This window comes from Cryobacterium sp. Hh38 (genome assembly GCF_004403235.1).
Lineage (GTDB): Bacteria > Actinomycetota > Actinomycetes > Actinomycetales > Microbacteriaceae > Cryobacterium > Cryobacterium levicorallinum.
In genome coordinates this window covers 1-57,671 of record NZ_SOHD01000023.1, presented here as the reverse complement: position 1 = coordinate 57,671, position 57,671 = coordinate 1, and the positions used below count along the sequence as shown (strand labels likewise).

Below are 57,671 nucleotides of genomic sequence, written 5' to 3'. Positions count from 1 at the left end.
TCGCCAGACGGATCTCGCATCTACGTGGGTGGAGCCTTCACGACCGTCGGGTCCGTGACGCGAACTCGGTTGGCGTCCTTCAGTACGGCCACCGGGGGGCTCGATTCCAGCTGGAAACCCACGGCGAACAACACCGTCAGAGCGCTTGGCGCGTTTGGGAGCACCGTCTTCGCGGGGGGGAGCTTCACCTCGGCCAACTCTCAGGGACGACAGCGGATCGCGTCGTTCACCGGTTCCACCGGGTCGCTCGGTACCTGGAAGGGCACGGTGCCCGACGGGGCCGTGAACGCCCTTACAGTTTCGCCGAACGGCGACCGGGTCGTCATCGGCGGTTCGTTCACTTCGTACAACGGCGCGACGACTCCCGGCTATGGAATGGCGGCGACGAATTCCAGCTCGGGCGCCGGAATGACCTGGAACATCGGCAAGCTCATCAAGAATGCTGGCCCGAACGGTTCTATTCTGTCGCTCACCTCGGATTCCGGCGGCGTCTACGGCACTGGCTACGACTATGGCCCCGGCGCCATGTTCGAGGGAACGTTCCGGGCCAGCTGGAGCAGCGGCAACACCGTCTGGATCGAGGACTGCCATGGTGACACCTACTCGGCCGTTCCGGTCGGCGACGTCGTGTATACGACCGCGCACGCCCATTTTTGTGGAAACATCGGTGGGTTCTCGGAAACCAGTCCGCGAACCTTTCATCGGACTCTGGCCTTTACGAAAAATGCAACGGGCATTATCACCCGAAACAGCACGGGTGGGAGCTACTTCAACTTTGAGGGGCGCCCCCGCCCGTCACTGCTGACCTTCTACCCCGACATCAATGCCGGCAACTTTACCGGTCAAAGTCAGGGGCCGTGGAACGTAGCCGCCAACTCCCAATATGTGCTCTACGGCGGCGAATTCACCCTCGTCAACAACAAGAGGCAGCAGGGACTTGTGCGCTTCGCGGTGTCGTCCATCGCGCCAGACAAAGAAGGGCCGCGCGTGACCGGTGCCAGTTTCACGCCAACGCTCACCACACCAACCGCCGGAACGGTCAAGGTCACCTGGACGTCGAACTACGACCGCGACAACGAATTGCTTACCTATCGTGTCTTGCGAAACGGCGCTGTCGTGCGCACACAAACGGGGCTATCCGTCGACTGGAGCCGCCCCACGATTAGCTGGACCGACACCGGTCGCACGCCCGGAACGACGTACTCGTACCAAATTCGGGTGAGTGACCCGTTCGGAAATACCGTCACAGGTGATGCCGTCAGTGTCAGAGCTGCCAGCGCCGCTACCCTCACGCAGACACCGGACCCGACTGCGTCCACTGAACCGAAAGTCGCTCACGACGTGATTCTGTTGCCGGCACCCGAGGTCGCTCCCGACGCACAGCTCGTGCCGGAGCCACAGGTGGTGCCTGAGCCTGAAGCGGTTCCCGACCTGAACGTGGTGCCTGAGCCCGCGGTGGTTCCCGACCTCAACGTGTTGCCTGCGCCGAAGGGGCAGGAGTAGCCGGTCAGGATGAGCGTTTTCGGACCGTGCGGCGGGCTGGCCGGGCAACGGCCTGGTTGAGAACCTGGGTCAGCGATATCAGACGGCGTTCCTTCGTGAAGAGCGGGTTGACCGTCGACGGTTCGGGCAAAGCTTTTCGTGCTCGGACGGACCGCTCCAGAGTGAGGAGCGCCGACGAAATGTCAGCCAGGGGTGCACCGGTGCGTGCCACGCCGATGCCGCCGACAATGGGCAACACCTCGCCGGGCCCACCGTCGGTGAATCCCGCAGCCCGAACCCCCGCCCGCCATGCTTCAACGGGAACGAGGCCAAACGACTCGGGCATGGACGGAAAACAGGCAACAGCATCGATCTGGCTCGCGATGGATTCCAAGGATTTTGCCTCGCCGCGGTACTCGATCCGGGGGTCGCCCTCGATCAGGTGCAACACCGCGTCGAGAGCGGACTCCTGACCGGGAAATGGCGCACCGAACAGAAGCAGTCGCCAGGACGAACCGGTTGTCGGAGGGTCGGGGCTTACCGCCGGCCACAGGGATTGGAGCGCCTGAGTCACCTCGAGGTGTCCCCGGCGGCCATTGACGCGGCCGACGACGGCGAGGGTGAACGGGTCGTGGAGCGTCGGTGCTCTGACGAGCGTGACCGGGTCGAACACGGGCGACGTCACGGTCAGCCGCGTGCGGGCGACCCCGTTTTGCTCCAGCCACGCTGCCGTGGCTTCGCTGCAGGCGCAGATCGGAAAGCGGCCGGGGGCCAGGAGTACCCGAACCAGGAGATTTCCCAAGCGGCTGGGGAGCAGCTCGTGCACCGACAGGTAAAAGCTCTTGCGTTTCAGGCGCAGGAGTGGAATGTACGCGGCGAGGGCGAGCGTCCACAAGACCACGACGTCGGCGTGGGTAATTTCTGGTCGAAGACGAATCGGATGCAGGAGGTCTGAGATCTTGCTGAGCCTCAGGACCGACAGCCCCGGGTCAACGATGACGGTCGCAGAGAGTCCGGACTGAGCCAGATCTTCTGCCAGTGGTCCACCATTTGGCACGATGACGGCCACCGTGTGGCCGAGGCTGAGGAGGCAGGAGATTTCCTGAATGAGCACGCGAGAGGCCCCGTAGGCGTCATTGTTCCCGTGCAGGATTGCGATGCGCATGTGTGGGCCTCATCAGTGGTCGGCAGCTTTCACACACTGTACAGGGTGGGCGGGGACCCCCAAAAGTGGGCTCAGGTGCCCCCTTGGAAAGAAACCCCACGCGTGTATTAATGGCTCAACGACGTCTTCACCCTATTCATTTTTTGAGCGGGTCCTCAGCTTGGAGTTCTACCATGGTCGTGCACCACCCCTCCGATACCGGTCCCGAAACCGCGGGCTCGCGGCGTCGGCTGTGGTGGATCGCCGGGGCCGGACTGCTGGCCCTGCTCGTGGTCATCATGCTGGTGGCTAACGGTTGGGCATCCCAACGTGCCGATTCGGCCGATGTCACCGCGACGCGGTCCGTGACGACCCCATCCCCCGCTCCCTCTCGGTCGCCCGGCCCTTCGCCCAGCCCCGTGCCGGCCGAAACGACGCCGCCCGCCCCGAGCGTCCCCGACCCGAACGCCGGAGTCGGCGTTCCATCGAGCGAGGTCGCTCCGCCACAGGTTCAGGAACCGGTCCCACTGACGGACCCCGCCGTGGCCGTGCCCGGGGTCGTGTTCAGTATCAGCGAGCTCGAGGCGGTCGAGGGTGTGGCGCGGGGACCGGGCGAGATTGCCGGGCCGTCGCTCCGGTTCGCCGTCTCTGTTCGCAACGACACGGCTGCGACCGTGTCGTTGACGTCAACCGTCGTCAACTTCTTCTTTGGGGCTGCCCAGTCGCCGGCCACCGAACTTGCCGCGCCAGGCGGAGTCCCATTTCCTGACGCGGTCGCCGCGGGCCAGGCCGCGCAGGGCGTGTTCGTTTTCACTGTCCCCGCTGATGCGCGAGACGAAGTGCAGATCGCTGTCGACTACTCGGCTGGCGTGCCGATCGTGCTCTTTGAGGGCACGGCACCGCACTGACCAGGCCGTGCAAATGGCTGCCCCCTATAGAGGGCATTCCGTACTGAGAAAATCTCACTAGACTCCATTGAATGCGACGGCCACCCGACGGCCCCGCTCTTCATCCGAGTAAGGAAATATCGTGGGATCTCTCTACGCGTCTCGACTGAACCTCGCAGGTCTGATTTCGGTTCGTAAGCGGCCAGCACGCGCCGGTGTTTTCGGATTGCTGACCGCTGTCGCGGTTGTCGCCGCCGTTCTCACGGTTCCACTTCAGGCCGTAGCCGACACCGCTCCTACCGATCCGGCGACGCCGGTGACGATGGCCGCGGATTCCCTGCCCACCGCGCAGATCAACGGTGTGGTGTGGACCCAGCTGATCGTTGGCACCACAGTCTATGTGGGGGGTGAATTCACCAGAGCCCGCCCGGCCGGCTCCGGCGTTGGGGTGAATGAGGTGGTGCGCACCAATCTGCTCGCCTACAACCTGACGACCGGTGTGCTGATCCCGACGTTCAGCCCAAACCCCAACGGTGCAGTTCGAGCACTCGTCGCCTCCGCAGACGGCAGCAGAATCTATGCCGGCGGCTCGTTCACCTCCGTGAGCGGAGCCAATCGGTACCGTCTGGCGGCCTTTGACACCGGCACGGGCGCGCTCGTCGCCTCGTTTGCCCCAGTCCTGAACGCTCAGGTCAAAGCGCTCGGATTTTCGGGTGGCACGTTGTTCGCTGGCGGGGTCTTCAGCACTGCCGGTGGTCAGCCGCGCCCTCAGATTGCGTCCTTTGACGCCTCCAACGGTGCGTTGAAGGCCTGGTCAGGAACCCCGAGCGGCGGCGCCGTCAACGCCCTCACCGTCTCGCCCGATGGTGCCAAGGTCATTATCGGCGGCGCCTTCACCTCGTACAACGGCGCCAGCACCCCCGGCTACGGGATGGCGGCCCTCGACGCCGTCACCGGCGCCTCCCTGCCCTGGGCGGTCAACTCGCTACTCCGTAACGGAGGGATCAACGGCGGGATCACGAGCCTGACCTCCTCGTCCGATGGTGTCTTCGGCACTGGATACGACTATGGCGCTGGCGCCAACTTCGAGGGCACTTTCCGCGCCAGCTGGTCGGACGGTTCGATCATCTGGATGGAAGACTGCCACGGTGACACCTACTCCGCGGCCCCGACGCAGAATGTCGTCTACACCACCGGCCACGCGCACTACTGCGGCAATATTGGCGGACCGGTCGAGACGGCGCCGCGCTCCTACCACCGCACCCTGTCGTTCACGATGGCCACCACCGGACTCATTACGCCAAACGCCGTGGGCAGCTACGACAACTTCGTCGGCAAACCTCGACCGAGCCTGTTGAGCTTTTACCCGGACATCAACACCGGCGTCTACACCGGGCAAGGGCAGGGTCCCTGGAACGTCGTGACCAATGGTCAATACCTCTTGTACGCCGGCGAGTTCACCAATGTCAACAACAAGGGGCAGCAGGGTCTGGCGCGATTCGCCAGCTCCACGACCGCGACCAATAAAGAAGGGCCCCGCTTGGCCAACGCGGCCTTCGTCGCGTCGGCTTTCGTTCCAGACCTGCAATCGCTCTCGACCGGCACGGTGCGCATTGGGTGGAAGTCGGCCTACGACCGTGACAATGAGCGACTCAAGTACGAAGTTCTGCGTGATGGAGTATCGGTCGGCACCGTATTGGGCCTATCCGTCGACTGGTCCCGACCCAGCATGGGCTGGACGGACAGTGGACTGTCCCCCGGGCAGGCATATTCCTATCAGATCAGGGTGAGCGACCCGTTTGGCAACGTGAAGACCGGAAGTCCGGCATCCGTTAACGTCGCAAGTGCCGGGATCTACAGCGCGTATGCATCCGCGGTTCGTGCGGACTCGCCGACGTCCTACTGGCCGCTCGGCGAAGCCGGCGGAACGACGGCCTTCGACTGGGCCGCCGCCGCCAATGCGCAAACCAACTCTGGCGTGACCAGAGGCGTCGCGGGCGCCCTCAGCGGTGACGATGGCTCTGCTTCGCGGTTCAGCGGCACTACTGCTGGGTTCGCCACGTCCAGCGCGTTTGAAACGCCGCGCGGCGACTTCAGCGTTGAGTCCTGGGTCAAGACCACGACCAAGCGTGGCGGTAAAATAATCGGCCTCGGCAATAGCGCCACCGCCAACTCCGCCGCCTACGACCGCCACGTTTATATGGACAATACCGGCCGAATCTGGTTCGGAGTCAAGCCGGGTGCTCTGCGCACGGTCAATACGACGGGGTCCTACAATGACGGACAGTGGCACCACATCGTCGCCACTGTCGGCGCAAACGGTATGTCGCTGTACATCGACGGAGCACTCGCCGCCCAACGCACCGACACGACGTCCGCCGCCCCGATTCAAGGCTACTGGCGCATTGGCGGCGACAATCTGAGCGGCTGGACCAGTCGGCCCCTGAGCGACTACATCGCCGCTGACATTGATGAAGTCGCCGTGTATCCGGCCGCACTCGGGGCGGCATCCATCGCGAACCACTACGCCGTGGGCAGCTCCGGCCCTCAGGCCAACGTGCAGCCGACCGCGGCCTTTAGCTACCAGACGTCGCCGCTTGCCGTTTCGGTGGACGCATCCGCTTCGACGGATGCTGATGGCACCGTTGCAGGATACGCCTGGTCGTGGGGCGACGGGACGAATTCGACTGGCAAAACAGCCACGCACAGCTACACCGTCGACGGCAGTTATCCGGTCTCCCTCACGGTTGCCGATGACTCTGGCGCAACGGCCGTGACGACGCAGAACGTGCTCGTGCCGGCTGTTGATCCCAAACTTCCCGTGGCAATCGACGCGTTTTCCCGCGTCTTGAGCAGCGGGCTCGGCACAGCCGCCAGCGGAGGCGCGTGGACCACGACCGGATCGTCGGGGAACTCCTCGGTCAGTGAAGGTGTCGGGCGGTTTAAAGCCGCGGCCGGAACCACGGTCAACGGATATCTGTCGGGTGTGTCCGTGGCTGACAGTGACGTGAGTGTGACGATTGCACTTCAGCAGGCGGCCACCGGCTCGGGAGCGTACTCGTCGGTTATCGGCCGACGAGTTGGCACCGATGATTACCGGGCCAGGGTCAAGTTCCTGCCAACGGGTGTTGTGCAGCTGCAGCTCATGCACGGTGCGACGACCTTAACAGTGCAAAACATCGCCGGGCTGACCTACACGACAGGAACCCAGCTTCGGGTCCGGCTGCAGGTTTTCGGCACCGGGCCTACGACCATTCGGGCTAAAGTCTGGAGCGTCGGCGGCACCGAGCCGTCGGCCTGGCAGCTCAGTACGACGGATGCCACGCCCGCCATGCAGGCGTCGGGCTCGGTCGGACTGGCCCTCTACCTCGGGTCAACGGCTACCGTGACTCCGGTCACCACGGCCTTCGACGATTTCGTCGCCCTGCGCGTCAATTGACCGATGCCGGTAGAGGCCGATCAGCGTGACTGATCGGAGGTGAGCGGCACCGCTGCTTGTGCAGGATTTGTGATGGCGAAATGCCAAAGAGGGGGAATCGTGACCAAAGAATATCCGGGTGGTAAGGTCAGCGTCGTGATCGCGGTCCTCACCTATTGTCGAGCCCATGACCTGGTGGAGTTGCTGCCAGAGCTCCTTGACCAGGCCGCCACGGTTTCTCGGTCGATCGAGATTCTCGTCGTGGACAACGATCCGCACGGCGGTGCACGTGACCAGGTGGCTGCGGTCGCCGCTTCGAGTGGCTCCGTGCCGGTGCGGTACGTGCATGAACCGATTCCTGGGATCGCGGCCGGTCGCAATCGGGCCTTGACGGAAGCAGATCATGCCCAAGTGCTGATCTTCATCGATGATGATGAGCGGCCCACTGCCCAGTGGCTCATGCAGCTTCTCGACACCTACGCTACTTTTCGCCCGGCCGCCGTGGTCGGTCCGGTGCTCTCGCGATACGACACGGAGCCTGAACCGTGGATTCGGGCCGGCGGCTTCTTTGAGCGCCGCCGATTCGCCACGGGGACGCCGGTTTCGCTCGCCGCCACCAACAATCTGCTCCTTGACCTCGTTCAGGTGCGCCGCCTCGGCCTGCAGTTCGACGAACGGTTCGGCATTTCCGGCGGTTCGGATTCGTTGTTCACCCGGCAGCTGCATCGCCTCGGCGGGCAAATGATCTGGTGCGATGAGGCCATTGTCATCGACGTGGTCCCAGCCAGCCGGCTCACCCGAGAATGGGTGCTGCAGCGCGCTTTCCGCATGGGCAATACCTGGAGTCGAATCAATCTCGACGACACCGCGCACGGCGAGCGGATGCTCGTGCGAGCCACCATGGTCGCCCGCGGCACCGCGCGGGTACTGGGCGGCCTTGCCCGCTACCTGACCGGATTGATCATCGGACAATTGCCCCATCGGGCCCGGGGGCTGCGCACCGCTGCCCGCGGTGCCGGCATGCTGAGCGGCTCCGTGGGGTCGATTTATCACGAGTACAAGCGCTAGCCCAGCACCAATCCCCTGTATGGGGGGCATTGGTAACTGACAAAGACTCAATATACTGCGAACTAGTGCGGTGGCTATTCGACGGCTACGGTCCAAACCCTAAGTGAGGCCTTCTGGTGGCTGCTCCTCTGCTCATTCCTTCGCGCCGTCTTGTCGATCCAGCGCCCAGTGGAACCCCGCGTCTGGCCCACCTGGCACGGGCAGGCTGGCTCGCTCTGGCGACGGCGGTCGCCGTAATCGCCGGAGTTCTGAGCGTCCCAGCGGTGGCGCTGGCGGATTCCGCACCGGTCGATGTCGGCACTCCGGCCACGGTCGCCGCGGATTCGCTGCCGACGACACAGATCAACGGTGTCGTTTGGACTCAGCTGATCGTGGGGAACACGGTGTACGTGGGAGGGGAATTCACCAGGGCTCGCCCGGCCGGCTCGGCCCGAGGTGCCAACGAGGTGGTGCGCAACAACCTGCTCGCCTACAACCTCACCACCGGACAACTCCTTTCCTCGTTCAACCCCAACGTCAACGGAGCCGTCCGTGCTCTGGTCGCCTCGGCCGACGGTACCCGGGTCTACGCCGGCGGGTCCTTCACCAGGGTCGGTTCGGACACTCGGTACCGCCTGGCGGCCTTTGACACCGGTACGGGCGCCCTGGTCTCCACCTGGAAGCCGGTCGTGAACGCCTCTGTGAAGGCGCTGGGATTCTTCGGCGACACGGTCTATGCCGGAGGAACCTTTTCCACCGCCGGGGGACAGGCTCGCACCATGACGGCCTCATTCGCTGCGTCCAACGGTGCACTCGGCACCTGGACCGGTACGCCGGCCGGCGGCGGGGTCAACGCACTGACCATCTCGCCTGACGGGGGCCGAGTCGTCATCGGCGGCGCGTTCACCTCGTACAACGGCAGCTCCAACCCCGGCTATGGCATGGCCGCAACGGATGCCGCCACCGGCGCGTCCCTTCCGTGGAAGATCAACTCGATCATTCGTAACGGCGGCAAGGACGCCGCCATCTTGAGCCTGACCTCGTCGGATCAGGGCGTGATCGGAACCGGTTATGTCTTCGGAACCGGCGGAACTCTCGAGGGTGCGTTTCGCGCCAGCTGGGACGAGGGCGCGCTGATCTGGGTCGAGGACTGCCACGGCGATACCTACTCTGCCGTGCCAGTGGGCGACGTCGTCTACACCACCTCGCACGCTCACTTTTGTGGCAACATCGCTGGCCCGCCGCAGACCGACCCGTGGACCTTCCACCGCACCCTGACGTTCACATCGGAGGCGAAGGGAATCATCACCAGAAACCGGACAGGCGGCTCGTATTACAACTTTGAGGGAACGCCCCGGCCCGACCTGCTGACCTTCTACCCGGATATCAATTCGGGCACGTACACCGGTCAAGGGCAGGGACCATGGAACATCACCGCGAATGAGGACTACCTGCTCTATGGCGGCGAGTTCACGATCGTAAACAATAAAGGGCAGCAGGGGCTCGCGCGGTTCGCGGCTCGGACCATCGCCCCGAATAAAGAAGGCCCGCGGGTCACAAATACCTCCTTCGTGGCCGCAGACTTCGTGCCGTCCGTCGCGTCCTTCGTGCCGGGAGGCACCCGGCTGAGCTGGATGAGCGCCTACGACCGTGACAACGAAAACCTCAGCTACGAAGTGCTCAGGGACGGTGTGAGCGTCGCGACCATCCTGGCCGACTCCACCGATTGGGACCGGCCGATGCTCAGTTGGAGCGACACCGGGCTGACACCGGGACAAAGCTACGACTATCGCATCCGCGTGACCGACCCATTCGGCAACAGTCGCATCGGTGCCGTGGCCTCGGTCACGGTTGCCGAGGGAGCGGGGCTGAGTGACTACGCGGCATCCGTTTTGGGTGACTCACCGCGGTCTTATTGGCCACTGGGTGAGCCGGAGGGCACAACGGCCTTCGACTGGACCGGCGGAGCCGACCTGGCAGTGCGGTCGGGCGTGACCAGAGATATCTCAGGCGCCATTGCTGAGCAGGCCGCCTCTCGCTTCGACGGAACGGCAAACGGGCTGGCCTCGACCGCAACGGCGGAAGAATCGTCGAACAACTTCAGTGTCGAGGCGTGGGTGAAAACCACAACCACCCGAGGCGGTAAAATCGTTGGATTTGGTGACAAGGCCACCGGCAGCTCGGCCGGGTACGACCGCCACGTCTATATGGACAACGGCGGCAAGATCTGGTTCGGCGCCTACCCCAGCGCGCTTCGCACCATTAATACGAGTGACAGCTATAACGATGGGCAATGGCATCACATTGTGGCCAGCCTCAGCCCGGCGGGCATGACGCTGTACATCGATGGCACGCGCGCGGCCCATCGCTCCGACGTGACGACCGGGCAGGTCTACCAGGGATTCTGGCGAATCGGCGGAGATACCCTCAGCAGCTGGACCAGCCAGCCGACGAGCGGGTACATTGCAGCCGATATCGACGAGGTCGCGCTGTACAACGGCCCGCTGAGCCGTCAGCAGGTGCTCGACCACTACGTCGCATCCGGCCGCACCTCACCGGTGCCGGCCGCCCCCGCCGATGCCTACGGTGCCGCCGTGTACGGTGCTGAACCCGACCTGTACTGGCGGCTCGGCGAAGCTGCCGGAACGAGCGCCCTCGATGCTGGCCTGTTGGGCAATTCCGGAACGTATTCCGGAGCCGTCACGAAGGGTACGGACGCACTGATCGCCGGGGCGAGCAATACCGCCGCCACCTTCAACGGCGGAACGGTCAGCAGCGACACGCAATTCGTGAATCCGACGACGTACTCGCTCGAGGCCTGGTTCAACACGACCACGACGCAGGGCGGAAAAATCATCGGCTTCGGCAACCGCCAGACCGGGCTGTCGACCAACTATGACCGTCACGTCTACCTGCAGGATGATGGGCGTCTCGTCTTCGGCACCTGGACTGGCAAAGCAAACACGGTCACCTCAGCCGCGTCCTACAACGATGGCGTGAGTCACCACGTAGTCGCCGTGCAGTCTCCCGCCGGCATGCAGCTCTACGTCGACGGCGCACTGGTGGGCACGAATCCGCAACCGGCGGCGCAGGCCTACTCGGGATACTGGCGCATTGGCAGCGACCCTACCTGGGGCTCGAGCAGCCCGGCGCTCGCCGGTACCCTCGACGAGGTTGCGGTTTATTCCACCGCCCTGGCGCCAAGGGTCATCGGCCAGCACTTCACGCTCGGATCGGGAGGAAGCACGGCCAACCTGCCACCTACAGCAGCCTTCGTCACCTCGGTCGACGACCTGGCCCTGCAGGTTGACGCGGCGTCGTCGTCGGATTCCGACGGACAGATTGCGAGCTATGCGTGGACGTTCGGCGATGGCGCCACCGGCACCGCCGTCCAGGCGAGCCACACGTATGCCGAGTCGGGAATATACGAGGTCACCTTGACCGTGACCGACGATGCCGGGGCCACCTCGGCCGTCACCGAGTCGGTCACGGTCACCGCCGCCCCGCCGCCAGCCCCGGAGAATGCGCCTCCGGTTGCGGCCTTCACGTCGACGGCCACCGATCTTGCGGTCGCTGTCGACGGCGTCGGTTCGACTGACGCGGACGGCACGATCGCGGGCTACACCTGGGTCTGGGGAGACGGCGCGACCGAATCTGCCGCCGTGGCAACGGCAACCCACGGCTACGCGGGAGCCGGCACCTATGAAATCGTGCTCACTGTCACCGACGATGCCGGTGCAACGGCGAGCGCTTCCCGCAGCGTTGTGGTCACCGACCCGGCGCCAGCGCCGGCGACGGCGTTCGCAGCGGATGCCTTCAGCCGAGCCATGAGCACCGGCTTCGGCGCAGCGGACCTCGGCGGGTCATGGACCACGACCGGATCAGCAGCAAACTACGCGGTCGGTGACGGCGTGGCCAAACTCCGTGCCGTGCCAGGCAGGATGCTCAACGGCTATTTGAGCACGGTGTCAACCACTGAAACCGATCTGACCGTGACAACGGGCGTGCAGCAGGCAGTGACCGGCGGCGGCGTCTACCTCACGGCGATCGGGCGTCGGGTTGGTACGGACGACTATCGGGCCCGCGTTAAGCTGTTGGCCTCCGGGGCGGTGCAGGTGCAGATCCTGCATTATGCGACGAGTCTCAAGTCCTTGACCATCCCCGGCCTCAGCTACGTGGCGGGCGATCAGTTGCAGCTGCGGGTGCAAGTCACCGGCACCGTACCGACCACGCTCAAGGCGATGGCGTGGAAGCTCGGTGAGCCTGCCCCTGATACCTGGCAGGTCAGTGCGACGGATTCAACGGCCGCCCTGCAGCAGGCCGGTTCGATCGGGGTGGCGTTCTACGTCAGTGGCTCGGCCACCGTGAGCCCGATGACGGCGACCTTCGATGACCTGATCGCTGTGATGCCCCAGTAATTTGTCCAGGCAAGGCGCTATTTCGATGACAGGCACTGAGCAGGAAAGGGATCGCGCCGGATGCGGATCGTAACCACACGGGCGAGGTTGTACCGAACCCTGCGCAGCGCTTATCTTGAGCGTGCCCATGTGTTGCCGGAGGCGACCATTCTCTATCGGGCGAAACGATACGACTTTCACGAATCCCTGGTGGAGGGGCTCACCGTCGTGCAGGCCGGTCCGGTGCGCGCCGCCTGGCTGCTGGCTCGGTCGAAGGTGACCACCCTCGAAATCAACGAACCGCTTATGCTCTCAAGCGTGTGGGGCAGTGCGCTGGCCATCAGTGGCCTGCGAGCGCGGTCGCTGCTCGGTGGCCCGCGCGCGACGATCGTCAGCTACGCCATGGAAAACTCAAATCCTCTGGTCCGCCCGGTCGGCGAGGAGGGTCGACTGCGGCGCTTCGCCAACAGCCGCCTGTCGCGGTTTGTCTGGCGGCACACCGATCGCATCGCCTTCGGCACGGATGCCGCGAGAATTACCTACGGCAGCGCCCTGCGTCGGCCGTCGGCCGGAACCACGAGCACCGTCATCCCGGCTTTGCCCGCCCCGTGTGCCTGCCCGGTCGATTCCGGCCCTGGCGAGCCGCGCGTTGTTTTTCTCGGAGCCCTCGTGGCACGAAAGGGCTTTCCTGAACTGCTTGCGGCCTGGCCGAGCGTCACCGCTCTCATCCCCGCAGCGCGGCTGACCATCATCGGCAAGGGGGCCCTCGAAGACCGGGCCCGTCAAGCGGCCGAGCAGGACCCGACGATCGAGGTCATTATCGACCCGCCGCGCAGTGAAATTCATGCTCACCTGCGGCGCGCGAGAGTGCTCGCCCTGCCGTCTCAGCCAACGGCAACGTGGCGCGAGCAAATTGGCCTGCCCATAGTTGAGGGTCTGGCCCACGGGTGCAATATCGTCACCACGTCGGAGACCGGCCTCGCGGACTGGCTCACCGAGCACGGCCACGACGTCGTCGCCCCCGGGGCCGGGGTTCCGGCCCTGGCGAACGCGGTCATGCACGCCCTGCAGAAGCGGGTAGGAACTGGCGTGGCCGACCTGCCGGCGGTCGACGGGCGCCTGGCCGCCGACGCCTGGATGTTCGTCGGGACGCGCTAGAAAAGCCAACTCGGTGGATGGGCGCTCAGCGCGCTCGAACGGCGCGCACCGCGCACGCGTACGCCTCCAGGTGCCCGGCCACGCCGGTCTCCCAGGTGCGGGCCGAGAGATCGGGACGAGCCGTGTGGGACGAGAACCGAGCGGCGGCGAGCGCATCGGTGAGGTCCTGGGGCGAGAGTGTGTCGGGGTAGGTCAACACCCAGTCGCCGCCCACCTCGTTCGCCAGCGCCTCGGTGACAGCGTTCCGCGGCACCAAAACGGGGCGGCCGAGAGACAAGGCCAACAGTGTGGCGCCAGAATTGTGCATCTCCTGGTACGGGAGGACGACTAGCTCGGCCTCGCCGATCTCGTGGGCGAGCGTCTCGTCGCTCGCGTAGCCCAGGCTGAATTTGATGCGTGGGTCTCCGGCCGCCAGAGCTCCCAACGTTCGGGCCAGCTCTGGCGTGTGGGGCTGACCGACGATCCGCAGCGTTGCGGACGATTCCGCAGCATCCGTTATCGCCGTGAAGCACTCGATCAGTGTGTTGATGCCCTTATAGGGGCGAATCAGGCCGAAATAGAGCAGGCGACCGGGAACTGTCGAGGGGCAGGTCTGACCGGCATACCACTCGCGGTAATCGCCGTGTGCAATCGTACGTTCGAGCGCGCCCGCCGGAAGCGCAGTGAACGCGTTGAGCCGGATCCACAGGGTGGTTTGGCGGTCGAACGCTTGCAGCAGGCGCCGCTCGGTCGGTGACTTCTCTTCGTGGCTGCGCAGGTTATGCAGCGTACGAACCACGGCCGTGTGGCGCAGCCGCAGTCGCGTCAGCAGAAGTGCGAACAGCAGGCGCCGAGCCAGAGCGCGCGCCGGGGTGCGCCCCTGCAGCAGAATCTCTGGCCAGTGCACATGGAACACGTCGTATGGTGCCATCAACGCACGCCACCAAGAGAATCCGTCAACCTGCACGTGCTCCCGCAGCCCCCGGTCGAGTTGAACGAGGTAGGGGTTGGTCGTGGCGCGGCCCTCCGGAAACGACTGGAGGATGCGCACTACTTGGTCCGCGCCGATTCCGAGTCGCGGCGGCCGGAGTCATCGAACGCGGCTTTGGGCGCTCGGGTGGCCGTGACTCGGTTGACCGGTCCGGTCATTGGTGCGGACACCCCCTTCACGGGTGCGAGCGGTCCGTAGTAGACCTCGGCGCGATGTTCGCGCACCTGGTTCAGTACGATGCCGAGAATGCGGGCGTTGACCGCTTCGAGGGACTCGAGGGTGGTCGTGAGCTGCTGACGGGTGGTCGTTTTGTAGCGAGCCACAACGATGGCGCCGTCGGTGAGGTGAGATAGCCCGAGGGCGTCGGTCGCCGGAAGCAGTGGAGGGGAGTCGACGACGATGAAGTCATAGTCTTCGAGCAGGCGCTTCATCAGCGTTTTCATCGCGGCCGAACCGAGCAGTCGCCCGGGGTTCGGCGGGACGGCACCGGACGGCAGTACATCGAGACCATCGGACCAGCGCACGATGGCATCTTCGGGTCCGACGTCGCCGAGCAAAATTGTGGTGAGGCCGACGTCGCCCTCGAGGTCACACAGCTCGGCGATAGACGGGCGTCGCAGGTCGGCGTCGATCAGCAGCACCTTCGCGGAGCGCTCGGCCATGGCCAGCGCAAGGTTGATGGCGGTCGTGGATTTTCCGTCGCGAGCGACGGCGGAGGTGACGACTGTACTGCGCGGCGGGCTGTCAACGTCGATGAATTCGAGATTGGCGCGCACCCGGCGGTAGGCCTCGGCCAGCGCGCTGTGGGGCATGACCCGCATGGCCAGGCCCGCGGGGTCGGAGCGCCGCTTACGCCCGACCATGCCGAGCAGCGGGTCCGATGAAACCCGGTCGAGGTCCTTCTGCGTGCTCACCCGGGTATCGAGAACCTCCCGGGCCAGGGCATAAAGCACGCCGACCATGAGGCCGAGCAGCAGGCCGGTGAGCACGATGAGTCTGGTATTGGGCGAAAACGGTGCACCGGGGAGTTGCGCGGGTGACACGGTCTTCACCGAGATCGACGGCAAATTGTCGGGGCCCTTGGGTGCCAGGCTCTCCACCGTCGTGGCGAGCGACAGTGAAACGGCGTCGGCCAGCTCGACGGCCTGCTCCGCTGACGTGCTGGTGGAGGTGATATTGATGAACACGGTATTGAGCGGCGTGACGGCGGACACCTGGGCGGCGAGGCTCTGGGGGGTCGTATCCAGTTCCAATCGGGTGATCACCGGGCCGAGAACGGTCGGCGTCGTCGCGAGCTGCGCATAGGACTGTACGAGATTCTGCGTGAAGGTGGAGGTCTGCAGGAGTTCGCTGGTGGTCTCACCGCGATCGCTCGTGACGAAAACACTGTTGGTGGCCTGGAACTGCGGGGGCAGGCTCGCCGCATACCCCCACGCTGCCGCACCGCCGAGCAGCCCGACAATAAGGATGATCAGCCATCGCCTCGTGATGGTTCTCAAATAGTCGATCGGTTCCACAGCATTCTCCGTTCAGTTGCGCCCACACTACAATTAAGCTGATCAAAACTCACATTCGTCGGGCCGCAGCACATCCCCCAGTAGGAGGTACGTCGCCGAATAGTTCAGGGGCGCTGGAATACTCGGTCCAGATGCAGCGGATGCCCAGCTACGGCTGGGTCGCTCCGACGCCGCCCAGCGCGGTCATGTCCCGAAACCACTTGGCCAAAGCGAGCGCCAGATACAGTGCGTTAGCGACAAAGAGCACGGCGTACACCCCGAAGAACAGCGGGGGAGCGCCGAGCAGCACAAACGCGAGGCAGAGCACACCGTAATCGGTAGGCACCCCCAGGAGCGAGCGCAACACCGTGCGGCGAGCGGTCGATGGCGGAGCCAGGGGAGCATGCTTGGCCTTGAGCAAGTCGTTCAGGATCATCGCGAAGAACGATACGGCCGCCACCGCGGTGAACCCGATCGGAACCAGCAGCAAGGCCGGATCAGTGAAGGCAAAATGCGTGAACGCGGTGATCAGCACGGCCAGGTGGAGCGTGGAGATCTTGATGGCGTCGATGACATGGTCAAGCCATTCGCCGGAGGCTGAGCCACCACCACGCAATCGTGCGACCTGGCCATCGGCCGAGTCGAAGGCGTAGCCGACGGCCAGCAGCAGCCACACGGTGATGCCGAGCAGCCAGCTCGGCTCGCCGATCGCGAGCAGCCCGATGGCGCAGAACGTGAAGCCGGCGCTGATCGCCGTCACATTATTGGGGCTGAGTCCCTTCCGATAGGCGCCGGCCGCGATGTAACGGCCGACTCGTCGGTTCACGTAGACCGAGTAGGCGGGCGCACCGCGGGTGGCGACTTTCTGGGCGGAGGACAACCGGCGTACGGTGTCGAAATAGCCTTCCGTTGGCTGCGCGGTCGGGGCTGGCGTGCTGGTCATAGTGTGATTCCCCTGGACGGTGCGGTTGACGGTTGCCGGCTCATGGTCTCGGGCAGGCTCCAGGTTGACTCCTCGGCACGGCCGCTGCTCTGATGGTGCGTGCTGTAGCCAGCGGCCACACGGCGGGCAAGGCCCTCGTAGCTCGCCGTGACAGTGTCCCAGTTGTATAACTTCGCCGCCCGCTCCTGCAGCGCGGTTCCGACCTCGGCGGTGCGATCGGGGCTCCGCTCGGAGTCTTCGATCAGGGCGCCGAGCGAGTCCGCGTGGCTGAAGTAGGCACCGTGGGTGCCGAGCACCTCCCGGTTGAAGACGACATCCCAGGCGATGACCTTGGTGCCGGCACCCATCGCCCGCAGCAGCGAGGGGTTGGTTCCGCCGACGGAATGGCCGTGTAGGTAGGTGCCCGCGTGCGCGTACAGCTGGTCGAGCTGGCCCTGGTCCCAGACGCTTCCGATCATGCGGATACGCGAATCGGAGGCGGCCAGGTCGGCAATGCGATTGATGTGATCGACCGCGTACGGTGCAGAGCCGACCACCACGAGCGGAAGCAGGGCGCCGCTGGCCCGGTAGCCTTCGACGATCACATCGACATGGTTCTCCGGCTCGAACCGAGCGACGACGAGGTGGTAGCCGCCGGGGAGGAGGCCGAGTTCGGCGAGCCGATCGCACGGGGTGTCCGTAAGAATCTTGGTGCCGTACGAGATCAGCTCGGTGGGCACCTCGAACTCATCCTGGTAGTAGTCGACGATTCCCTGCGCGTCGGCGATCAGGGCATCCGCTTCACGAACAGCTACCTCCTCGGCCCACCGATAATAGCGGCGGCCGGTTGGGCCCCACTTGTCGCGCTTCCACTCGAGTCCGTCCACGTGCACAACGCTGGGAATTCCGCGCAGGCGCAACAGAGGGACGAACGGTGCATTGGCGGCGTTGAAGACGAACGCGACATCGAGGCGGCGATGGGTGGTCGCGTGCAGCACCGAGAGCCCGGTGTGGCTGAGGGTTTCGAGAATCTTGTGCCGCAGGGCCGGCAGCTCAACCAGCGTCATGCCGAGATATTCTTTTGGCGCGGGCTCTACCGTGTGGCGGCAGTACACGGTTACGTCGTGGCCGCGGTCGACCATTCGCCGGCCGATCTCCTCGACGGCCGTTTCAAAACCACCGTAGGTGGCGGGTACTCCGCGGGTGCCGATCATTGCGATGTGCAGGCGTCGTTGGCTGGTGGGCGCAGTGAGTTCGGTCCCCACGGTCATGTCAATACGCCCCTACTGGTTGGATGACGGTCTTGAAGGTGCGCCAGATGATCATCAGATCGCCGGCCAGCGACCAGTTCTCGACGTAGTACAGGTCGAGCCGAACGCTGTCTTCCCAACTCAGGTTGGAACGCCCGTTGACCTGCCACATGCCGGTCAGACCGGGCTTGATATAAAGGCGTCGGTGCACGTGGGTCTCGTAGCCCTGCACTTCCTCCGGAAGCGGCGGACGGGGGCCGACCAGACTCATTTCACCCACAAAGATGTTCCAGAGCTGGGGCAGCTCGTCGAGCGAGTACTTGCGCAGCACTCGGCCGATCTTGGTGATGCGGGGGTCATTGCGAATCTTGAACAGCACCCCGGCGGCCTCGTTCTGGTCGAGGAGGCCAGCCAGGTCGTCTTCGGCCGTCTCCACCATGGAACGGAACTTGATCATGCGGAAGGTCTGGCCATTGCGGCCGCAACGCTCCTGGCGAAACAGCACCGGGCCGGGGCTGTCGATCTTGATCAGCACAGCGATCACGGCCAGGACGGGCAGCAGAAACACGATGGCGAGTCCGGTCGTCACGATGTCCAGGGTGCGTTTGAGGGCATGACGGCCCCCTTCGAACCGGGGGATTTCGACGTGGATCAGCGGGAGGCCGTCAACGGGACGGAAGTGGATGCGGGGACCAGCGACATCCGTTAGCCGGCTGGAGAGAACGAGCTCGGCCGACGTGCCCTCGAGGTCCCAGCCGAGGTTGCGGATGTAGGCGCTGCCACCGCTGGGCTGTCCGGCCACGATGACCGTGTCGACGCCCATGGCCGATGCGGCCGCGGCGACATGTTCGAGATCGGACACGATCGGCACCAGGCGGTCGCCAGCGGCTATCTCAGCGCTGTCGCTCTCTTCGAGTGCGGCCCCGACAATGTAGTACGCGGCGCCAGACTTGGTGTCGATCTGGCTGACGACATACTCAACGTCCTCCCGGTTTCCCACCACGATGACCCGGGCAAGATAGTGGCCGAACGTGCGCTGGTGCAGCAGCCATTTGCGCCACAACCACCGTTCGAATACCAGGGCGATGACGCCGAGGGGCAGCGCGAGAATGAAAAAGAGGCGCGCGATGTCAACCTGCAAGATGAGAAAGGCGATGGCGAGCATGCCGAAGGTCACGGCGCTCGCATTCACCACCTGTTTGTACTCGTGCGCTCCCGCACCCACCACGCGCGAATCGCGAGTATGGAACAGCTCGAGAGCGACGAGCCAGGTCACCACGATCAGCAGGGACACCAGCCAATAATTGGCGCTGAACGATCCGGGAACGGCCGGAATACCGCGCACACCGAACCGAAAGACCAGGGCAACAGCCACGGCCAGCACGATGACGGTGACATCGGTCAGTCGCAGCTTCGTGCGGTAGCGGCGCGCCCAGATGAGTCCCGACGACGGGGTGTCGAGCGCGATGTCACGGGTGGCTGACGCAGCCTGGTCGACGAGACGGAGCTTCGGCGCGCGACGAAGGGAATCGCCTACCGGGAGTGGCGCGGGGGAGTCGGGTTCACTCATGCGTGCTTCCCGGTGTGATCGAACGCCAGGGCGCGGCCAGATAGGGGCAATCGGGTGCGCGAGGCACCGGACTGGCGCAGGCTGCGCTGACGGTGGAGCGACGGGTCGGGGTGTGTGTCACGTTGCATTCCCTGCAGTCGGGTTTACAGGAACAGGTGGTCTTAGCGACAAGGTGACGATGCTGGCACTTGTCTCTCGGTGGAGCGCGGCAGTGAAGATGATTCTTTCTCAGCAACTTACTGGCAGAGACTACCCCGATTCAAGTCGGCCGCGCTGTAACCTCAACGGGGGGCAGCTTCCCCGTGCCGGGTAGGGCAGTCCGTCACGGGCCATGTTTGTGTCGCCACGAACGGCTTGGCGTCTCATTAACGTGCGGTATTGCGGCACACTTGGGCGTTATCGGCGGCCGCGCACCCGCACGGCGCGGGTCGTAGGCTGATCGGAGCCAACGCATTGCCGGGGAGAATTCACATGACCGAAAGATTTACGAGATTTCCTGTCATTGACGGACACAACGATCTTGCCTGGGCCTGCCGCGCGCATCGTGACTATTCCGTCAGCGGACTCGATTCCGAGCAGGATTCCGGGCGCAGCGCGCTTCAAACGGATGTCCCCAAGTTGCGTCGCGGAGGCGTACACGGCCAGTTCTGGTCGGTTTGGGTGCACACCGATCTGGAGGGGACGGATTCGGTCCAGGCAACCCTCGAGCAGATCGACTTCATTCACCGCCTGATTGCGGCGTATCCCGACGACTTCGAGTGGGCCGTCACGGCCGACGACGTCGAGCGCGCCCAGCTGAATGGAAGAATCGCGTCGCTGCTGGGCGTTGAAGGCGGCAATCAGATCAACAACTCGCTCGCCGTGCTGCGCGAATACGCCCGCCTGGGTGTGCGGTATATGACGCTGACCTGGAACTCCTCGACCGAGTGGGCTGACGCAGCAGTGGGCGATGTGACCCACGACGGAATAAATGATCGAGGTAGAGCAGTCATCGCGGAGATGAACCGCATCGGCATGATGATCGACCTCTCGCACGTCTCGGCCGCGACCATGCAGGACGCGCTGGACGCGACCGAGCTGCCGCTCATCTTCAGCCACTCGTCGTGCTTTGCTCTCAACCCCCACCCGCGGAACGTGCCGGATCAGATTCTCACCCAGCTCAAGGCCAACAATGGTGTGCAGATGATCACCTTCGTGCCCGCGTTCATCTCGGCCGACTACCGACGCTGGGAAGACGAAGGCTCGGCGGGGTACAAGCCGCTCGTGACGGTCGCGCACGTTGCCGACCATGTTGAGCATGCCCGGCGGGTGGCCGGCGTCGACCACATCGGCCTCGGCGGTGACTTCGACGGCTGCCCCGACATGCCGGTTGGTCTGGCCGACGTCTCGGAGTACCCGAACCTGTTCGCCGAGCTGTCGCGTCGCGGTTGGAGCGACGCTGACCTGGCCAAGCTCGGCTACCAGAACGTGCTGCGCGTGCTGCGCGCGAACGACCCCGCCTATCGCGCGTTTATCGCGTAACGGCTGCTGCCGGTGAACGGATGCTGCGGCATCCGCTTGTTTCGTGCGGCTCTGCACAGGCTTTGCCCAGTGGGTCTGCCTATGGTCGAGGGAGGTCGCGAAATGCGGCCCCGGACGACGGATCAGTACCCGGCACAAGACAAGACTGGCCGAGGAGTAGCAGTCATGTCGTGGATCGTACTCATTGCGTCCGGAGTGCTGGAAGCTGTCTGGGCGACGGCGCTCGGCAAGTCCGAGGGCTTCAGCAAGTTGTGGCCGACCATTATCTTCGGCGGTGCGCTTGCACTCAGCATGGGCGGTCTGGCCTGGGCGATGCGGGAGATTCCGATCGGAACGGCCTACGCCGTCTGGGTCGGCATCGGCGCGGCCCTCACCGTGGTCTGGGCCATGATCAGCGGCGATGCGAGCGTGTCGTGGCTGAAGATCGCGCTGCTGCTCGGCCTGATCGGCTGCATCGTCGGCCTCAAACTCGTCGACACCCCGCCCAAAGCTGCAGCTCTCGGGGACGGTTCTTACAACGAGTCGACGAGCACGCGCTAGCCGAGGAGTTCGTCAACGTAACACCAGCGCCATGATTCCCGCGGCTCGGCGCTGCACATGATGGCGTGGCCGGACTGTTGGAAATGCTTGGTCGCGTGCTGACCCGCGGATGAATCGCAGCACCCCACGTTTCCGCAGGCCAGGCACATTCGAAGGTGTACCGGGGTGGTGCCTTCGCGCACACAGTCCTTACACTCAGGGTCCTGCGGCACTGACTGCTCGCCCACGGTCCGTAGGTGCTCGCAGCCGCCCGCGCCCAGGCGCGCTTCGTCGTTGTCGCGCCGATTGGCGGGTCGGGCCGGGGTGCGGGCGTCGATGTCCGCACCCTCGGTGGAGGAATCCAACATGGACTCCTCCACGTCGAGCATCTCCAGCACTTCACTGATCACCTCGTGGGCGTAATCGCCGGTGCGACGCAGTTTGAGAACCCTGGCGCGCTCCGCATCGAGCATGGCCAGCCTCAGCTGCACGTAGCGCTTGCTGGGAGTGCGGTCTGCGAGCTCCGAACGCCCGAGGCGCTCCCATGCTGCCCTGTTGCGTTCCTGCGTGCGGCGTTCGAGCATGGCCAGCACCTCTGGAGAATCGCCGGGCCGGGTGTGCTGGCGCAGGTTTTCGATTCCCGCGGCGGTGGCCTGGTCCATCAGCGCGGCCTGGCTGAGCGCATCCGCATGGATATCTGGGCCGTGCACGCCGAGGGCCCGTACCAGCCACGGCAAGGTGAGGCCTTGCACAACCAGCGTTCCCGCCACGACTCCCAGGGCCGCGAGAACGAGGACGGGGCGGTGTGCGACGTCTTCTGGCAGGGCGAACACGGCAGCCAGGGTGACCACACCGCGCATACCCGCCCAAGACACGATGGTGGGCAACTGCCAGGGTGGTGCGGGGTCAGCCGCGCGAATTTTGGGTATCAGCCGAGGCAGATAAATGGCCGGGAACACCCACACCGGGCGCAACAGGAGAACCGCGACGAATACGACAATACAGGTGCCCCAGATGCGCGCGGCGCCAAGCGAATCGCCGGAGGTCGCCTCAATAATTGTGCGCACCTGTAACCCGATCAGCAGAAAGACGGAGTTCTCGAGCAAAAACTGGACGGTGGCCCAGTTGCTGCGCTGACTCAATCGGGAGGCGCCGCCGGGCATCGCTGGCGACTTGGTGCCGATCACGAGGCCGGCCACGACGACAGCCAACACGCCCGATGCGTTGATCTCCTCCGCCGGGATATAGGCCACGAACGGGGCTGCGAGAGACATGGACGTGTTTATGGCGACGTTACGCACCCGTTTTCGGATCTGCAACAGGAGCCACGCCGCGATTAGTCCGATCACGATACCTCCACCAGCGGCCAAAGCGATGTCAGACGCCACCTGCCAGACGGTGACGCTGCCGCCAATAGCAACGATCGCCGTGCGAAGGAGCACCAGTGCGGTCGCATCGTTGACCAGTGACTCGCCCTCCAAAAGACTCACTACCCGGCGCGGTAGCCCAACGCGACGGGCAATCGTGGTCGCCGCTACCGCGTCCGGCGGAGCCACCACCGCGCCTAGGGCGAACGCCGCAGCCAGCGGAATCTCCGGGATCACCCACCAGACGATGAGGCCGATGGCTACGGTTCCGAAAATGACGTAGCCGACCGACAGTAGTGCGATAGAACGCAGGTTTGTGCGGAACTCGACCAGGGAGGTACGAATGGCGGCCGCGTAGAGCAATGGAGGCAGGATGCCCACCAATACCAGTTCCGGATCCAGCTTGATCGCTGGAATAAACGGCAGGTACGAGCCGATCACTCCAACGACCACCAGCAGCAGTGGAACGGACAGGTTCAGGCGCCTCGCGAGAGCACTGGCCGCGCAGACGACGGCGACGAGAGTGAGAAGACCGAGTGCGACATTCATTTTTTTTTACCGCCAAGAGTTGCAGGGGACTGACTACGGCAAGATATGTCCGGTGGCAGTGAAGAGTCGGTACCATTCTCCCCTGGTGAGGGTGATATGAGACCCCACGGCCGAAACGCCGGCGGTGATTAGCGGCGCATGCGTAATGCTCAATTGCACCTGATTGACGATGAGCGGTTGCGCCACCGAATGCTTCAGCAACTCGACCTGCCCGGGAGTGTGATTGGAGACGCCGAAATTGAGTACTTTCCCCGCATCGTGCAGAATCTTGAAGGCTTCGGCGACCTCATCTTGTTCCATGAGCGCGTCGGGACGGTGCAGCAGCAGGTCGAGGTAAACGGTCTTCAACGCCGCGAGTGATTCGTCGACGGACCGTAGGATGTGCCCCTTGGAGAAGTCCAGAAGCCCGATCGAATGCCGACCTTGGACTGGATGGCGACGCTTGCCCGTCCTTCGGCGGAAAACGTGACGGCTTCGCCGAAACGCCGCTCGCATTCGTGGGGCTCGCCGCCATACACGTCGGCGTGATCGAAGAAATTTATGCCGGCGTCCGGGCGGCTCCAACCAAGGATCGAACCTCCTGGTCGGCGAGGGGAACAACTCGCATCAGCCCGAGAACGATGTCGGAGACCGGGAAGTGTGTATTCGGTGATGTCATCGTCCTCATGTGCCCATTTTGGACGCAGACGGACACAAACCGACGTTCAGCGGCCACATTCGTACCCTAGTTGAGTCGACGGGCGAGGTCGCTCAAAGCGGTGATCGTGTGCTCCGGTGCCGCAAAGTAGCTTGGGTAGGCCTCGCCCGTGCGGTTCAACCACGCGGTGCCCAGGCCTGCCCTGACCGCCCCATGGATGTCCCAGGGGTGCACGGCCACCAGCACCAAGTCGCCCGTTGTAACCCCGCACGCAGCCGCGGCATAGTCGTAGGCGGCCTGAACCGGCTTCCACGCTGGGGCGTCTTCTACCGTGAGTACGGCCTCGAAGTCGCTCCGCAGCCCGGCCCGGGTCAGCAGGGACTCGGCTACCTGATCCGATCCGTTGGACAATGTCACGAGGCGCATGCCCGCGCTTTTCAGGGCCCGGATTCCGTCAGCGATGTCCGGGTGCAGGCTCAACGATTGGAAGCCGTTCATGATGTGGGTCACGGCATCGTCGAGACTGCGGGTGAGCGCCACATCGCGGAGCAGTCCGCGCAGAATCTCCGAACCGATCGTCGCGAATTTTGCAGTACCACCCGCGGCGGCGAGGGCGAAGCCATCCCGCAGCAGCGCGGCGAACCAGATTCGGGCCAGTTCGGCCGGGGCGCCGATCTCCACGAATCGGGCGCTCAGCGGGGACATGTCGGAGAGAGTCTCGTTGACATCGAATACGATCACTGATGGTGTGCTGGTCATGACTCGCTCCGTGGGTTGGTGGGTGTGTCGGTCGGCACCAGGCGCGCGATGAAGCGCTGCACGTCGTCGATGTGCGCGGCGGTGAGTCCGATGTTCATGTCGGGCTGCACCAGAAGCGTGGGTCGCGCCTCGGCGGCCGCCCAGGCGACGGCATCCTGGCGCAGGATGTCATCGATCCAGATCACCGCGTCGGGCTGCGGCTCCTGCCGGGCCAGCCAGCGGGCGACCCAGTGCAGCTTCGCTGTCGGTGCGGGAGCTGACGGAGCGGCGTGCAGGTTGCGCGGAAAGGCGATGCCGTCGGTGTCTGCTGCCAGGCCGAGGTCCCGGGTCAGGTGAAACGTGTGCGTGGGTGACCACGTGGTCGCCCAGACGATGGATCCCAGCTCGGCGAGCCGCCGCACGAGCTCCTGGCGCGGCGCATCGAGCACAAGCCGCTGGCCGACGACCCGCGGGTTCAGTACCCCATCGACGTCGAGCAGGATAAGAACGGTGCGCGTGGTCATCATTCGAGCCTAGGTGTTCCTTTCGGATGATGTCGGTGCTGCCACCTTCGGCACCTGATGCGCGCTGCCTCGTGAATGGATGGTCCGTCCCGCTCGATTCCGCGTAAGGGCGCTTCCTGAAACGGTGACCGGCAGCGATTGTTCTCGGGACATCAGTCCGCGGGATTTGCTCGCAGCCAGGCACGGACTTGTTCTGCATGAGCGTCCGCCGGGAAGACGGGATAAAACACGTGCCTGATGGTCTGCCCGTCGACGACGAGGGTCATCCGCTTGAGAAGTGTCAAGCCTGCGACAGTGAAGGTTGGGAGTTTGAGTGCCCCGGCCAATCGCCCATTCTCGTCGGAGAGGAGCGGGTAGGGCAGGTGCAACCGCTCGACGGCCTCGCGTCGGTAAGTGCTGCTCTGCACGGAGAGCCCGGTCACGCATCGCGCACCGGCCTCATAGAGCTGGGCCAGGTTGTCGCGAAAGCTGCAGGCTTCGGCGGTGCACCCCTTTGCTCCGGGAATGCCTGCCTATCCGATTGGCTCGGCCTGGCCCGGAACACCGGTTCGTGGATAGATAAACATGATCCAGCGCCCGGGCGAGACGTTTTTGATGCTCATCTCACCGCCCGATGTCGATGCAAGGGCGATGTCAGGCAGGTGCAATCCGATCAGGTGATCGGCGGCACCGTCGTCGGTGGGCGTCGGGAGGGCATCCGTCACATGGTTCACTTTTCGTGATGTGCTCACCGTCAAGGAGTCAGCCCGAGGAATTTCCCGAGTGGGCTGGAGCCGTCGACCGTGAGCTCAGGCCTGGGCCGGCACAGCGTTTCTGCAGTCAGAACCAGTTTCTGGCTCAGGGCCATCTCGCCGTCGCGAACCGTCGCCAAGGCCACCGGGCCGCAGGAACCCGACGACAACGATGCAAGTGAGCTGCAGCTCGCACCCGCCCTGTCGAGGACGCACTGTCGCGGACGCAATGTCGAGGGCGCGCTGCCCGAGACTCGGACCGGGCATAAAAAAGGCCACTCCCCGAGTCCCTCACGAGTGAGTTTCCTAGGGAGTGGCGGTGGTGGCCCCGACCGGCGTCGATCCGGTGACCTTTCGATTTTCAGTCGAACGCTCTACCAACTGAGCTACAGGGCCCCAAAGATACGTCAAAACGCGTCTTCTAAGAAAAAAAGCCCTTCCTTTCGAAAGGGCTATATTTCCTTTGCGACCCTGACCGGACTTGAACCGGCGACCTCCGCCGTGACAGGGCGGCGCGCTAACCAACTGCGCTACAGGGCCTCGAGGTGAAAATTGTGAATCTGTGTGCGAGGCACTCGGTAAGACTATTCTATTTCTCTACTACTTTTTCACTTACTCTGTGTGCACGTGCAGTTTGCGTAGCCCCAACGGGATTCGAACCCGTGTTAACGCCGTGAAAGGGCGCCGTCCTAGGCCGCTAAACGATGGGGCCGTGAGCCATAAAGTTCATGGCTGCCGAAGAGTAAGCATACGGTCTTGTGGGGCGAAGGCCAAATCGACGCGCGAAGCATCCGCTTGAAAGCTGCCCATTTTGTGACGCCAATTCGCACCGCGCCCACAAATGTGCGGGCCACAGCCCTTTTCGCGAGTTAGATTCGGCGTTGAAACTGGGCCAAACCTGCTCAATTTGTTACTCTGAAGAGTCTGCTGCGGCGCAAGCTGCAGCTGGAAAGCCCGTTGGGAAACAATGATTCGTTCTACAGCCGTGATCCGCCGCTCCGGAAACGCTCCGGCCAGCCGTTTTCGAGCGGGCAGTCGGTGGCCGCGGCACGGCCTGGCGCTAACCAGCGTCGTCGCAGCCATGACCCTTCTGGTCACGCTGGTTGCCCCGGCCGCCCCGGCGCGGGCGGTCGATTACCCTTCGTGGCAGGATCTGCAGAACGCCAAGGCGAACACCAGTGCCGCCGCCGCGCAGGTGACCGCGATCGAGAATCTCATCGCCAGCCTGCAGGTGCAGGTGCAGGAGACCCAGGCCGCCGCCGAGAAGAGCGCCATCGAACTCGAAGACGCGCAGCGAGAATTTGACGATGCCACCCGTCGGGCCGAGGACATCCAGAAGCAGGCAGACGACAGCAAGGCCACAGCGGATACCGCCACCAAGCAGGCCGGCCAGCTCGCCGCCCAGCTCTACCGCACCGGTGGCACGGACCTGAGCGTCAACCTGTTCCTGGAAGGCGGAGGGGACGGCGCCGACGCCGACCTGCTGCTGGCAAAACTCGGCAGTATGAGCAAGTTGGTTGAGCGCAGTTCGGATGTGTACGACGAGGCGCAGTCCGCCATGAACAACGCCCAGTCGCTCGGGGACCAGGCCAAGGTCGCCCAGGCGGAACGCGAAGTGTTGCGCGTCGCCGCCGAGGCCGCCCTCGTTGCGGCACAGACCGCGGCCGAGGCGGCGGCCAATGCCCTCGCCGAATCCGAAGCCAAGGGCATCGAGCTCGAGCAGCAGTTGCAGTTCATGCGCGACGCCCAGGCCACGACAACGGCCGGCTACGAGGCTGGCGTGGCCGAACGTGCCCGCCTCGAAGCAATTCGGGTGGCGGCTGAGGCCGAACGTGCGCGGGTGGCCGCGGCTGCAGCGCGCGCCAGGGGCGGCTCCGGCGGAACGGTGAGCATGTCCGGCTGGGGCGTACCGGCCAGCGGACGCATCACCGGCGGCTACGGCCCCCGCTCGACCATTTGCGGCAGCGGCGGACAGTGCAGCGGAAGCTTTCACTACGCGACAGACCTCGGCACCGGTTGCGGCGCGCCCATCTACGCCGCCCACGCCGGCGTCGTCACCTGGGCCGGACGCCTCGGCACCTACGGTAACTTCGTGAAGATCAGCCACGGCGACAACGTCTCGACCGGCTACGCCCACATTCGCGACGGCGGGTACAACGTGGGTGTCGGCCAGTCGGTATCGGCGGGGCAGCTCATCGCCAGCTCCGGACAGACCGGGGCCGCCAACGGCTGCCACCTGCACTTCGAAGTATGGATTGGTGGAAACCGCATCAATCCCGTTCCATTCATGGCCGACCGGGGAGCAGTACTTGGCTAACAACAGCACACCTGCACGGAATACCGCAGCGTTACCGAGCACCACTGCACGTGCACGAGTTCACGCACGATCGAAGCGCCTGTTCTCGGCCGTCGCGATCGGCGCGGTCTCGGCCGTGACGGCATCCGTTGCCGCGGCCGGCGGGGCGGCGTTTGCCGCGCCGGACTACCCGAGTTGGAACGACGTCGAAAAGGCCAAGCAGAACGAGTCGACCAAGCAGACTGAAATTGCCACGCTGGGTGAGCTGTTGGACGGTTTGGCCGCCCAGTCGGCGACCGCCGTGACGACCGCACAGATGGCGGCCGAGGAATATCGCATCACCCAGGACTCCCTGGCTGCCGCCACCGAGCGGGAAGCCAGCCTGAACGCGCAGGCGAAAAAGGCAGAGGCTGCCGCTGCGACGTCGAAGATGCGGGCCGGCCTGATCGCGGCCCACCTCGCCAAGTCCGGCGGCAACGGTCTCTCACTCAACCTGTTCCTGAGCGGCAACAGCGCCGATGACCTGCTCAGTCAGCTCGGTACAGCCAGCAAGCTCAGCGAGCAGTCCGAGCAGATTTACACCGAAGCGCGCCAGGACCAGAACGCGGCCGAGTCGCTCGGCGACCAGGCGGCGTCGGCCACCGACGAACGCGAACGCCTCACCGCAGAGTCCAAGACCACCTTTGAGGCGGCGGCTGCGAGCTCAGCGGCGGCCGAGGCAGCCTACGACACTCAGCAACGCCGGTCGAGCGAGCTGTTCGAGCAGCTCGCCCTGCTCAAGGACACCACGGCCGAGGCTGAGCGCAGCTTTCACGTCGGCGAAGAAGCGGCCGCTGCAGCGAAAGCGTTCGCGCAGGCTCAGGCGTCCGCTGCGGCAATAGCGGATGCTGCCGCTGCCGCAGCGGCGCAGGACGCCGCGGCCGCTGAGGGTTCCGGCTCGGATTCTGGGTCCGGTTCCGGCAATGGTTCGGGGTCTGGCGCGGTCACTCCGGTGGTGCCGAGCGTGCCGAGCGCTCCGGCTGGCGGCGGTACGACCGTTCCGGCGCCGAATGCGAGTGCCGTCGACACCGCTCTCGCCTTCGCCAGCGACCAGCTCGGCGACCGGTACGTTTTCGGCGGTTCCGGCCCCGACGCCTGGGACTGCTCGGGTCTGACCAAGGCGGCCTACGCCGCGGCGGGCATCTACATCGGCACCCACTCGGCCACGGACCAGTACAACACCATGGCGCGGCAGGGCAAGCTCGTCTCCTTCGCGCAGGTGCAGGTGGGCGACCTGTTGTTCTGGGGCAGCCCCGGCAATTACTACCACGTGGCGATTTACGTCGGCGGCGGGCAGATTCTCGAAGCTCCGAACCCCTCGGCGCGCGTGCGGGTGCACAGCATCTGGTCGTCCTGGGCTGTTGCGCCCTACGTCGGTCGCCCCGCAGCGTAGCGCGGAGCTCTCAGGCCCCGCATGAGACCGGACGTGTAGCTAATTCTGGAGATCTTCGCGGGATCGCACGATGGCCAGCAGACCAGTGCGACGACCGCACCAGCACTTGGCGGATTTTCTGATGTAGCCCCCGCGGGTGGGGGCCCCGAGCCAGACACCAAAAAGGGGGCTCCTGCCGCCGGATAACCGGTGACCGGAGCCCCTGTTCGTAGCGCCCGCCTGCTGTTTCGCGCTGAGGGGGCGCAAACCGTTCAACCGAAACCGGTTTTAGGTCGATTTGGGCCCCCTCAGGAAGGTCCTGCGGGCTAGTGGCCCTCTTCGGCCAGCTTCGCGATGCCGTCAACCACGATCTGGTTGGCTTCGGCGGCGTCACCCCAGCCCTCGGTCTTGACCCACTTGTTCGGCTCGAGGTCCTTGTAATGCTCGAAGAAGTGCTCGATTTCCTTGCGGGTGTACTCCGGAATGTCGAGGACATCCTGAATGTGGTCCCAGCGCGGGTCGCCAGCCGGAACGGCGATGACCTTGGCGTCTGAGCCGCCGTCATCGGTCATGTTGAACACGCCGACCGGACGCACGGAGACGCCAACGCCCGGGAACAACGGGTAGTCGAGCAGCACGAGAACGTCGACCGGGTCGCCGTCGAGGCCGAGGGTGTTCTCGAAGTAGCCGTAGTCGGTGGGGTACATAAAGCTCGTGTAGAGCACGCGGTCGAGATAGACCCGGCCGGTCTCGTGGTCCACCTCGTACTTATTGCGGCTCCCGCGGGGGATTTCGATAACTGCGTCGTATTCGGCCATGGCGTTGTTTCTCCCTTGATCTAAGTCTGCGGATAACGTTACTGGATGGAATCCACCCGCCGCCCGCGTCTGACCCCGGCCATCGCCGATATTCGCCGGGCCGTGCGCGCGTTGCTGCCGACCGAGGGGCTCGTGCTTGTTGGACTCAGCGGCGGCGCCGATTCGCTCGCGCTGGCCGCGGCGACCGCCTTCGAGGCCGGGCGCGCGGGTATCCGTGCCGGCGCGGTCATCGTCGATCACAATCTGCAAACCGGATCAGCGGATGTCGCAGTCGCAGCCGCCGAGACCGCCCGCCAGCTTGGCCTCGACCCCGTGCTCGTCTGGAGCGTGACGGTCGACGGCGACGGAACCGGCCCGGAGGCGGCCGCACGCACCGCACGCTATGCGGCGTTCACTGCGGCGCTCGAGCAGACCGGGGCGAGCGGCGTGCTGCTCGGTCATACCCTCGACGACCAGGCCGAAACCGTGCTGCTCGGGCTGGCCCGGGGCTCCGGGCCGACCAGCCTGCGCGGAATGGCGGCGCAAACCGGGCCGATTTTACGACCGTTGCTGGGCATCCGTCGCGCCGCTACCCGGCAATTTTGTGCGGATGCCGGCCTCGCGCCGTGGACCGACCCGCAGAATTTCGACCCGCGCTATGCCCGGGTGCGGGCGCGCGAAACCGTGCTGCCGCTGCTGGAAAGCGAGCTCGGTCCCGGCGTCGCCGTGGCGCTCGCCCGCACCGCTCAGGCGCTGCGCGAGGATTCCGACGCGCTCGATGAGCTTGCCGACGCGGTCGCGCGCAGGCACTGGGCTCATGGCACGATCGACGCGGCCGCTCTCGCAGCGCAGCCGGCTGCGGTGCGGCAGCGCGTGATCCGATTGGGAGTGGAGCAGGAGTGTGGGGTGTGGCTCGACCGGCGGCAGACCCTGGCGGTGGCGGCCCTCGTGACCGATTGGCATGGACAGGGGGCACTCAGCCTGCCGGGTATTAGAGTTATACGGCAGGGCGGATTGTTGATTTTTTCCGTGCCAGCATAAATCTGAAGAAATGGACTGCACCTTTCATATGGAACCTCGCGACATTGACGGCGACCTCACCGAGATCCTGATCAGCGAGGAGCAGATCCGCGATCGCCTGGCCGAAATGAGCCGCGAGATCGAAGCGGACTACGCCGGCACCGATCTGCTGCTGGTCGGCGTGCTCAAGGGCGCCGTCATGGTCATGGCTGATCTGGCCCGCGAACTGCGCCACCCGATCACGATGGACTGGATGGCGGTCAGTTCCTACGGCTCCGGCACGCAGTCCAGCGGCGTCGTGCGCATTCTCAAGGACCTCGACACCGACCTGTCTGGCCGCAACGTGCTCATCGTCGAGGACATCATCGACTCCGGCCTGACCCTCTCGTGGCTGCTGGCGAACCTGAAAACCCGCGGTCCGGCATCCATTGAAATCTGCGCACTGCTGCGCAAACCGGATGCCGCGCGCGTCGACATCGACGTGAAATACGTCGGATTCAACATTCCGAACAAGTTCGTGGTCGGTTATGGCCTCGACTATGACGAGAAGTACCGCAACCTGCGCTCGGTCGGAATTCTCGCCCCGCACGTGTATTCCACCGTCGCGGCCGCCGCGCTCTAACAGCGTTCGGCTCTGCGCCCGAGTTTTCCTTTGGGCGAACACACGGCATTCCCTTGTAAACGCGCGCTAGCCTGAGGTCACCATGAACGTCAAGAAGCTACTCCGCGGCCCCATTTTGTACATTGTGCTCGCCGTCATCGCCGTCTGGGTGGGGTCAAGCCTCATCACCATGTCCGGATTTCGTGAGGTCAGCACACAAGAGGGCCTGAGCTTTCTTGAATCGGGCAACGTCGCCGAGGCGACTATCGTCGATGGCGAACAACGCGTCGACCTCACGCTGACCAAGGCCAGCGGCGACCTCGGCACCCAGGTTCAGTTCTATTACGTTGCTCCGCGTGGTGAAGAGATCATCACCGCGGTGACCGCAGCAAACCCGAAGGACGGCTTCACCGACGAGGTGCCGCAGCCCAACTGGGTGCTCTCCGTACTGAGCTTCCTGCTGCCCGTGCTGCTGATCGGTGCCTTCTTCTGGCTCATGATCTCGATGCAGGGCGGTGGCAGCAAGGTCATGAAGTTTGGCAAGTCCAAGGCCAAGCTCGTCTCCAAGGAAAGCCCACAGGTCACCTTCGCCGACGTCGCCGGCGCCGATGAAGCCATCGAAGAGCTCGAAGAGATCAAAGACTTCCTCAAGGAGCCGGCCAAGTTCCAGGCGGTCGGAGCCCGCATCCCCAAGGGCGTTCTGCTGTATGGCCCTCCCGGGACCGGAAAGACGCTGCTGGCCCGGGCCGTGGCCGGCGAGGCCAACGTGCCGTTTTACGCGATCAGCGGCTCGGACTTCGTGGAAATGTTCGTCGGCGTCGGAGCCAGCCGCGTGCGTGACCTGTTCAGCCAGGCCAAGGAAAACGCCCCGGCCATTATCTTCATCGACGAGATCGACGCCGTTGGTCGTCACCGTGGTGCCGGAATGGGCGGCGGCCACGACGAACGCGAGCAGACCCTGAACCAGCTGCTGGTCGAGATGGACGGCTTCGACGTGAAGGCGAACGTCATTCTGATCGCCGCCACCAACCGACCAGACATTCTCGACCCCGCTCTGCTTCGCCCTGGCCGGTTCGACCGGCAGATCGGCGTTGATGCGCCCGACATGCTCGGTCGCAAGCGCATCCTCGAGGTGCACTCCAAGGGCAAGCCGATGGCCGACGGTGTTGACCTCGAGGTCCTCGCCCGTAAAACGCCCGGCTTCACCGGCGCCGACTTGGCAAATGTGCTCAACGAGGCCGCTCTGCTGACCGCTCGCTCGAACGCCCAGCTCATCGACAACCGGGCCCTGGACGAGGCCGTCGACCGGGTCATGGCCGGACCGCAGCGCCGCACCCGCGTGATGCGCGACAAGGAAAAGCTCATCACGGCGTACCACGAGGGTGGCCACGCCCTCGTCGCGACCGCCATGAACTTCACCGACCCGGTCACCAAGATCACAATTCTGCCGCGCGGCCGGGCCCTCGGCTACACGATGGTCATGCCGCTTGAAGACCGCTACTCGGTCACCCGCAACGAACTGCTCGACCAGCTGGCCTACGCCATGGGTGGCCGTGTCGCCGAGGAGATCATCTTTCACGACCCGACCAGCGGCGCGTCCAACGACATCGAGAAGGCCACCGCGACGGCCCGCAAGATGGTCACCGAGTTCGGCATGAGCGCGGTCGTCGGTCCGCTCAAGCTCGGCCAGGGTTCCGGTGAGGTGTTTCTCGGCCGCGACATGGGCCACCAGCGCGACTACTCGGAGCGCGTGGCCGAGAGCGTCGACCGCGAGGTGCGCCAGCTGCTCGAGGACGCCCACGACGAGGCCTACGAGGTTTTGATCAAGAACCGCGTGATCCTGGACGACCTCGCCACGGCACTGCTCGAGCACGAAACGCTCGACCAGACCGCTCTCGCCGAGATCTTCGCCAACGTCGAAAAGCTCCCGTCGCGCCCGCAGTGGCTGTCGAGCGACAAGCGCCCCGTGTCTGACGTGCCGCCGATCGCGATGCCGGCTCCGAAGGCTCCCATCGACGGTGCCGCCGTCGACGGTGGCATCACGAGCGGTGACGCCGCCCCCGCCAAACCGAAACGCGCGCCGGCCCGCACCCCCCGCCCCGCGACCGCTTAGGCGCCCGTGGCGGTGGACAGGGCACGCATCGAGGCGGCCGTTTCAGAGATTCTCGCCGCAATCGGCGAGAATCCGGAACGGGTCGGCCTGGAGAGCACGCCGCGACGAGTAGCGGATGCCTACGCCGAGTTCTTCGCCGGCCTGGACCAGGACCCGCAGGAGCTCCTGCAGGACTTCGTTCCGGTCGGGGACAGCACCGGGGAACTCGTGCTGCTGCGCGACATCGCCTTTCGGTCCATCTGTGAACACCACCTGCTGCCGTTCCTGGGCACCGCCCACGTGGCCTACCTGCCACGGGGCCGGGTCGTCGGCCTCGGCCGGTTGCCCGCCGTTGTTGAAACCATCGCAGCCCGGCCCCAGCTGCAGGAGCGCCTGACCGAGGAGATCGCCGGCGCATTGCAGGACGGCCTCGACCCGCTCGGCGTGCTCGTCGTGCTCGATGCCGTGCACGGCTGTGTCGGCACCCGCGGCCCACGCCAGAGCGCGAGTTCGACCGTGACCATGGCTTCCCGCGGCGTGCTGACCGAGCCGACCGCCCGCGCCGAGATCATTGCCCTGATCGCCGCGGGCCAATGACTCTGATCAGGCCAGTGACTCTGATCAGGCCAGTGACGCTCATCATGGGGGTGCTCAACGTCACACCTGACTCTTTCAGCGATGGCGGACGGTGGGCAGCAACGGATGCCGCCATCGAGCACGGACTGCTGCTGCGCGCCCAGGGCGCCGACCTGATCGACGTGGGCGGTGAATCCACTCGCCCGGGTGCCACCCGCGTCACTCCAGCCGAGGAACAAAACCGGGTCATTCCGGTCGTCACCGAACTCGCCCGGCAGGGACTGCGCCTGAGCATCGACACGCTCAACGCCTCGACGGCCCGCGCGGCAGCGAAAGCCGGAGCGAGCATCATCAACGATGTTTCCGGCGGGTTGGCCGACCCCGACATGGCTGCTGTCGTCGCCGACACGGGCCTGAACTTTGTGGCCATGCACTGGCGTGCCCATGCCCAGCAGATGGACGCCCTCACGGAGTACGACGACGTCGTCACCGAGGTTATGGTCGCGCTCACCGCCCGGGTGGACGCGTTGACCGCCGCCGGCGTGGCGCGCGAGCGCATCGTGCTCGACCCTGGCCTCGGCTTCTCCAAGAAGACCGAACACAATTGGCAGCTAATCAACCGGCTAGATGCCTTCGCCTCGCTGGGGCTTCCGATCCTCGTCGGAGCCTCGCGCAAACGCTTTCTGGCGGCGGTTCTGCCGGACGGCGCTCCCGTGCAGGACCGTGACCTGCCGACCGCCGTGGTGAGTGTGCTGGCCGCACAGGCGGGCGCCTGGGCGGTGCGCGTGCACGACGTCGCCGGCACCCGCGCGGCGCTCAACGTACTGTCCAACGCCCGGCAATCGACGTCACCGGCCACCAATGAATTGTCGGGCGGGTCGTTCGAGTCCGACACAATGGAACCATGACTGATTCGATCACCCTCACCGGCCTGCGGGTGAACGCCCACCATGGCGTCTACGACTTCGAGAAAGAAAACGGCCAGGACTTCGTCATTGACGTCACCGTCTGGCTCGATCTGCTCGCGGCGGCGGCGAGCGATGACGTGACCCAGACCATCCACTATGGCGAACTCGCCGAGCAAATCACCGACGCAGCCAAGCACAACCCCGTCGACCTCATCGAAACCGTCGCCGAACGCATCGCCTCCGTCGTGCTGGCCCATCCACCGGCGCTCAAGGTGCAGGTCACGGTGCACAAGCCGCAGGCTCCCATCTCCGTGCCCTTCACCGACGTGGCTGTGCAGATCACCCGGGTGCGGCCATGACCGGTGATCGAGTCGTTCTGGCCCTCGGTAGCAACCTCGGAGACCGGGAAACGACGCTCGCGAGCGCCGTGCGGGATCTCGCCGACCTGCCCGGCGCGACGCTCGTCGCAGTGTCGCCGAGCTACGAATCGGCAGCCGTAAAACTCGACGGTGTTGACGAGCGCGCCCCCCGCTATCTCAACGCGGTGCTCACGATCGATTACACCGGCGGCGCCTACGCGCTGCTCGACGCCGTCAACGCCATCGAGGCCGAGCACGGCCGGGTGCGCGCCGAGCGCTGGGGCGACCGCACACTCGACATCGACATCATCGCCTTTGGCCAGCTGAGCATCGACGACGCGCGCCTCACCGTGCCGCACCCGCGCGCGGCGGAACGCGACTTCGTGCTCGCCCCCTGGCTCGACCTCGATGAGCAAGCCACCGTTCCCGGCCGGGGCCTGGTGCGCGACCTGCTCGCCGCGACCGGCCAGACAGTGCGCCGGGCAACGGATGCCGCCACCCTCCACCCGGCACCGGGAACACCGCGATGAAGCGCTCGCACGCGACCGGGCTGCTCGCGGTGTTGCTCATCGGACTCGTGATCGGCTTTCTGCTCGAGATCGCGTTCGCGGCATCCGGTGCCCCCATCGTCGTTCCACCGGTTACCCTGCCGCTAACGCTCATCCTGTTGGCGGCCGTCGTCGTCAGTCTGGCCTGGCGGGTACGTCAGGGCAGCCGACGCAAGGCGCTGCGCCGCATCGACCCGTTCTGGGCGATGCGGGTGGCCGTGCTGTCGAAGGCGACCTCACTCTCAGCGTCCCTGCTGTTCGGCGGTTCCCTCGGCATCGTGCTGTACATCCTGACCCGATCCGTGGTGCCGGCGGTCACTTCGCTCTGGCTCGCGATTGGTACGGCGATCGGCGCGGCCGTCATGCTGGCGGCCGGCCTCGTGGCCGAACACTTCTGCACCCTTCCGCCCGACGACGACACCGATACCGACGAGCCCGGAGGTACGCGTGCCTGATTCCGACGATGTGAACCCACCCGAACACGCGCGGGTCGAACCGTCGGAACGGCTTGACCTGGTCGGCGTCGGCGAGTGGAAGCGGGTTTCCCCGAAGTACGTGCTGGTCGAGATCGTCGGCACCATTTTGTTCGGCGTCGTGGTCTGCGGCGGTGCCAGCGTGCTCTGGCTGCTGCTCGAGCAGGCCTGGGCCTTGTGGGTCGGCCTCGCGGTGCTCCTGATGACCATTATCAACCTGGTGTTCGAACCGCGCCGGGTGCGCTCCATCGGCTATCTGCTGCGCGAGGATGATTTGCTCTTTCGCCGCGGCATCCTCTTTCAGCGCTTTGTGGCGGTGCCCTACGGACGCATGCAGCTCATCGATATCACCCGCGGCCCGGTGGCGCGCTGGCTCGGTCTGGCCGACCTCAAATTCGTGACCGCGGCGGCGACCGCCGGGGTCTCGATCCCCGGGCTGGCCGAAGCGGATGCCGAAAGTCTGCGCGACCGTTTGGTGGAGCTCGCCGAGATCCGCCGGGCGGGGCTGTGAGCGAGCCCGCCGTTCCGGCGCCACTCGCTGCACCGCGCACCGACCTCACCGACGGGCAGTGGCACCGACTGCACCCCGCGACACCACTGCTGCGCGGCGGCATTTTCATGGTGGCCGTGCTCGGCTTCGTGATCGCCAACCTGCGCGAACGGCTCATCGACCTGTTCCTGGGCGAGGAGAACTACGGCGGCGACCCGATCGATGAGATCTACCAGCGGGGCGGCACCGGGTGGGCGCTGCTCATCATCGCCGGCGTGCTACTGGTCATAATTGTCGCGTTCTACCTGTCCTGGCGCATGCACACCTTTCGCATCAACGGGGAAGTCGTCGAGGTGCGCAGCGGCCTCGTTTTTCGCAGCAACCGCAAGGCGCGCCTCGACCGGGTGCAGGGGGTGAACCTGGCTCGGCCGTTGATTCCCCGACTGTTCGGAGCCGCCCGGCTCGACATCGCCGTCGCGGGTCAGGACGGCAACGTGCAGTTGGCCTACCTCGGCTCGAAATTAGCGGATGACCTACGCCGCGACATTCTGCACCTCGCCTCCGGCCTGCGGCAGAGCAGAGCGGCGGACGCCGCGCCACCACTAACCGTCCCGGCCGTGCTCGGCGGTGACGCCGCCCCCACCCTGATCGGCCCGCCCACGGCGCACTCGGCCCTCGGCGATTTCGCCGCGGCGCGCTACAACGAGTTTGTGGCCCCGGAACGGGGCCCCGACGCCGCCCCACCGGAGTCGGTCGTGCGCATTCCGCCCGGACGGCTGATCGGGTCGGTCGTGCTCAGCGGCTTCACCGTCTTTCTGCTCCTGGCCGGCATCGGGCTGATCGTCAGCGTGATCGCCGGCAGCAGCGGCTGGGTGCTCGTGGCCGTGCTTCCCGGCCTGATCGGCAGCGTCGGCTACTACTTCTCGCGCATCACCAAGCAGCTGCGGTTCACGATCGCGGGCACGGCTGACGGCGTGCGGGTCGGGTTCGGCCTGCTCTCCACGAGCAGCCAGACCCTGCCGCCCGGGCGTATCCACGCCATCAAGGTGTCCCAACCCATTCTGTGGCGTCGTTTCGGCTGGTGGCAGATCAACATCAACACAGCGGGGCACGCTGCCGGGGCGAGCGCGGGTAATCCAACGAGCACGGTGCTTCTGCCGGTCGGCACCCTCGCCGACGTCGAGAAGGTGCTCGAACTGGCCCTCCCCGGCTTCACCACCGATACCCATGGGGCGCTGGTCGAAAACGGCATGCTCGGCGGCCGCAAAGCTGATTCCGGAGTCGCCGATTTCTACAGCAATGCGCCATCGCGAGCTGTCTGGCTGCGACCCTTCTCCTGGTGGCGCACCGGCTGGGCGGTCTCGGGCAATGTCGCCCTGATCCGCCGCGGGGTGCTCTCCCGCGACCTGATCCTCGTGCCGCTCGCCCGCATGCAGGGTGTGAGCGTGAGGCAGGGCCCGATCAAGCGTCTGCTGCGCCTCGCCTCGGCCGACCTGCTCGCGGTCGCCGGCCCGGTCACGGCGTCGCTCAGCGTCATCGACGTCGATGAAGCGCTCGTGCTTTTCCAATGGATGTCCACCGGCGCGGTCAGCTCGGCGCTCGCCGACACCAGCCACCGCTGGAGCCGGGCCGACGAGGCCCCGAAGCCAGCCGCAGATCAATACGGAGAGACAGAATGAACGCCAAGCCCGGCCGCCTCGGCGTCGGAATCATCGGAGCCGGCCACGTCGGCCCCATTCTCGGCGCCGCACTCGCGGGTGCCGGCCACGCGATCGTGGGCATCTCAGCGATCTCGCAGGCCAGCCGTGATCGGGCCGAAGCCATCCTGCCGCTCGTGCCGATCCTCACCGTGCCCGAGGTGGTCGAACGCAGTGAGCTGGTCATCATCGCGGTACCCGATGCCCAGCTGGAGAGTCTGGTGCAGGGCCTCGCCGTGACGAACACCTGGCAGCCAGGCCAGCTTGTGCTGCACACCTCCGCCCGCTTCGGCACCGCGGTGCTCGCGCCCGCCCAGGCAGCCGGAGCGATCCCACTCGCCATCCACCCAGCCATGGCCTTCACCGGCACGAGCCTCGATTTGGCCCGGCTCGCGGACAGCTATTTCGCGGTGACCGCGCCCGGCCCGGTGCTGCCGATCGGGCAGGCGCTCGCGGTGGAGATGGGCGGCGAACCGCTCATCGTCGCCGAGGCCGACCGCACCAGCTACGCTGAAGCCATCGAGATCGCCACCGCATTCTCCACGTCGATCGTCGAGCAGGCCACGCGGCTGCTCGCCGGAATCGGGATGGAGCAGCCGGGAGCCGTGCTGGGGCCGCTGCTGCGCTCCGCGATGGAGAACGCCCTCGGGCGCACGAGCCCGGAACGCCTCGACCTGACCGGGCTGGACGAAATCGCGCCCAGGCAGCATCCGCTTGACGACGACCGGACAATCGAATGAGCACACCCGAAGTGATCAGCACCATCACCGCCCTGCAACACCGGCTCGGTCAGGCCCGGGGCCGTTCGGCGCTGGTCGGCGGGGACACCCGCATCGTGCTCGTGCCGACCATGGGGGCCCTGCACGCCGGGCACCTCGCGCTGGTGCGGCGGGCGCGCGCTCTGGGCGACATCGTGGTGGTGTCGATCTTCGTGAACCCGCTGCAGTTCGGCGCCGGCGAAGACCTCGAGCGGTACCCGCGCACCCTCGATGCCGACCTGGCCACCCTTGCCGACGAGAACGTTTCGGTCGTGTTTGCGCCCACGGCCAGCGAAATGTATCCAGACAGCGCGAACGGCACGCGGGTGACCGCTGGCCCGATCGGCAGCGCCTACGAGGGAGCTGCGCGCCCGGGCCACTTCGACGGCATGCTCACGGTCGTCGCGAAACTGCTGGGCATCGTGGCACCGGACACGGCGGTGTTCGGTCAAAAAGACGGCCAGCAGGTTTTTCTCGTGCAGAGCATGGTTGCCGACCTCAACCTGCGCACCGCGATCGAGGTCGTCGAGACGGTGCGCGAGCCGAGCGGGCTGGCCCTCTCGAGCCGCAATCGCTACCTCGACGACGCCCAGAATACGGCGGCGCAAGCCCTGTTCGCCGGGCTCCGCGCGGCCGTGCAGGCGGCGCTGGCCGGACCCGCCGCCGCCCTCGCTGCCGCACACGCACGCATTGCCGCCCAGCCGCTGGTTAAACTGGACTATCTCGTGATCGTGCACCCGCAGACCTTTGTACCGGTCGACGACGCCTATCGCGGACCGGCCCGGATGCTCGTGGCCGCGCGGGTCGGTACCACCCGGCTGATTGACAACGTGCCGCTTGCCCTCGGGTAGGCAGCATCCGCTTTATTTCTGAACTGACAGCACCAACGGAGACCCGTATGAGCCAGAACACCCCGCCCATCTCGACCGACGACGAGGGCTTCTCCGACGCGGAAATGAACGAGCAGAAGGCCGTGCGCCTCGGCAAACGCGACCGCCTGAACGCGGCGGCCGCCAGCCCGGCCGGCGGCGCGTACCCGGTGTCGGTTCCGGTGACCCACACCATTCCGGCCGTGCGCGCCGAATTCGGCACGCTCGAAGCGGATGCCGTCACCGGCGTCATCGTCGGCCTGGCCGGCCGCATCGTGCACCTGCGCAATACCGGCAAGCTGTGCTTCGCCAGCCTGCAGTCGGGCGACGGCACCCGCATTCAGGCCATGGTTTCGCTCGCCGCCGTCGGCGATGAGTCACTCGCCGCCTGGAAAGACCTGGTCGACCTCGGCGACCACCTGTTCGTTACCGGCGAGGTCATCTCCAGCCGCCGCGGCGAACTGTCGATCATGGTCACCGATTGGCAGGTCGCCGCGAAGGCGCTGTTGCCGCTGCCGAACCTGCACTCCGAGCTCAGCGAAGAAACGCGGGTGCGCAGCCGCTACCTCGACCTGATCAGCCGCGAGCAGGCCCGCACCAACGTGCTGTCCCGTTCGAAGGCCGTCGCGAGCCTGCGCAAGACGTTCACTGACCTCGAGTTCATCGAGATCGAGACCCCGATGCTGCAGGTCATGCACGGTGGGGCATCCGCTCGCCCATTTCAGACCCACAGCAACGCCTTCGACACCGAACTGTTTCTGCGCATCGCGCCGGAGCTGTTTTTGAAGCGGGCCGTGGTCGGCGGCATCGACCGGGTCTACGAGATCAACCGCAACTTTCGCAATGAGGGCGCCGACTCCACCCACTCGCCCGAGTTCGCGATGCTCGAGGCCTATGAGGCGTACGGCGATTACAACTCCATCGCCGACCTCACCCAGAAGCTGATTCAGGATGCCGCGTTCGCGATTGCCGGATCGCACGTGGTCACCTGGGCCGACGGTACTTTGTTCGACCTCGGCGGCGACTGGGACCGCATCGGCATGTACGACAGCCTGTCCACGGCGGCCGGTATCACGATCACGCCCGAGACGCCGCTCGCCGACCTCGTCGCGATCGCCGATCGCGAAGGCATCGAGATCGACCACCCGATTCACGGCAAGTACGTCGAAGAGCTCTGGGAGCACTTCGTTAAGGGCGACCTGGTGCGCCCGACCTTCGTGATGGACTTTCCCATCGACACGAGCCCGCTCGTGCGCGGCCACCGCTCGGTGGCCGGGGTGGTCGAGAAGTGGGACCTGTACGTGCGCGGCTTCGAACTGGCCACCGGCTACTCCGAGCTCGTCGACCCGGTGGTGCAGCGGGAACGCTTCATCGAGCAGGCCAGCCTGGCCGCCGGGGGAGACCCGGAAGCGATGCGCCTCGACGAAGAATTCCTCCGCGCTCTCGAATACGGCATGCCGCCAACCGGTGGCATGGGCATGGGTATCGACCGTATGCTGATGGCCCTGACCGGCCTCGGCATTCGCGAGACAATCCTCTTCCCGCTGGTCAAGTAGTTAGTAGGTACTCATGAGCTATCTCCCCAAAGACGAATTAGAGCCCGACAAGGGCGGGCGCAAACCGCCGTCGATGAACCGCATCGCGATCTGGGTGATCGTCGGCGGCGTCGGCGTGTATTTTCTCGGCAGCGGAATCTACGGCATCCTGACCAAGTAGGGGCTTCACCAGCCTTTACGCGTAGTCTGGGGGTGTGATTGAGAACTTCTGGGGTAACGCGCTCTTTTCGGTCGTGCCCACCATTGCGCTTGGCCTCATCTTCTGGATGCTGATGCGCTCAATCCTGCGCGCCGACCGCACCGAACGTAAGGTGTACGCCCAAATCGAAGCCGAAGAACGCGCCCGGCTCGGTCTCGACAAACCGACCACCTAAGTACCAATGTTCGGCATCGACGGCCTGACCATCACCGTTCTGCTGGCCCTGATCGTCGACTTTTCCGTGCGCGTCGTGGCCATCATCGTGGTCCCTCGCAACCGCCGCCCGATGTCGGGCATGGCCTGGTTGCTGACCATTTTCTTCATCCCGTACCTCGGCGTGCTGCTCTTTCTGCTGATCGGCTACCGCACCCTGCCGAAGAAGCGCCGATTGATGCAGGATGAGATCAACCAGTTCATCCAGGGCAGCACCGAGGGCATGGAGCTCGTGCGCCGCGACCACCCGTGGCCCAGCTGGCTAGAATCGGTCGTTGAACTCAACCGCAACCTCGGGGCGATGCCGCTCGTCGGCGACAACACCGCGAGCCTGATCAACGACTATCAGCTGTCGTTCGACACGATGATTGCCGACATCGACCTGGCCAAGAAATACGTGCACGTCGAGTTCTACATTCTCTCGCTCGACCACACCACCGCGCCGTTCTTCGACGCCCTCGAGCGGGCGCACCGGCGCGGGGTCAGCGTGCGCGTGCTAATGGACCATATCCAATCAATGCGCAAGCCGGGTTTTCGCCAGACCAAGAAACGGCTGACGGATGCCGGTATCGACTGGGAACTCATGCTTCCGGTGCAGCCGTTCAAGGGTAAATGGCAGCGACCCGACCTGCGCAACCACCGCAAGCTGCTCATCGTCGACGGCCTGGTCGGCTTCATGGGGTCGCAGAACATCATCGACCGCACCTACAACATGCGTAAGAACATTCGTCGGGGTCTGAAGTGGAAAGACTTCATGACCCGGCTGGAAGGCCCGATCGTGTCGGGGCTCAACGCCATCTTCATTACCGACTGGTACAGCGAAACCAATGAGCTGCTCACTCGTGACATTGAGCCGGTGCATCCGCGGCCGGTGACCGATGCCCTCGACTGCCAGGTCGTGCCGAGCGGCCCGGGGTTCAAGGGTGAGAACAACCTGCGCCTGTTTCTCGCGTTGCTCTACTACGCGCAGGACCGCATCATCATCACGAGCCCGTACTTCGTGCCGGACGAATCGATCATGTACGCCATCACGACCGCCGTGCAGCGAGGGCTTCGCGTTGAGCTGTTCGTCTCGGAGATCGGCGACCAGGCCGTGGTTTATCACGCCCAGCGCTCGTACTATGAGGAATTGCTGACCGCCGGCGTGCACATCTACATGTACAAGGCGCCGTACATTCTGCACGCCAAGCACTTCACGATCGACGAGGAGGTCGCCGTCGTCGGCTCGAGCAATATGGACCAGCGCTCCTTCAGCCTCAACATGGAGGTCTCGCTCATGGTGCGCGGCCGGTCGTTCGTGCGCAACCTCCGGGCGATGGAGGATGAGAACCGTTTGAACAGTCGCGAGTTGACCCTCGAGGAGTGGCGCAAGCAGCCGCTGCGCTCTACCATCCTCGACAACCTCGCCCGGCTCACTTCCGCCGTGCAGTAGCGCCCGGTCAAGCGGATGCTGCGCGCGGGCCCAGCGCGCAGCATCCGTCACGCTGCGCGTATCACGCCTACGGCGAACAAACGCCCGCGGGCGGCGCAGGCTGGTTATTCTCGATGTAACGGCACCAACTGCCCTGGCGCCAAGGGAGCGATCATATGTTTGAGAGATTTACCGACCGAGCTCGTCGCGTCGTCGTTTTGGCCCAGGAAGAGGCCAAGATGCTCAACCACAACTACATCGGCACCGAGCACATTCTGCTCGGGCTGATTCACGAGGGTGAAGGCGTCGCCGCGAAGGCTCTGGAGAGCCTCGGCATCTCGCTGGATGCCGTGCGCGAGCAGGTACAAGACATCATTGGCCAGGGGCAGCAGCAGCCCACCGGCCACATTCCCTTCACGCCGCGGGCGAAGAAGGTTCTCGAGCTGAGCCTGCGCGAAGCGCTGCAGCTCGGCCACAACTACATCGGCACGGAGCACATCCTGCTCGGCCTCATTCGCGAGGGCGAGGGCGTTGCCGCCCAGGTTCTCGTCAAGCTCGGCGCCGACCTCAACCGCGTGCGCCAGCAGGTCATCCAGCTCCTCTCCGGTTACCAGGGCAAGGAGCAGGTCGCGGTCGGCGCCAACGAGCAGGCGGCCAACACGGCCGGCAGCCAGGTGCTCGACCAGTTCGGCCGCAACCTCACCCAGATGGCCCGCGACAACAAACTCGACCCGGTCATCGGGCGCGAGAAAGAAATCGAGCGGGTCATGCAGATCCTCTCGCGTCGCACCAAGAACAACCCCGTGCTGATCGGTGAGCCCGGCGTCGGCAAGACCGCCGTCGTCGAGGGGCTCGCCCAAGCGATCGTCAAGGGCGATGTGCCCGAGACACTCAAGGACAAGCAGCTCTACTCGCTCGACCTCGGCTCGCTCATCGCCGGCAGCCGCTACCGCGGTGACTTCGAAGAGCGCCTGAAAAAGGTCACCAAGGAGATCCGCACCCGCGGCGACATTATCGTCTTCATCGACGAGATCCACACCCTGGTTGGTGCGGGTGCCGCCGAGGGCGCCATCGATGCCGCATCCATTCTCAAGCCGTTGCTGGCCCGTGGTGAGCTGCAGACCATCGGCGCGACCACCCTCGACGAGTACCGCAAGCACTTCGAGAAGGATGCCGCCCTCGAGCGCCGCTTCCAGTCCATCCAGGTGAACGAGCCGTCGCTGCCGCACACCATCAATATCCTCAAGGGACTGCGCGACCGCTATGAAGCGCACCACAAGGTATCCATCACCGACGGTGCCCTCGTAGCCGCGGCGAACCTCGCCGACCGCTACGTCTCCGACCGGTTCCTGCCCGACAAAGCCATCGACCTGATCGACGAGGCTGGCGCTCGCCTGCGCCTGTCAATCCTGTCGAGCCCGCCGGAGCTGCGGGAATTCGACGAGAAAATCGCCGTGGTTCGTGCCGCCAAGGAACTCGCCATTGAGGAGCAGGACTTCGAGAAGGCCGCCGGCCTGCGCGACGAGGAGAAGAACCTCCTCGGCGAGCGTCTGCGCCTGGAGAAGAAGTGGAAGTCCGGCGACGTCAAGACCACCGCGGTGGTCGACGAAGGCCTGATCGCCGAGGTTCTGGCCCAGGCCACCGGCATTCCGGTGTTCAAGCTCACCGAGGAAGAGTCCTCGCGGCTCGTCTTCATGGAAAAGGCACTGCACCAGCGCGTCATCGGTCAGGAAGAGGCCATCTCGGCGCTCGCCAAGACCATCCGTCGTACCCGTGCCGGCCTGAAGGACCCGAAGCGTCCCTCCGGATCCTTCGTCTTCGCCGGTCCCACCGGTGTCGGCAAGACCGAGCTCGCCAAGGCGCTCGCCGAGTTCTTGTTCGACGACGAGGCCGCCATGATCTCGCTCGACATGAGTGAGTACGGCGAGAAGCACACCGTGTCGCGACTGTTCGGTGCGCCTCCCGGATTCGTCGGCTTCGAAGAGGGTGGCCAGCTCACCGAGAAGGTGCGGCGCAAGCCGTTCTCCGTGGTGCTGTTCGACGAGATCGAAAAGGCTCACCCTGACATCTTCAACTCCCTGCTCCAGATTCTGGAAGAGGGCCGGTTGACGGATGGTCAGGGTCGCGTCGTCGACTTCAAGAACACCGTCATCATCATGACTACCAACCTCGGCACCAAGGACATCTCGGGCGGACCGGTCGGCTTCCAACTGGAAGGCGACACCACCACCGGGTACGAGCGCATGGCCGGCAAGGTCAAGGACGAGCTGAAGAAGCACTTCAAGCCCGAGTTCCTCAACCGCGTGGACGAGATCATCGTGTTCCCGCAGCTGACCAAGCCCGAGCTGCTGCAGATCGTCGACCTGTTCATCAAACGTCTCGGCGTGCGTCTGCTCGACCGCGACATGACCGTCGAAGTCGCCCTTGCGGCCAAGGAACACCTGATCGAGGTCGGATTCGACCCGACGCTCGGTGCTCGTCCGCTGCGCCGCGCCATCCAGCGCGAGGTGGAGGACCGCCTGTCGGAGAAGATCCTTCAGGGCGAGCTCAACGCCGGAGACCACGTGCACGTGGACTTCGTCGAGGGCAAGCTCGTCTTCACCACGACGACCCGGGCAGATTCGGTCGGCGTCGGAGTGAACACCGCAGCCGCCGTCGGCACCGGTCCGGCCACCCCCGACTTGGCGATCACGAGCGACTAGGTTTCACCCCGCGCTAGTTCAGCGGCAGAAGGCCCGGCAGATTCGTCTGCCGGGCCTTTTCCGTTCCCCCAGCACCGGCTGGCGCGCATAACTCCTGCAATTTCTGTGGCTTCCAGCCAACTTCCGCGTCTTTCCGGGGGTGGCCGGCCGGGGCCGCCACAATTTGCAGGAGTTATGCGCGGGGAGAGGGCGGCTGGACGGGGCATCCGTTCTGGTGGGGGCGAAAAGTGGGGGCCAATTCAGAAGGGACGGGGGCGGCGGGCGGCGGCGGCGGCGGAATCCCGCGGCACGATCCCTAGACTGGTGGTTTGATCCTGATTTAGCCACGAGAGGGGCCGATAGGCGTGACCGTATTGCAGCAGAGGGAGCCGGAACAACCCGAACTGGAGTATTCGGTGCGCCGCGCCCGCACCAGTGACGTTCCCGGCATTGAAGCGCTGGTCGAACCGCTCGTGCAGCAGCGCATCCTGCTCGGCAAGGACCGCGTCGTGTTCTACGAGGCGGTGCAGGAATTTCGGGTGGCCGTTGACTCCTCAGGGAAGCTGATCGGCTGCGGCGCCCTGCACGTCATGTGGGAAGACCTTGGCGAGGTGCGCACCCTTGCCGTCGACGCAAACTGGCTCGGCCACGGCGTCGGCTACACTATGATGCAACGCCTCGAAGCGGATGCCCGCGACCTCGGCTTGAGCCGACTGTTCTGCCTGACGTTCGAGGTGGGCTTCTTCACCCGCAACGGCTTCAGCGACATGGGTACCGAAACCGTCGATCCGGCCATCTACGCCGAGCTCGTGCGGTCTCCCGATGAGGGCGTCGCGGAGTTTCTCGACCTGGCACGGGTGAAGCCGAACACACTCGGCAACACCCGCATGGTGAAGCGCCTGACTCGTTCCTGAACCGGCGGAATTCTGCGTGACCGGCTCGATCGCGGCTATCTGTGCTGCGGGGCGCCGATTTCTGCTGCGCATACGAGCGAAATGCGCGGAGTTCACCCCCCGGACACCGCCCGTCACTAGGCTGCGAACTATTGCACCGGCCGGAACCACTCCACGGGGAGCAAGACCCTGGGTGCAATGAGACGACCATCGTTCAATGAATGAGGAGATCCATGTCATCCGCCGTTCGCAGCCGTTCGAGGCTGGTTTTCGCCACACTTCTGGGGGTAAGCCTCGCGGCCGCTCCGATCATTGCCATACCGGCCAGCGCCAACACCGCCGGCACCGGAGTCGTCATCAACGAGGCCTACCTGAACGGGGGCAGCTCGGGTGCGACCTACCTGAACAAGTTCGTCGAGCTGTACAACCCGACCAACGCCGACGTCTCGCTCGACGGCACGTCGATTCAGTATCGCGCGTCGGGCTCGACGTCGAATCCGACCTCGGTCCTCGCTTTGACCGGCACCATCGCCGCCGGAGGCTACTACCTCGTACAGGGCGGCTCGAACGCGACAAATGGCGCGTCGCTCCCAGAAGCGGATGCCGCCTCCGGCATCTCCTTTGCCGCCGGCTCCGGCACGATCTTCTTCGCCAACCAGTCCGCAGCGCTGTCTGCGCCCGCCATCGGCTCGCTCACCGGGCAGCCCGAGATACTCGACCTGATCGGTTACGGCAGCTCGAACACCTACGAGGGAACGGCCGCAGCCAACGCATCCGTCACCACCTCGGTGAACCGCACGAACTTCATTGACACCGATGTCAACGCCGCCGACTTCAGCTCGGCCACTCCAACGCCGACAAACACGGCGGGCGAGACCGGCAGCCCGGTCGACCCAGAACCCGACCCTGACCCAACCCCGGTGCCCGCCGAGCTGACTGCGATCAACGCGATCCAGGGAACGACCGATACGAGCCCGCTGGCCGGAACGGTCGTCAAGACGTCCGGCGTCGTGACGGCCGCCTACCCGACTGGCGGCTTCAACGGCTTCTACCTGCAGACCTCAGGGACCGGCGGCGATATCGACTTCGCCAGCCACACCGCTTCGCACGGCGTCTTCGCGTACTCCAACTCGGCCACCGCCGACGTGAAGATCGGCGACCACGTGCAGGTCGTCGGAACCGTCGTGGAGTTCTTCGGCCTGACCGAGGTCACCTTCAGCACCGTTGACGATGTCACCCAGCTCGCGGGCACCGACGTAGCCTTGCCGACACCGGTCACGGTGTCGCTGCCGACCAGCGAGGCGCAGCGGGAAACCCTCGAGGGCATGCTCATCGCGCCCCAGGGTGATTACACCGTCACCAACAACTACACAACCAACCAGTACGCCGAGATCGGCCTCGCCGCCGGAACGACGCCGCTGGTGAACCCGACCGTGACAGCACTGCCCGGCTCGGCCGAGTACACGGCGGCCATCGCGGCCAACGCCGCACGCGCCGTGACCCTCGACGACGGTGCGAGCACGAACTACCTCTCCAACACCAACCAGGGAACCCCAGTTCCGTACCTCACTGTCGCTGACCCGCTGCGCATCGGTGCGGCCGTGACCTTCACCAAGCCCGTGATCTTGGACTACCGCAACTCCGCGTGGAAATTCCAGCCCACCACGGCGCTCACCGCGGCAAACGCCGCCACGGTCCAGCCGGCCACGTTCGCCAATACCCGCACGGAGGCTCCCGAAGACGTGGGAGGGGACATCCGTCTGGCAAGCTTCAACGTCTTGAACTACTTCTCCACCGTCGGTGATTCCCTCGTTGGCTGCTCGTACTACAGCGACCGGGCCGGGAACCCGATAACCGTGCGCAGCGGATGCGACGCCCGCGGCGCCGCAAACACTGTCAACTTCGAACGCCAGCAGGCGAAGATCGTCGCGGCCATCAACGCCCTCGACGCCGACGTTGTCTCGCTCGAGGAGATCGAGAACTCGGCAGCCTTCGGCAAGGACCGCGACGACGCCCTCGCCAACCTGGTGAACGCGCTGAACGCAGCGGTCGGCAGCACGGCCTGGGCCTTCGCGGCCTCGCCCACCGAGCTCCCCGCCAACGAAGACGTCATCCGCACCGCTTTCATCTACAAGGTCGGTACGGTCGAAACCGTGGGTGGGTCCAAAATTCTCACCGGTTCCGCCGCGTTCAGCAATGCCCGCCAGCCGCTCGCCCAGGCGTTCCAGCTGGTCGGCGACACAAACAGCTCGTTCCTTGCCATCGTCAACCACTTCAAGTCGAAGGGCTCCGGAACCGGGGTCGACGCCGACATGAATGACGGCCAGGGGGCCTCGAACGCTTCCCGGGTGAACCAGGCCACGGCCCTCGTGGCCTTCGCCGCCGATCTCACGGCCAGCACCGGTATCGACCGGGTGTTCCTCACGGGCGATTTCAACGCCTACGACCTGGAAGACCCGATCAGGGTTATCACCGACGCCGGGTACATTAACCAGGGCGCCAAGACCGGCGAATACAGCTATGCCTTCGGTGGCACGGTCGGCTCGCTCGACCACGTGTTCGCTTCGCCAGAAGCGGATGCCACGGTCAACGACGTCGACATTTGGAACATCAACTCCGTTGAATCGGTGGCCCTGGAGTACAGCCGGTACAACAACAACGTGACCGACTTCTACATTGCCGACGCGTACCGCTCCTCCGATCATGACCCGGTCGTGCTCGGACTCAACCTCGTCGCGCCCACGTCGGTGGAGCTCAACCTGCTGAACATCAATGACTTCCACGGACGCATCGACGCCAACACCGTCAAGTTCGCGGGAACCATCGAGCAGCTGCGGGCCGAGTACGGCGACGCGAATTCGCTGTTCCTCTCGGACGGCGACAATATCGGTGCCTCGCTGTTCGCATCGGCATCGCAGAACGATCAGCCGACGATCGACGTGCTGAACGCCCTCGATCTGGCCGCCTCTGGCGTGGGCAACCACGAATTCGATCAGGGCTTCGCTGACCTCGGGGCAAGAGTGGCCGATGCTGCCAACTTCGACTACCTCGGAGCCAACGTCTACAACGCGGGCACGGAAACGCCCGCGATGCAGGAATACGCCCTCATTGATGTTACCGGCGTGATGGTTGGCGTTATCGGCGCGGTGACGGAAGAGACCCCCTCCCTCGTCTCGCCGAACGGTATCGCGAGCCTCAGCTTTGGGGACCCTGTTGCCGCAGTCAACCGCGTTGCCGCGCAGCTCACCGACGGCGACCCCGCCAACGGCGAAGCGGATGTCCTGATCGCCGAGTACCACGAGGGTGCCGGCGCCGGAATTCCGGATGGCGCCACGCTCGAGCAGGAACTCGCCGCCGGCGGGGCCTTCGCGAGCATCGTGAATGACACTTCGGCCGAGGTCGACGCGATCTTCACGGGGCACACTCACAAGCAGTACGCCTGGGACGCCCAGGTTCCCGGCGCGGCCGATGGCGTCACGCGCCCGGTGCTGCAGACGGGCAGCTACGGCGAGAACATCGGTCAGGTTGTGCTCAGCTATGACGTGGCCTCCGGTGACACGACCACGGTGAAGAACCGCAACGTGGCCCGCTCGACCGTTGCCGATGCCGACCTCGTGGCCGCGTACCCGCGCGTCGCCGAGGTTCAGGCCATCACCAACGCCGCGTTGGCCGAGGCCGCGATTCAGGGCAACGTGCCCGTGGGTTCGGTCACCGCCGACATCACCCGGGCGTGCCTCGGTGGAGTCGCGCCGTGCGCCGAAAACCGGATGGCGCCATCCACTCTGGGGACGCTCGTGGCCAACTCGCTGCGCGCGTCGCTGGCCGACCCCACCATCGGCGGTGCCGAGATCGGCGTCGTCAACCCCGGTGGAATGCGTGCCGACCTCTCGCTGTCTCCTGACGGCGTGGTGACCTACGCCGAGGCGAACGCGGTGCTGCCGTTCCTGAACAATCTCTGGACGACGAGCCTGACCGGCGCACAGTTCAAGACCGTTCTCGAGCAGCAGTGGCAGACCAACGCCGATGGCACGATTCCGAGCCGGCCGTTCCTGCAACTCGGCTTGAGCGACAACGTGAACTACACCTTCGACGCGTCACGAGATGCCGGAAGCCGCATCACGGGCATCTGGATCGACGGTGCCCAGATCGACCCGGCGCAGTCCTACCGCATCGGTTCGTTCAACTTCCTGCTCACCGGTGGCGACAACTTCCGAGAGTTCACGAAGGGAACGGATACCCGCGACTCGGGACTCGTCGACCGCGACGCCTGGATCTCTTACATTCAGGCCAACAGCCCGCTGTCCCCGTCGTTCAAGGCCAGCCAGGCTTCGATCACCGGCGCCCCCACGGCCGCGGTCAGCCCGGGTGACACGATCACCTTCACGGTCGGCAGCCTCAATCTCACCTCGCTCGGCGCCCCGAAAAACACCCAGCTCACGCTGAGCTGGTCGGGCACCGACGTCGGTACGGCATCCGTTGATTCGACGGGCGCAGCCATCGTCACCGTCACGGTGCCGGCCGATGCCGTCGCGAGCAGTGTCCTCGAGATGACCGCGGTTGAATCGGGCACGATTGCACGCCTCGCCGTTGCGGTAACCGTGAGCACCGAACCGGGAGATGCGCCGACCGCAGCCCCAGCGAAGGATCTCACCAAAAAGCTGCGGAACGCGATCGACACCGACCGGAACTCCTATCGGGCCGGTGACACGGTCGCTGTCGAGGTTGGTGCCTCGCACGCCGGCGAGTACGTGTCGGTGTGGGCCTACGACAAGAAGAAGGCCGCCAACCTCGGCGGCTGGTTGCTCGTCAGCGCAGAGGGCACGGTGAGTGTCACACTCGCTGACGGCCTCAAGCACGGCAAGTACAGCGTGTCCGCGCAGAACGCTGACGGTGACGTAATCGGCTGGACCAACGTCACGGTCAACCACTCCAAGAAGGCACCGAAGCCGCCGAAACCAGGGCACCGCTAAGCCATGGTTTGTGCCGGGGCCCGCTCGCACCGTTTCGGTTGCGGGCGGGCCCCGGCCTGTTCCGGCGGCAATTGCTGCCGACACGCACGCCATTACCGCCTTCTGGCGTCGAACATCAATAACCTTGGGGCATGTCGACGATCAAGCAACCGGTCGGCCGCCAGTCCAGCAAGGTGTACCGGCGCCGGCGATTCGTAGTGGGGCTCGGTCTGCTCGCCGTGCTCGTGATCCTCTTTCTCATCATCGTGCAACCGGGGGTGAGCAAGGGCGACGCAGACTCCCCGAAAACGCCCGCCGCGGCCACGACCGAGTCGGCCACGGCGACGGATGCCGCCACCGTCATTCCCGAGACGGGCACCGCCGTCGATGGCTCGGCCTGCGACCCGTCAGCGGTGCAGGTTGCGGCCATCACCGACGCCACGAATTATGCGGCCGACGTGCTGCCGCAGCTGTCGCTGAGCCTGACCAACATCGGCACCACGGACTGCGTGATCAACGCCGGCAACAAGCAGCAGGTGTTCACCGTGATGAGTGGTGAAGACGTCTACTGGACCTCGACCGACTGTCAGACCAACCCGATCGACGCCGAGGTGACGCTCAAGCCCGGCGTGGTCATGCCGCTCGCAACCCCGATCAGCTGGGATCGCACCCGCTCGGCCGTTGACACCTGCCAGACCGAGTCCCGCACCGCAGTTCCGGCCGGCGGGGCGTCGTACTACCTGTACGTGACCGTGGACGGTATCGAAGCGGCCGACCCGGCCTTGATGATTCTGAACTAGGGCTGGCTGCTCAATCTGACGCCCCGCCCGGTGGTGCCGAACACTATTTCCCGTTGAACTGGGGAGAGTGCGCGGGTGAGGGGTAGCCTGTTGCTCTTCCGGGGCCGGTTTTAGAGCGACTTGAGACCCCTCACGGAGGCGGGTCTGGCTGGGGCCTCGGCTCGAGCGCGCGTTCGCTCGTGGCATGCGCTGCCGGCTGGGCGTGTACGGCCGCGCCTGATTGAATGAATGGGTGACCGATACGACTGCCAACACCCGTTCCGAGGCGCTCGCCGCCGCACTGGCGGCGCAAGACGTCGTCGCCGTCGCCTATGCGCTGCGCAACGATTACATGATCGTGCCGCAACTCGTCGTCAACGGGGAGGCGGCGCAGGTGCGGGTCTTCGGCCGCGAAGGCTCCGACAAGCGGATGCTGCTGCTCTTCTCGGCCGCCGAAAACTACGTGCGCGTGGTACCCGACGACCCGAACCCGCAGGTCATGGTCTGCGACGGGCAGTGGCTGCGGGAATTTCTCACCGTGCACGCCGCGACCCTGGAGATGGTGTTCTTCGACATCGCCGGGCCGAACGTGATGCAGGCAGCTCCTGCCGATCTGCTCAAGGCGCTGAGCCCCGAACTTGGCCAGGGCGACGCCGACTGAGTCCTCGCCCGGGCTGCTTAGAGCAACTGCCCGATAGATCGCCGGGTCCAGGCGCAGGCTCGGCGCGCCGGTCAGTGCGCCGAGCGTGCATCCTCTTTTCGGGAAAGCGCTTAGCTGCGGCCGAATATAGGGCGGGGTGGCGGCGGAGTCTAGAACGCCCGATCGAGTTCGGCGTCGCGGGGGCTGCGGCTGGTTCCGAGCGCGAGAGCAACCGCCGCGTGGATCGACCCACAGGCGGCGTCGATCTGGGTGGTGAACCCGAGGCGCACGGCCTCGTTCACGCGCTGCTTCGACATGAGTGCCCCGCGCACTTCGCCGGCCAGGCTGATCTCACCGAAGGCGACCACGTTGTGGGCCACGGCAAGCCCGGTGAAGGCCGACGCGATGGCCAGCGCAATCGCGAGGTCGGCGGCCGGTTCGGTCAGACGGATTCCGCCGACCGTCGACACGTAGACATCTTTGGCGGAGAGTTTCATGCCGGCGCGCTCCTGCAGCACCGCGAGCAACATGGCCACACGGGCTGCGTCCACACCGCTCGTGACGCGGCGCGGGTTCGGTGCCTGGGTGTCGGTGACGAGCGCCTGCACCTCGACCGGCATTGCCCGACGGCCTTCGAGGGCGACGGTGACGCAGGTGCCGTCGACCGGTTCAGTGGCCCGGCTTAGGAACAGCCCGCTCGGGTCGGGCACCTCGGCGATGCCGTCGCCGGTCATCTCGAAGCAGCCGACCTCGTCGGTGGGCCCGAATCGGTTCTTGAGCGCGCGAATGAACCGCAGCGAGGTCTGCCGGTCGCCCTCGAACTGGCAGACCACGTCGACCAGGTGCTCCAGCACCCGCGGGCCCGCAATCGAGCCGTCCTTGGTGACGTGGCCGACGAGCAGCACCGGCAGGTTGCGATCTTTGGCCACGCGAATGAGAGTGGATGCAACCTCCCGCACCTGACTGGGCATGCCCGGCGAGCCGTCGGAGAGCGCACTCGACACCGTCTGCACCGAGTCGATGATGATCAGGTCGGGCTTCACAGCGTCGATCTGCCCGAGGATGACGCCGAGGTCAGTTTCGGCCGCGATAAAGAGCTCGGGTTCGAGCGCATTGGTGCGTTCGGCGCGCAGTCGCACCTGGCTCACCGACTCTTCAGCGCTGACATAGAGCACGCGGCTCTTGGCAGCCGCCGCCTTCGACGCGACCTCGAGCAGCAGCGTGGACTTGCCGACGCCGGGCTCACCGCTGAGCAGAATCACCGAGCCGGGCACGATGCCGCCGCCGAGCACCCGGTCGAACTCGTTGATTCCGGTCGGCCAGTGAGCGGCGGCATCCGTTTCAACGTGGGTGATGGGTCGGGCGATACCATCGCCGACGAGCGTGATGGCCTTGAGCTTGCGGGTGATGCCAGCGGTCTGGCCGGCATCGACGACGGTGCCCCACTGCTGGCATTCGCCGCAGCGGCCCGCCCATTTCAGGGTGGTCCAGCCGCATTCGGAGCAGCGGAAAGAGGAGACGGATTTTGCCATGTTTCGAGCCTAGCCGGGGCCACCGACAGTCGACTCTGCGCGCGGTTCCGGCGCTAGTCGGCGTCCTCCGACACCTGATTGACCGCCGAGAACCGGTGGGCGACATCGGCGCTGATCGCCGGCAGGAACGCCTCGGCCCAGGAGCGGTAGCCGCGGTCGTTGGGGTGGAACAGATCCCGGGCTACGTGGGTCAGAATGCTGCGAAAGCCGGCCCGCTTCGTCGTTGCGTGCAGCGGAACCACGGTCAGCTCGTGCTCGTCGGCGATCCGGCGAATGATCTCGTTGGCCGCGGCGACCTTGACCTCGTTGTGTGGCAGGTGAAAGCAGGGCAGGTCGGCGACGAGGGCGTGCGGCGGCAGTGCGGCGAACACGGTTCGGATGCCGGCTTCAAACGCCGCCGGGTTCCATGCGGCGATATCGTTGGCGCCGATCGCGACCGTAACCAGGTCGGCCTCCAGCCTGGCGAAGCGGGGAAGCTGATCGCGCACGGCCAATGCCACGGTCGCGCCGGAGACGCTGAGATTCACAACGCGTACCGTCTGGCCGGTCGCCAGGCGCACATGATCGGCGAGCACGCCGACGTAGCTCTTGCTTGGGCTCGACGCCCCGATTCCCTGGGCGGCACTGTCGCCGATCGCGACGTAGAGCAGCTCGCCCGACTGCTTCGCGTGGTCGCGCCACCAGGCCGAGTGCACCGGCAGGGTCTCGTTGAGAATGGCCTTCTGCTGTTCCAGGTCGCGGCGCCACAAAGTCGTGGCCAGCACGACGCCGCCGGCAAAAACGGCGGCTGTGGTAGCAATAGCAGAGCGGATGCGTAGGGTCGGTGAGGTCACCCGCTGAGGGTACTCCGCGGCATCCGTGTGTCTGCTGCATGTTTGCCGATTCGCGTCGAACCTCAGTCTCTACTAGAATCAACGGCGGTACCGTGTCCGAGCGGCCGAAGGTGCGACTCTCGAAAAGTCGTGTGGGGGAGACTCCACCGTGGGTTCAAATCCCACCGGTACCGCCACGAAAAACCCCCTACATCCCAGTGTTTCACTGGGGAGTAGGGGGTTCAGTTTTGCCCAAATGGCCGTTTGCCCACACGGTGCCCGACGTGCGGCTTAACGGGGTCTTCGAGATGAGTGCGCCCGGATTGGGTAGTCGCTACGCCCGTTACCGTAGCGACTACCCAATCCGGGCGCGGGCACCGTGATGCGGCGTGACACAGGGACATCGTCGCGGTCAGTGACCCGGCCGTCGATTTCGTCGTCCATTCCGCGCAGAGCGGCGAACCCTCCGTTTCATGTCGCCACACACTACAGCTCGAACGCTCGCTGACCAGTGTCTTCAAGAGCATGACGGCCTCCAGAAGTTCTGGAACCTTGCTGTTCCATTGCTGAGTTTCTTAGTGCTACGGAACAACTGCATCCCATTCATAAGGCATGGAACGCCTTTATTCCATTGAGGTCGATATGCTCATCAATGACCTGGTCGAGCTCATCCGCCTTCGCCGCCCTCTCTGTCAACCTTGGATAAGGCACCGGGATCGTCCCGAATAGTGTCGTAGAGGGCGGGGAAGGAGTTCCCCTTGACGAACGCAGGAATGACAGGAGT

47 protein-coding genes, 4 tRNA genes and 1 riboswitch (1 of these 52 running past the window's edge) are annotated in these 57,671 nt (G+C 65.2%); of the genes, 32 read left to right on the top strand and 19 right to left on the bottom strand.

Annotation, left to right across the window (positions count from 1 at the left end; translation table 11 throughout):
* A protein-coding gene (locus E3T41_RS07990; protein WP_134478025.1) for a hypothetical protein crosses the window boundary here: on the top strand, positions 1–1,503 show its 3' portion. The gene continues 303 nt to the left of window position 1, outside the view; the window shows 1,503 of its 1,806 coding nt (coding positions 304–1,806); the start codon falls outside the window, past its left edge; the stop codon is at positions 1,501–1,503.
* Positions 1,504–1,507: 4 nt separating this feature from the next.
* Here E3T41_RS07990 and E3T41_RS07985 read toward each other — a convergent pair whose 3' ends face one another.
* Positions 1,508–2,647, bottom strand: a complete 1,140-nt coding sequence (locus E3T41_RS07985; RefSeq protein ID WP_134478023.1) for a glycosyltransferase family 4 protein — start codon at positions 2,645–2,647, stop codon at positions 1,508–1,510.
* A gap of 173 nt (positions 2,648–2,820) precedes the next feature.
* Between E3T41_RS07985 and E3T41_RS07980 the strand changes: the two genes are divergently transcribed.
* From E3T41_RS07980 to E3T41_RS07960, 5 genes are all read left to right on the top strand, one after another.
* Entirely contained in the window at positions 2,821–3,534 is a 714-nt protein-coding gene (locus tag E3T41_RS07980; RefSeq protein WP_134478021.1) for a hypothetical protein, read from the top strand.
* Positions 3,535–3,655: 121 nt separating this feature from the next.
* A complete protein-coding gene (locus tag E3T41_RS07975; protein WP_241991087.1) occupies positions 3,656–6,952 on the top strand; it encodes a LamG-like jellyroll fold domain-containing protein in 3,297 nt (1,098 codons plus the stop codon).
* Positions 6,953–7,051: 99 nt separating this feature from the next.
* On the top strand, positions 7,052–7,999 hold the full coding sequence (locus tag E3T41_RS07970) for a glycosyltransferase family 2 protein (protein ID WP_241991086.1): 948 nt from the start codon (positions 7,052–7,054) through the stop codon (positions 7,997–7,999).
* Between the two features lie 116 nt (positions 8,000–8,115).
* The gene (locus E3T41_RS07965) at positions 8,116–12,396 is read left to right on the top strand and encodes a LamG-like jellyroll fold domain-containing protein (protein WP_241991085.1); all 4,281 of its coding nucleotides are present in this window, start codon (positions 8,116–8,118) and stop codon (positions 12,394–12,396) included.
* A gap of 60 nt (positions 12,397–12,456) precedes the next feature.
* The gene (locus E3T41_RS07960) at positions 12,457–13,533 is read left to right on the top strand and encodes a glycosyltransferase (protein WP_134478019.1); all 1,077 of its coding nucleotides are present in this window, start codon (positions 12,457–12,459) and stop codon (positions 13,531–13,533) included.
* Positions 13,534–13,558: 25 nt separating this feature from the next.
* On the opposite strand, the gene E3T41_RS07955 is transcribed toward E3T41_RS07960, so the two are convergent.
* The 5 genes from E3T41_RS07955 to E3T41_RS07935 form a co-directional block, all read right to left on the bottom strand.
* Entirely contained in the window at positions 13,559–14,563 is a 1,005-nt protein-coding gene (locus E3T41_RS07955; protein ID WP_134478017.1) for a glycosyltransferase, read from the bottom strand.
* A complete protein-coding gene (locus E3T41_RS07950) occupies positions 14,563–16,020 on the bottom strand; it encodes a polysaccharide biosynthesis tyrosine autokinase (RefSeq protein WP_104132332.1) in 1,458 nt (485 codons plus the stop codon). The genes E3T41_RS07955 and E3T41_RS07950 overlap by 1 nt, the downstream gene beginning before the upstream one ends.
* Before the next feature lie 148 nt (positions 16,021–16,168).
* Complete coding sequence (locus E3T41_RS07945; RefSeq protein ID WP_092451754.1) at positions 16,169–16,942, bottom strand: CDP-alcohol phosphatidyltransferase family protein; 774 nt, start codon at positions 16,940–16,942, stop codon at positions 16,169–16,171.
* Positions 16,939–18,192 (bottom strand): DUF1972 domain-containing protein, encoded by a 1,254-nt coding sequence (locus tag E3T41_RS07940; protein ID WP_198416399.1) that lies wholly within the window; start codon positions 18,190–18,192, stop codon positions 16,939–16,941. Before E3T41_RS07940 ends, E3T41_RS07945 begins: the two co-directional genes overlap by 4 nt.
* A gap of 1 nt (position 18,193) precedes the next feature.
* Positions 18,194–19,741: a sugar transferase gene (locus E3T41_RS07935; protein WP_134478015.1), complete on the bottom strand. Its 1,548-nt coding sequence runs from the start codon at positions 19,739–19,741 to the stop codon at positions 18,194–18,196.
* Between the two features lie 471 nt (positions 19,742–20,212).
* Here E3T41_RS07935 and E3T41_RS07930 point away from each other — a divergent pair, with 471 nt between their 5' ends.
* Positions 20,213–21,262 carry a dipeptidase gene (locus tag E3T41_RS07930; protein ID WP_092451758.1) on the top strand — a complete coding sequence of 350 codons (1,050 nt, stop codon included), beginning with the start codon at positions 20,213–20,215 and terminating at the stop codon, positions 21,260–21,262.
* 90 nt (positions 21,263–21,352) lie between these two features.
* Positions 21,353–21,416, top strand: a riboswitch (guanidine-III (ykkC-III) riboswitch).
* Positions 21,417–21,427: 11 nt separating this feature from the next.
* Entirely contained in the window at positions 21,428–21,802 is a 375-nt protein-coding gene (locus E3T41_RS07925) for a multidrug efflux SMR transporter (RefSeq protein ID WP_134478013.1), read from the top strand.
* Here the strand turns inward: E3T41_RS07925 and E3T41_RS07920 are convergent.
* The 9 genes from E3T41_RS07920 to E3T41_RS07885 form a co-directional block, all read right to left on the bottom strand.
* Positions 21,799–23,697: a Na+/H+ antiporter gene (locus E3T41_RS07920; protein ID WP_134478011.1), complete on the bottom strand. Its 1,899-nt coding sequence runs from the start codon at positions 23,695–23,697 to the stop codon at positions 21,799–21,801. The two genes, E3T41_RS07925 and E3T41_RS07920, sit on opposite strands and share 4 nt — an antisense overlap.
* 33 nt (positions 23,698–23,730) lie before the next feature.
* Positions 23,731–24,045: an aldo/keto reductase gene (locus E3T41_RS18505; protein WP_233195208.1), complete on the bottom strand. Its 315-nt coding sequence runs from the start codon at positions 24,043–24,045 to the stop codon at positions 23,731–23,733.
* A gap of 376 nt (positions 24,046–24,421) precedes the next feature.
* The gene (locus E3T41_RS07910; RefSeq protein WP_092451764.1) at positions 24,422–25,093 is read right to left on the bottom strand and encodes a haloacid dehalogenase type II; all 672 of its coding nucleotides are present in this window, start codon (positions 25,091–25,093) and stop codon (positions 24,422–24,424) included.
* A complete protein-coding gene (locus E3T41_RS07905; protein WP_134478009.1) occupies positions 25,090–25,596 on the bottom strand; it encodes an HAD domain-containing protein in 507 nt (168 codons plus the stop codon). Before E3T41_RS07905 ends, E3T41_RS07910 begins: the two co-directional genes overlap by 4 nt.
* Before the next feature lie 152 nt (positions 25,597–25,748).
* Entirely contained in the window at positions 25,749–26,102 is a 354-nt protein-coding gene (locus tag E3T41_RS18990) for a peroxiredoxin (RefSeq protein WP_198416400.1), read from the bottom strand.
* A 6-nt stretch (positions 26,103–26,108) separates the two neighbouring features.
* Positions 26,109–26,327 carry a hypothetical protein gene (locus E3T41_RS18200; protein WP_198416398.1) on the bottom strand — a complete coding sequence of 73 codons (219 nt, stop codon included), beginning with the start codon at positions 26,325–26,327 and terminating at the stop codon, positions 26,109–26,111.
* 320 nt (positions 26,328–26,647) lie between these two features.
* A tRNA-Phe gene (locus tag E3T41_RS07895) sits at positions 26,648–26,723 on the bottom strand.
* Positions 26,724–26,793: 70 nt separating this feature from the next.
* Positions 26,794–26,867: transfer RNA gene (locus E3T41_RS07890), tRNA-Asp, on the bottom strand.
* 99 nt (positions 26,868–26,966) lie between these two features.
* Positions 26,967–27,039: transfer RNA gene (locus E3T41_RS07885), tRNA-Glu, on the bottom strand.
* A 255-nt stretch (positions 27,040–27,294) separates the two neighbouring features.
* On the opposite strand from E3T41_RS07885, the gene E3T41_RS07880 reads away from it, so the two are divergent.
* On the top strand, positions 27,295–28,644 hold the full coding sequence (locus E3T41_RS07880; protein ID WP_241991084.1) for a M23 family metallopeptidase: 1,350 nt from the start codon (positions 27,295–27,297) through the stop codon (positions 28,642–28,644).
* The gene (locus E3T41_RS07875) at positions 28,637–30,055 is read left to right on the top strand and encodes an NlpC/P60 family protein (RefSeq protein ID WP_134478007.1); all 1,419 of its coding nucleotides are present in this window, start codon (positions 28,637–28,639) and stop codon (positions 30,053–30,055) included. The genes E3T41_RS07880 and E3T41_RS07875 overlap by 8 nt, the downstream gene beginning before the upstream one ends.
* A 305-nt stretch (positions 30,056–30,360) precedes the next feature.
* On the opposite strand, the gene ppa is transcribed toward E3T41_RS07875, so the two are convergent.
* Positions 30,361–30,852: an inorganic diphosphatase gene (gene ppa, locus E3T41_RS07870; protein ID WP_092106945.1), complete on the bottom strand. Its 492-nt coding sequence runs from the start codon at positions 30,850–30,852 to the stop codon at positions 30,361–30,363.
* A gap of 45 nt (positions 30,853–30,897) precedes the next feature.
* Between ppa and tilS the strand changes: the two genes are divergently transcribed.
* From tilS to E3T41_RS07770, 21 genes are all read left to right on the top strand, one after another.
* Positions 30,898–31,872, top strand: a complete 975-nt coding sequence (gene tilS, locus E3T41_RS07865; RefSeq protein WP_134478005.1) for a tRNA lysidine(34) synthetase TilS — start codon at positions 30,898–30,900, stop codon at positions 31,870–31,872.
* Between the two features lie 28 nt (positions 31,873–31,900).
* The gene (gene hpt / locus E3T41_RS07860; RefSeq protein WP_092451772.1) at positions 31,901–32,473 is read left to right on the top strand and encodes a hypoxanthine phosphoribosyltransferase; all 573 of its coding nucleotides are present in this window, start codon (positions 31,901–31,903) and stop codon (positions 32,471–32,473) included.
* Between the two features lie 82 nt (positions 32,474–32,555).
* Positions 32,556–34,565, top strand: a complete 2,010-nt coding sequence (gene ftsH / locus E3T41_RS07855; RefSeq protein WP_092451774.1) for an ATP-dependent zinc metalloprotease FtsH — start codon at positions 32,556–32,558, stop codon at positions 34,563–34,565.
* A 6-nt stretch (positions 34,566–34,571) separates the two neighbouring features.
* Entirely contained in the window at positions 34,572–35,141 is a 570-nt protein-coding gene (folE, locus tag E3T41_RS07850) for a GTP cyclohydrolase I FolE (RefSeq protein WP_092451776.1), read from the top strand.
* A complete protein-coding gene (gene folP, locus E3T41_RS07845; RefSeq protein ID WP_198415541.1) occupies positions 35,138–36,028 on the top strand; it encodes a dihydropteroate synthase in 891 nt (296 codons plus the stop codon). Before folE ends, folP begins: the two co-directional genes overlap by 4 nt.
* Positions 36,025–36,387 (top strand): dihydroneopterin aldolase, encoded by a 363-nt coding sequence (gene folB, locus E3T41_RS07840; protein WP_092451780.1) that lies wholly within the window; start codon positions 36,025–36,027, stop codon positions 36,385–36,387. Before folP ends, folB begins: the two co-directional genes overlap by 4 nt.
* The gene (gene folK, locus E3T41_RS07835; RefSeq protein WP_104132299.1) at positions 36,384–36,917 is read left to right on the top strand and encodes a 2-amino-4-hydroxy-6-hydroxymethyldihydropteridine diphosphokinase; all 534 of its coding nucleotides are present in this window, start codon (positions 36,384–36,386) and stop codon (positions 36,915–36,917) included. The genes folB and folK overlap by 4 nt, the downstream gene beginning before the upstream one ends.
* A complete protein-coding gene (locus E3T41_RS07830) occupies positions 36,914–37,390 on the top strand; it encodes a DUF3180 domain-containing protein (RefSeq protein WP_092451784.1) in 477 nt (158 codons plus the stop codon). The genes folK and E3T41_RS07830 overlap by 4 nt, the downstream gene beginning before the upstream one ends.
* Positions 37,383–37,919 carry a PH domain-containing protein gene (locus tag E3T41_RS07825; protein WP_241991083.1) on the top strand — a complete coding sequence of 179 codons (537 nt, stop codon included), beginning with the start codon at positions 37,383–37,385 and terminating at the stop codon, positions 37,917–37,919. The genes E3T41_RS07830 and E3T41_RS07825 overlap by 8 nt, the downstream gene beginning before the upstream one ends.
* Positions 37,916–39,577 (top strand): PH domain-containing protein, encoded by a 1,662-nt coding sequence (locus E3T41_RS07820; RefSeq protein ID WP_104132298.1) that lies wholly within the window; start codon positions 37,916–37,918, stop codon positions 39,575–39,577. The genes E3T41_RS07825 and E3T41_RS07820 overlap by 4 nt, the downstream gene beginning before the upstream one ends.
* The gene (locus E3T41_RS07815) at positions 39,574–40,335 is read left to right on the top strand and encodes a Rossmann-like and DUF2520 domain-containing protein (RefSeq protein ID WP_134478003.1); all 762 of its coding nucleotides are present in this window, start codon (positions 39,574–39,576) and stop codon (positions 40,333–40,335) included. Before E3T41_RS07820 ends, E3T41_RS07815 begins: the two co-directional genes overlap by 4 nt.
* Positions 40,332–41,204, top strand: a complete 873-nt coding sequence (gene panC, locus E3T41_RS07810) for a pantoate--beta-alanine ligase (RefSeq protein WP_092451790.1) — start codon at positions 40,332–40,334, stop codon at positions 41,202–41,204. The genes E3T41_RS07815 and panC overlap by 4 nt, the downstream gene beginning before the upstream one ends.
* 47 nt (positions 41,205–41,251) lie before the next feature.
* Positions 41,252–42,778 (top strand): lysine--tRNA ligase, encoded by a 1,527-nt coding sequence (gene lysS, locus E3T41_RS07805; protein ID WP_104132296.1) that lies wholly within the window; start codon positions 41,252–41,254, stop codon positions 42,776–42,778.
* A 13-nt stretch (positions 42,779–42,791) separates the two neighbouring features.
* The gene (locus tag E3T41_RS17870; RefSeq protein WP_166788352.1) at positions 42,792–42,938 is read left to right on the top strand and encodes a hypothetical protein; all 147 of its coding nucleotides are present in this window, start codon (positions 42,792–42,794) and stop codon (positions 42,936–42,938) included.
* 34 nt (positions 42,939–42,972) lie between these two features.
* Complete coding sequence (locus tag E3T41_RS07800; protein ID WP_092451794.1) at positions 42,973–43,152, top strand: hypothetical protein; 180 nt, start codon at positions 42,973–42,975, stop codon at positions 43,150–43,152.
* 6 nt (positions 43,153–43,158) lie between these two features.
* The gene (gene cls / locus E3T41_RS07795; RefSeq protein ID WP_134478001.1) at positions 43,159–44,622 is read left to right on the top strand and encodes a cardiolipin synthase; all 1,464 of its coding nucleotides are present in this window, start codon (positions 43,159–43,161) and stop codon (positions 44,620–44,622) included.
* Between the two features lie 155 nt (positions 44,623–44,777).
* Positions 44,778–47,303 (top strand): ATP-dependent Clp protease ATP-binding subunit, encoded by a 2,526-nt coding sequence (locus E3T41_RS07790; RefSeq protein ID WP_104132294.1) that lies wholly within the window; start codon positions 44,778–44,780, stop codon positions 47,301–47,303.
* A gap of 344 nt (positions 47,304–47,647) precedes the next feature.
* Positions 47,648–48,196, top strand: coding sequence for an amino-acid N-acetyltransferase (locus E3T41_RS07785; RefSeq protein WP_233195194.1), 549 nt, complete (start codon positions 47,648–47,650; stop codon positions 48,194–48,196).
* A 212-nt stretch (positions 48,197–48,408) separates the two neighbouring features.
* Positions 48,409–53,145, top strand: a complete 4,737-nt coding sequence (locus tag E3T41_RS07780; RefSeq protein WP_134477999.1) for an ExeM/NucH family extracellular endonuclease — start codon at positions 48,409–48,411, stop codon at positions 53,143–53,145.
* A gap of 131 nt (positions 53,146–53,276) precedes the next feature.
* Positions 53,277–53,924, top strand: a complete 648-nt coding sequence (locus E3T41_RS07775) for a hypothetical protein (RefSeq protein ID WP_134477997.1) — start codon at positions 53,277–53,279, stop codon at positions 53,922–53,924.
* Positions 53,925–54,156: 232 nt separating this feature from the next.
* Positions 54,157–54,564: a dehydrogenase gene (locus tag E3T41_RS07770; protein ID WP_241991082.1), complete on the top strand. Its 408-nt coding sequence runs from the start codon at positions 54,157–54,159 to the stop codon at positions 54,562–54,564.
* Between the two features lie 149 nt (positions 54,565–54,713).
* Here the strand turns inward: E3T41_RS07770 and radA are convergent, their stop codons facing one another.
* Both radA and E3T41_RS07760 read right to left on the bottom strand, forming a co-directional pair.
* Complete coding sequence (radA, locus tag E3T41_RS07765; RefSeq protein ID WP_092451806.1) at positions 54,714–56,075, bottom strand: DNA repair protein RadA; 1,362 nt, start codon at positions 56,073–56,075, stop codon at positions 54,714–54,716.
* A gap of 53 nt (positions 56,076–56,128) precedes the next feature.
* Positions 56,129–56,908, bottom strand: a complete 780-nt coding sequence (locus tag E3T41_RS07760; protein ID WP_092451808.1) for an SGNH/GDSL hydrolase family protein — start codon at positions 56,906–56,908, stop codon at positions 56,129–56,131.
* A gap of 86 nt (positions 56,909–56,994) precedes the next feature.
* Here E3T41_RS07760 and E3T41_RS07755 point away from each other — a divergent pair.
* Positions 56,995–57,084, top strand: a tRNA-Ser gene (locus tag E3T41_RS07755).
* A gap of 406 nt (positions 57,085–57,490) precedes the next feature.
* On the opposite strand, the gene E3T41_RS18270 is transcribed toward E3T41_RS07755, so the two are convergent.
* Positions 57,491–57,671, bottom strand: a 181-nt coding sequence (locus tag E3T41_RS18270; RefSeq protein ID WP_206751408.1) for a hypothetical protein, incomplete at its 5' end; no start/stop codon positions are given.

Excerpts from the sequence above, each read along its gene's own strand:
- E3T41_RS07985 (WP_134478023.1), bottom strand. The coding sequence starts at position 2,647 with ATGCGCATCGCAATCCTGCACGGGAACAATGACGCCTACGGGGCCTCT.
- E3T41_RS07980 (WP_134478021.1), top strand. The coding sequence starts at position 2,821 with ATGGTCGTGCACCACCCCTCCGATACCGGTCCCGAAACCGCGGGCTCG.
- E3T41_RS07960 (WP_134478019.1), top strand. The coding sequence starts at position 12,457 with ATGCGGATCGTAACCACACGGGCGAGGTTGTACCGAACCCTGCGCAGC.
- E3T41_RS07945 (WP_092451754.1), bottom strand. The coding sequence starts at position 16,942 with ATGACCAGCACGCCAGCCCCGACCGCGCAGCCAACGGAAGGCTATTTC.
- E3T41_RS07940 (WP_198416399.1), bottom strand. The coding sequence starts at position 18,192 with ATGACCGTGGGGACCGAACTCACTGCGCCCACCAGCCAACGACGCCTG.
- E3T41_RS07935 (WP_134478015.1), bottom strand. The coding sequence starts at position 19,741 with ATGAGTGAACCCGACTCCCCCGCGCCACTCCCGGTAGGCGATTCCCTT.
- E3T41_RS07930 (WP_092451758.1), top strand. The coding sequence starts at position 20,213 with ATGACCGAAAGATTTACGAGATTTCCTGTCATTGACGGACACAACGAT.
- E3T41_RS07925 (WP_134478013.1), top strand. The coding sequence starts at position 21,428 with ATGTCGTGGATCGTACTCATTGCGTCCGGAGTGCTGGAAGCTGTCTGG.
- E3T41_RS07920 (WP_134478011.1), bottom strand. The coding sequence starts at position 23,697 with ATGAATGTCGCACTCGGTCTTCTCACTCTCGTCGCCGTCGTCTGCGCG.
- E3T41_RS07910 (WP_092451764.1), bottom strand. The coding sequence starts at position 25,093 with ATGACCAGCACACCATCAGTGATCGTATTCGATGTCAACGAGACTCTC.
- E3T41_RS07905 (WP_134478009.1), bottom strand. The coding sequence starts at position 25,596 with ATGACCACGCGCACCGTTCTTATCCTGCTCGACGTCGATGGGGTACTG.
- E3T41_RS07880 (WP_241991084.1), top strand. The coding sequence starts at position 27,295 with ATGATTCGTTCTACAGCCGTGATCCGCCGCTCCGGAAACGCTCCGGCC.
- ppa (WP_092106945.1), bottom strand. The coding sequence starts at position 30,852 with ATGGCCGAATACGACGCAGTTATCGAAATCCCCCGCGGGAGCCGCAAT.
- tilS (WP_134478005.1), top strand. The coding sequence starts at position 30,898 with ATGGAATCCACCCGCCGCCCGCGTCTGACCCCGGCCATCGCCGATATT.
- hpt (WP_092451772.1), top strand. The coding sequence starts at position 31,901 with ATGGAACCTCGCGACATTGACGGCGACCTCACCGAGATCCTGATCAGC.
- ftsH (WP_092451774.1), top strand. The coding sequence starts at position 32,556 with ATGAACGTCAAGAAGCTACTCCGCGGCCCCATTTTGTACATTGTGCTC.
- folP (WP_198415541.1), top strand. The coding sequence starts at position 35,138 with ATGACTCTGATCAGGCCAGTGACTCTGATCAGGCCAGTGACGCTCATC.
- folB (WP_092451780.1), top strand. The coding sequence starts at position 36,025 with ATGACTGATTCGATCACCCTCACCGGCCTGCGGGTGAACGCCCACCAT.
- folK (WP_104132299.1), top strand. The coding sequence starts at position 36,384 with ATGACCGGTGATCGAGTCGTTCTGGCCCTCGGTAGCAACCTCGGAGAC.
- E3T41_RS07830 (WP_092451784.1), top strand. The coding sequence starts at position 36,914 with ATGAAGCGCTCGCACGCGACCGGGCTGCTCGCGGTGTTGCTCATCGGA.
- E3T41_RS07815 (WP_134478003.1), top strand. The coding sequence starts at position 39,574 with ATGAACGCCAAGCCCGGCCGCCTCGGCGTCGGAATCATCGGAGCCGGC.
- panC (WP_092451790.1), top strand. The coding sequence starts at position 40,332 with ATGAGCACACCCGAAGTGATCAGCACCATCACCGCCCTGCAACACCGG.
- lysS (WP_104132296.1), top strand. The coding sequence starts at position 41,252 with ATGAGCCAGAACACCCCGCCCATCTCGACCGACGACGAGGGCTTCTCC.
- E3T41_RS17870 (WP_166788352.1), top strand. The coding sequence starts at position 42,792 with ATGAGCTATCTCCCCAAAGACGAATTAGAGCCCGACAAGGGCGGGCGC.
- cls (WP_134478001.1), top strand. The coding sequence starts at position 43,159 with ATGTTCGGCATCGACGGCCTGACCATCACCGTTCTGCTGGCCCTGATC.
- E3T41_RS07790 (WP_104132294.1), top strand. The coding sequence starts at position 44,778 with ATGTTTGAGAGATTTACCGACCGAGCTCGTCGCGTCGTCGTTTTGGCC.
- E3T41_RS07780 (WP_134477999.1), top strand. The coding sequence starts at position 48,409 with ATGTCATCCGCCGTTCGCAGCCGTTCGAGGCTGGTTTTCGCCACACTT.
- E3T41_RS07775 (WP_134477997.1), top strand. The coding sequence starts at position 53,277 with ATGTCGACGATCAAGCAACCGGTCGGCCGCCAGTCCAGCAAGGTGTAC.
- radA (WP_092451806.1), bottom strand. The coding sequence starts at position 56,075 with ATGGCAAAATCCGTCTCCTCTTTCCGCTGCTCCGAATGCGGCTGGACC.